The organism is Bradyrhizobium sp. SZCCHNR2028 (assembly GCF_032380995.1).
Taxonomy (GTDB): domain Bacteria; phylum Pseudomonadota; class Alphaproteobacteria; order Rhizobiales; family Xanthobacteraceae; genus Bradyrhizobium.
On sequence record NZ_JAUHJF010000031.1, the window covers coordinates 1 to 57,671 of the forward strand.

Genomic DNA, 57,671 nt, shown 5'->3' on the forward strand with positions numbered 1-57,671 from the left:
GTATGTACGGTGGTGTGGGAGGGGTGGAGTCGCGAGACTCCCCCCTATCCCGATCGGCCAGCGCCCGGCATTCCCCGTGCCCTCTTCTCGAAGAGGGCGATCGATCAGCAAGCCTCGGACGCGACAGCGCGCCGCGAGACAGCGAAGCCATGTCCTTTGATCATGTCGACAACGTCAAGTTCGCCAAATCGGCCAGCACCGGACCGTCCATCGGCATGCCGCTCTGCAGGCCTCGCGTTCGGCGCAGGTGCGCCTCCGTGCACCGGAAAATCGCACGCGCCGACAATGTCAGCGCCTGGATCTCGGTGCCTGGTTCTTCGAAGGTCGGGGAATGGACCGAGGTTGGGTCACCGGCCGGATCGGCCGATGGTGGGCACGACAGGGATCGAACCTGTGACCCCTACCATGTCAAGGTAGTGCTCTCCCGCTGAGCTACGTGCCCTAGTCCAGAAGTCCGTTCGGGTGGGCGTCCCTATATCGGCTCCCACGCAGGCAGGCAAGGACGCAAAATGCCGAAATTGGGAATAATCCGCCAGTTCCGGACGTCCGTCCCCGGCGGCTCAGGCCGCCAGCATCTTGTTGACCTCGCTGACGAGCTCGCGGAGGTGCACCGGCTTGGACAGCACCTTGGCGTTCTTGGGCGCCTCCGAATCGGAGTTCAGCGCGACCGCGGCGAAGCCGGTGATGAACATGATCTTGATGTCCGGATCGAGCTCGGAGGCGCGGCGCGCCAGCTCGATGCCGTCCATCTCCGGCATCACGATGTCGGTGAGCAGCATCTCGAACGGCTCCTCGCGCAGCCGCTGGTAGGCCGACATGCCATTGTCGTGGGGCGAGACCTGGAACCCGGCATTTTCCAATGCCTTGACCAGGAAGCGGCGCATGTCGTTGTCGTCTTCGGCGAGCAGGATTTTGTGCATGGCGAGGGGTTGTCTGGTCCGGGTGAGAGGCGGAGCGTTGCCGCCACTAAGCCTGACGGGCGGTAAATTTCGGGTGAAAGATTGCGCCTTTTGATCCGACATCGGCAAGGCAATTTGAGGGCTGAAGGTGCGGTCTTCGACCGAAACAGCACGCCAGCTCAGAGTTGTTCCAAACGGCGGGTGAACTTTTTCATTGCTTTTCGCTTGGCAGAACGGCTCGGATTATCGAAGATGTGCGTTGGCAAGAGCAGTGCCTGCGTTGTCCAGCGCGAATCGGCCGGAGGATACCGGCGCATCAACGGACGTGACATCGACGCACGTGACCAAGGGGACGGCGCCCAGAGATGACGGACTTTGATGGCGAATTGCCGCCGTTCGAGATCATGGAGCCGACCGAATGGCGCGCGCCCATCATCTTCAATTCCCCTCACTCCGGATCGGCCTACCCCGACGATTTCCTCCAGGCCTCGCGCATCGATCTGCCGTCGCTCAGGCGCTCCGAAGATTCGTTCATGGACGAATTGATCGGCGACCTCCTGTCGCGCGGGTTTCCGGTGGTCCGGGTGCATTTCCCGCGCTGCTATGTCGACGTCAATCGCGAGCCCTATGAGCTCGATCCGCGGATGTTCACCGGGCGGCTGCCGAGCTTTGCCAACACCCGCTCGATGCGGGTGGCCGGCGGCCTCGGCACGATCCCGCGCGTGGTCGGCGACGGCCAGGAGATCTATCGCGACCGGCTGAGCGTCGACGAGGCGCTGCACCGCATCGAGACGCTGTACAAGCCGTATCACCGCGCGCTGCGCCGGCTGATCAACCGCGTGCACCAGCAGTTCGGCACGGTCGTCCTGGTCGACTGTCATTCGATGCCGTCGGTCGGCGTCTCGCGCGACGAGCCGCGCCGGCCCGACATGGTGATTGGCGACCGCTACGGCACGAGCTGCGCGTCGCTGCTGCCGGACCTGGTCGAGGACGTGCTCGGCCGGCTCGGCTATTCCGTCGGCCGCAACAAGCCCTATGCCGGCGGCTTCATCACCGAGCATTACGGCAATCCGGCCACGGGCTTGCATGCGATCCAGATCGAGCTCAATCGCGCGGTCTACATGGACGAGCGCCGCAGGGAGCGCGGACCGCGGTTCGCGCAGGTCGCTTCCGATCTCGCCGTGCTCGCCGAGGTGCTGGCGACGGTGCCGCTCGGCGACCTCGGGCCGTTCCAGGCGGCGGCGGAATAGAGCGGCTGCGCTTTCGGTACGAGGGATTTCGGCTGGTGGCGTCGGCACAAAAAAAAAGGGCCGCTTGAATGACAAGCGGCCCAAGTCTAGGGAGGAAACGCCCAAGGAGGGCAGCGATAACGCGAAGCGCTACCGCACCGCAACAATATGCAATCGCGCTGCACAAAGCGCAAGGGTTTTTCCGCCCTTCTCCATGCAAAAAAACATAGGCCGGGTTGCGTTCAGCGCGACCCAGCCCTCTCCTTTTCATCATAGATGTCAATGGCTTGATTGGAGATTCCAAACGACCCGAGAGGGACCGCGGGTTTCGCTTTCACTTTCACATGAGAGGCCAGCGACGGATCAATCGCGCCCGGCCAGCGGGCCGGACACCAAACGGTATCCAAGATGCCACGCCAGCGTTCCATATCCGGATGCACGCCGGACCGCTTTGAGCTAGGCATAGCCGCTCATTGCCACCCGATTCCCTCACCCAAGGACGCGTTGTGACGGTCATCGATTTCTCCGCCTTCATCGGTCGTCTGGCGACCGCGTCGGGCGAAACCATCCTGCCGTTCTTCCGGACCTCGCTGCTGGTCGACAACAAGAGCAGCAGGCACGATTTCGATCCGGTGACGGAGGCCGACCGCGCCGCCGAGGCGGTGATGCGCCGCCTGATCAAGGCGAACTTTCCTCAGCACGGCATCGTCGGCGAGGAGTTCGGCAATGAGCGCGAGGACGCCGATTACGTCTGGGTGCTCGATCCGATCGACGGCACGAAGTCCTTCATCGCCGGTTTTCCGACCTGGGGCACGCTGATCGCGTTGCTGCACAAGGGCACGCCGGTGTTTGGCATGATGCACCAGCCTTTCATCGGCGAGCGCTTCGCCGGCGACAACGGCTCCGCCAACTACAAGAACGGCGGCGGCGAGCGCCGGCTCTCGGTCCGGCGCTGCGAGCGTCTCGCGGACGCGGTGTGCTATACGACGAGCCCATTGTTGATGAACGAGGCCGATCGCGCCACCTTTGGCCGGGTCGAGGCCGAGACCCGGCTGTCGCGCTATGGCGGCGACTGCTACTCCTATTGCATGCTGGCCGCCGGCCATCTCGATCTCGTCATCGAGACCGAGCTCAAGCCCTATGACATCGCCGCCCTGATCCCGATCATCAACGGTGCCGGCGGCGTCGTCACCGATTGGGAAGGCCGCCCGGCGCAGAACGGCGGCCGGATCGTCGCCGCCGGCGACAAGCGCGTCCACGAAGCGGCGCTGAAGCGGCTGGCAGCGGGCTGAGCCCGCCTCCACCGGCCTGGCTCCGCCTCGAGCTGAACGGAGACATCCGGCCTGTCGTCGGGCGCCTCACGCGGCGGCCCGGCGCAAATGCTCGACGAGCAGTTTCGCGGGACGCGGCAGCGCCTTGAAGCTGCGGGCGCAGATCACGAGCCGGCGATCGGCCCAGGCGTCGCGCAGCGCGACGAGGCTGATCGGCATCGACCGCGCGCAACGCCGCGCCGCCGCTTCCGGCACGACGGCAATGCCGATCCCGGCCGCCACCATCTGGCAGATCGCGTCGAAATCGCGCAGCCTGGCCCGCACGTGCTGGCGGATGCCGAGCCGCGCGGCGTGCCGGCCGATATGGACGTTGAGCGCCGTCCCCTGCGTGAGGCCGATGAAATCCTCCCCCGCGGTCTCGCTGAAGTCGATCTGCCGGCGGGCTGCGAACGGGCTGCGCCGCCCGGCGACCAGGATCAGCCGGTCCTCGCCGAAGGCGAAGCGCTCGATCGTCTCGGGCAACGCATGCTCCGCCGCAAAGCCGAGATCCGCTCTGCCGGACGCGATCGCCTCGGCGATCTCGGTGCTTTCGCGCTCCTCGACGTCGACATTGATGTCGGGATGCTCGCGCAGGAAGGCGGCCAGCGCCTTGGGCAGATGCTCGGCGAGGCCGACCGTGTTGGCGAGCAGCTGCACATTGGCGCGGCGGCCGGACGCGAAGCCCGAAAGCTCGCCTTGCATGGCCTCGACATTGGCCATGATGATGCGGGCGTGATCGAGCAGGCTCTCGCCCGCCGCGGTCAGATCCACGCCACGCCGGCCGCGCTTGAACAGCTCGACGCCGAACGCGTCCTCCAGACCCTTGATCCGCGCGCTCGCCGAGGCCAACGCCAGATGCGCCCGGTCGGCGCCGCCGGTGATGCTGCGGGCCTCGGCCACGGCAATGAAAAGCCTGAGATCGACCAGATCGAAACGCATGGTCATCCTGCCTCAGTCCTGGACGAAGGCTTGCTCCGTAACCTCCACATTGTGCCGCCAGCGCGGTCTGGTCAATGTGACGACCATGATCGACCCCATCCTCATCTTCATCGCCCTCGCGCTCACCTTGGCCGGCTTCGTCAAGGGCGCGCTCGGCCTCGGCCTGCCGACCATCTCGGTCGGGCTGCTCGCGGTCGCCATGCCGCCCGGCCGGGCGCTCGCCATCGTCATCGTGCCGGCAGTGATCACCAACATCTGGCAGACCTTCGCCGGCCCTTATCTGCGCGATATCGCCAGCCGCCTCTGGCCGCTGATGCTGGGGACCGCGATCGGCATCTGCCTCAACGCCGGCGCGCTCAGCCATGCCTCAACCCGCTGGGGCAACGTCGCGCTCGGCGTCTTGCTGATGCTCTATGCCCTGCTCGGCCTCACCAAGTTCGCCTTCAAGGTCGCGCCCCCGCACGAGAAATGGGTCGGCGGCATCGTCGGCCTCGTCACCGGGCTGATCTCGGCCGCCACCGGCGTGCAGGTCGTGCCCTCGGTGCCGTACATGCAGGCGATCGGGCTCGAGAAGGACGAGCTGGTCCAGGCGCTCGGCGTGTTCTTCACGGTCGCCACCGTCACGTTGGCGTTCAACCTGACGAGCTCCGGCCTGCTCAGCACGGCCACCGCCCTGCCCGGCGCGGTCGCCATGGCCTGCGCCTTTGTCGGCATGTTCGCGGGCCAGGCGGCGCGATCCCGACTGCCGGCCGAAGCGTTCCGCCGTGTGTTCCTGATCGCCATGATCCTGCTCGGCCTGTATCTCGCCGGCACGGCGGTCGTCGAGTTGCTCTGGTAGGTCAGCGCGCCTCGAGCATCGCGATCCGGATGCCGAGATAGATCAGCAGCCCGCCGATCGCGCGGTTGAGCCAGAGCAGCGCGGCGGACGAGCCGCGCACGCGGCGCGCAGCCCGGGCCGCGACGACGGCGACGCCGAGGCACCAGATCGTGCTGTTGACGATGAAGATCGTGCCGAGCAGCAGGAAGGCGAGCGCCTTGTGCGGCGCATCGGCTGCGACGAATTGCGGCAGGAAGGCGAGAAAGAACATCGCAACCTTCGGATTGAGAATGTTGGTGAGCGCGCCCTGCCAGAACACCTGGCGGAGCGTCACCGCCGGCATCGACGTCGCATCACTGGCCCTGGCGGTGTCCGGCCGTCGCGCCAGAAGCTGCGTGATGCCGAGATAGACCAGATAGGCCGCACCGGCCCATTTCACCGCCGCGAAGGCCGCGGCGGAGGCCGTGAGCAGCGCCGACAACCCGATCGCGCTTCCGAACACGTGAACGAGGCACCCCGTGCTGATGCCGAAAGCGGCAGCGGCCCCGCCGCGCCAGCCGATCTGCGCGCTGCGGCCAACGATGTAGGCGGTGTCGGGACCCGGCGTGACGTTGAGCAGCAGCCCGGAGACGAGAAACAAAGGCAGATCGTGAATGCCGAGCATGATTGAACATTTCCTAACGATACCGGTCTAATCATCTACCTGGCCTCGGCATTGCTGTCTCGCACCGCAGAGGCCGGCGCGGGGCCGCATGGCAAAGGTGCCGCGATAGGGTCCGGAAAAGCGTTGGATTCGGCCGCCTCGGTCGTGGTATGCGCGAGGCGGGAGCACGATGTGATGGAAAGACGCCTCGCTGCCATCCTTTGCGCCGACGTCGCCGGCTATTCACGCATGATGGGAATCGACGAAGACGGCACGCACGCCGCCTTCAAGGCTCATCGCGGCGCCATCCACCCGATCATTCTCAATCACGCCGGCCGCATCGTCAAACACACCGGCGATGGCTTTTTGCTGGAATTCGCCAACGCCGCCAGCGCCATCCAGTTCGGGGTCGAGATGCAGTCCCTGATGGCGGAGCGCAACGCCGATCTGCCGGCCGACCGCAACATGCGCTTCCGGCTCGGAATTCATAAGGGTGAGTTCACGATCGACGACGGCGAGGCCTTCGGCGACGGCATCAATGTCGCCGTCAATCTCGAATCGATCGCCGTCCCGGGCGGTGTTGCTGTCTCGGCCAAGGCTTATGAGGAGGCCGGCCCGCAACTCCCCATCGAGCTGACTAGCGCCGGAAGCTTCCAGTTCAAGAACCTGCAGGAGCCGGTGCAGGCGTGGACATGGGAGCCCGGCAGCGAGGCGGCGATCCGGGCCGGGACGAGCGTCACCGGCCTGCCGCCACAATATCGCACGGCGATCGTCGGCGTGCTGCCATTCGTCAACCTCTCCGACGGCGCCGACGAGTATCTCGCCGACGGGCTCGCGGACGACCTGATCCATGCGCTGTCGCTGCAATCGTTCTTCCGTGTCCTGAGCCGCACCTCGACGTTTCGCTTCAGGGACCGCGGCCTCAATCCCCGCCTGGTCGCACGCGAGATCGATGCGACCTACCTGATTCAGGGAACGGTACGGCGCTCTGGTCACAAGCTCCGCGTGACGGCGGAACTGATCGCGCCCGAGACCGGCGCTCAATTGTGGACCGGTCGCTATGACGGCGACGTCGGTGATCTGTTCGCGATGCAGGACGAGATCACCACCAGCCTGTGCGCGGCGCTGATGCCGGAGATCTATCGTGTCGAAGCCTCGATTCCGGTCCGTGCGCCGGCGACCGACCCGACCGCCTGGGACCGCTTCCTGCGCGGTCTGTCGCACTACTACCGACCGACCAAGGCCGACTACGAGATCTCCATCTCGCTGTTTCGGCAAGCCATTGCGCTCGATCCCACGCTCGGCCTCGCGCACGCTTATCTCGCGACCATTCTGATGCAGGGCATCAATTTCGGCTGGATCAAGGGCTCGCGCGAGCTCTGGGACGAGGCGAAGAACCTGGCGCTGGACAGCGTGCGGCTCGACGCGCGCTCCTCCTTCGCCTATGCGATCCTGGCCTTCGTGCAGGCCATGCAGGGCGCCCATGAGGACGGCATGAAGGCGGCGCGCAAGGCGACCGAGCTCAATGCCTACGACATGGGGGCGCGCGGCGTGCTCGGGCTCTGCCATATGGTCAACGGCGAGCACCAGCAGGCCATCGATCTGTTCTCGATCGCGGCCCAGCGCGGCAACAGCGATCCGCGCTATCAATGGCCGGCGCTGAACGCCTACAGCCACTACCTGCTCGGCCGTTATGAGGCCGCGTTGTCGTGGGCCCGCGAGGAGCTGTTTCTCTACCCGAACCATCTGCAGGCGCTGACGATCCGCGCGGCAACCCTGGCGCAACTTGGTGCGACGGACCAGGCGAGCGACGCCGTCGACGCGCTGCGCGCGCAATATCCCTGGCTCACGCTGGATCGCCACATCAAGAACATCCGGTGGAAACGCCGGGACGACATCGACCACTACCGCGACGGACTGATCAGGGCCGGGCTGACGTGAGCCAATCGGACCGCATGTCGCCGGCCCGCCACATGGCCTACACATTGCTTCCGCAAATTGATTGGATTCGACTGCTGTTGCCGTGGTATCGCCCTGAGTAGGAGCAAAGACGGAATGGAGAGACGGCTGGCCGCGATTGTCTGTGCCGATGTGGTCGGTTACTCGCGGATGATGGGCGCCGACGAGGCGGGAACCCATGCCGCGTTCAAGGCGCATCGCGGCGCCATCCACCCGATCATCCTCAATCACGGCGGCCGCATCGTGAAGTACACAGGGGACGGATTTCTCCTGGAATTTCCGAGCGTCGTCGGCGCCATCGCGGCCTCGGTCGAGGTGCAGAAGCTGATGGCCGAGCGCAATGCTCATTTGCCGGCCGACCGGGTGATGCAGTTTCGCCTCGGCCTCAACATGGGCGACGTCATCTTCGACGAGGACGAGGTATTCGGCGACGGCGTCAACACTGCTGTGCGACTTGAAGCCGCAGCACCGCCCGGCGGAATTGCCGTCTCCCACAAGGCCTACCAGGAAGCCAGCAAGCACCTCACGGTCACCTTCGTCGACCGCGGGCCGTTCCGCTTCAAGAACATCGAAGACACCATCAACGTCTGGACCTGGGATCCGTCCTCGCCGGAGAAGACCCGCGAGCAGCGGTCCGCCACGACCCTGCCGGCGCAATACCGGACCGCCATCGTCGGCGTGCTGCCGTTCGCAAATCTCAGCGGCGAGACCGACGAATATTTCTCGGACGGCCTGGCGGAAGACCTCATCCACGCGCTGTCGCTGCAGTCCTTCTTCCGCGTGCTCAGCCGCAACTCCACCTTCGCCTTCAAGCATGCCGGCATGAGCGCCCGCCTGATCGCGCGCGAGATCGATGCGACCTATCTGATCCAGGGCTCGGTGCGGCGCTCCGGCGACAAGATCAGGGTGACCGCCGAGCTGGTCGCGCCGGAGAACGGCGAGCAGCTGTGGGCCGGCCGCTACGACCGCGACATCGGCGACCTGTTCGCCGTGCAGGACGACATTACCGCCAATCTGTGCACCGCGCTGATCCCCGAGATCTACCGTGCCGAGGCGGCGGTGCCGGTGCGGTCCAAGACCACCGACCTCACGGCGTGGGACCGCTTCCTGCGCGGGCTGTCGCACTACTACCAGCCGACCAAGGCCGACTACGAGAGTTCGATCGCGCTGTTCCGCGAGGCGATCAGGATCGACCCCGGTCTCGCCATCGCCCACACCTATCTCGGCACCATCCTGCTGCAGGGCATTCATTTCGGCTGGATCAGGAATTCGCGGGAGCTGTGGGACGAGGCAATGGCGCTCGCCGAGGCCGGCGTCCGGCTCGATTCCCGCTCGTCCTTCTCCTATTCGCTGCTGGCCTATGTCCACGCCATGCAGGGTCGGGTGGAAGCCGGGATGGAAGCGGCACGCAAGTCGCTGCAGCTCAATCCCTACGACATGGGTGCGCGCGGCGTGCTCGGCGTCTGCCATCTCGTCGCCGGCGAGCACCGCCAGGCGATCGAGCTGTTCTCGGTCGCGGCCCAGCGCGGCAACAGCGATCCGCGCTATCAATGGTCGGTGCTGAGCGCGTTCAGCCACTACATGCTCGGCCAGTACGACGCCTCGCTGTCCTGGGCGCGGGAGTCGCACTACCAGAACCCGAACCATCTGCAGTGCCTCGCCATCCGCGCCGCCGCGCTGGCGCAGCTCGGACGCTCGGTCGAAGCCGGCGAGGCCGTCGCGGCGCTTTTGAGCCAGCATCCGTGGATGACGATCGAGCGCCTCCTGAGCAACATCCGCTGGCGCAATCCGGCCGACATCGCGCATTATCGCGACGGCCTCACCAGGGCCGGCGTGCCGCTGACCAAGCTCACCCTGGTGGACACCAAGGCGAAATTCGCGGGCGAGTAGCGCGATCGCGACTTGAGGTTGACACTTGGGCGGGTTACGCCAATCATTGACGATTGCATTGTAACGTTCAGATGGCGGGGCTCCGCCCGTTCCTCGGCGCAATTCGGCGCCGCCCTCGTTTGTTGGCGTGATTTCGTTTTCATCACTCAGGTGCTTTCCAAGGATGTTCTTCGATGCAAGAAGACAGCGCCCGCGTCCGTGACGCCCTGCCCGGACAGCTTCCGGTCTCGTCCGATAACCCGTGTCCCTTCCTGCGCGCGCTCGTCGCCGGCGGTTTCGTCGACGGCCACAGCGTCCCCCTGAAGACCATCGGCGACCGGGTCGAGGCGGCGAGCGGCGAGACCGGCTTCAAGAAGCGGCTTGTCGGCATCGAGACCTTCGGCGTTGCCCTGATCGCGAACGGCCTGTCGCCGCTGCGGCTCCTGAAGAGCCTGTGGTCCGGCGCCGATCTCGACCAGTTGCGCAACGGTCCGCTCGACAAGCACGGCGGCGGATCGCGCATCCTCGACGCCGAGGCCAAGGTCCATCCCGGGGAGATCGACCGGTTCGCGAGCTTCGGCAGCGACTATCCCGATCCCAATGGGGGCACCGAGCGCGGCCTCAACGAGGCGCAGATCCAGACCTTCATGAAGGCCAATCTGACGCGCGACGGCGATCGGGTGCGCTGGTACTTCCCCATTCTGATGCAGGGCGAATGGCCAGTGCTGCTGAACATCCTCGGCAAGGGCGAGGGCGACGGCCGCTATCTGTCCGTTGCCGAGGTCCGCACGCTGTTCGTCGACCGCCGCCTGCCGCAGCGTATCGCCGCACGGCTGACAGCCAAGCCCAAGCCCGCGAACATCGTCTGGCGCATCGGCAAGGCACTCGTCGGCACGGCAGTGCTGGCCGGCGCCGCCATGTTGCTCGCCTGGGTGGCCGCACCCGACGCCGTCAGCGACAGGCTCGGCAAGGTTCTGCCGAAGAAGGTCGCGGCGTTGATTCCGCCCGCTTTGCCCGAGACCGAGCCGACCAGGGCGGCCTATTGGCTCGATCAGGGCTGGACCACGCAGGACCGGCACTGGTTTCACCACGTGACGCAGGGCACCGCGACCTTTCCGATTCCCTACGCCTGGTTCATGGCGATGGAGCAGCCTTATCTGACGCCGTTCGGCACGCCCGGCCTGATCTCCGACAGCGCCTATCTCGAACGGTTCGGCTTCATCCCGAGCCCGAAGAGCGTCGACGGCGACCCCAGCGCGCTCCGGCCGTTCGGCTACGCCGCCACGGCTGCCAAGACCGAGCCGGCAGCGCCGCTGCCGTCCGGCCTGAAGCCGACCCCGGCCGGCAACGAAGGCGGCCTGCCGGTCGGCTTTGCCCGGCTCACCGGCGCGACCGATCCCGCCACCGGCGCCGCGCAGTCCGACAAGATCGGCCTGACCTGCGCGGCCTGTCACGCCGGCAGCATCCACTACAAGGGCGTCAGCGTGCGCTTCGACGGCGGCCCCGGGATGGCCGACCTGCGCAAGCTGGAAGAAGCCATGGGCTTTGCGATGATCTTCACGCAATACGTGCCCGGCCGCTTCTCCCGCTTTGCCGATCGCGTGCTCGGGCCGAACGCCTCCGACGCCGATCGCGAGACCCTGAAGAAGGGCCTGAAGGCCGCGACCGATTTCGCGCTCAACATGCAGGCCAACAACTACAAGACCACGATCGAGGCCAAGGGCCAGACCGAAACGGAGGAAGGCTTCGGCCGGCTCGATGCCCTCAACCGCATCGGCAACCAGGTGTTCTACCTCGACATGGCATCGAGCGGGCTGCCGAACATGCTCGGCAACCAGGAGGCCATCGACGCGCCGGTGTCCTATCCGCCGATCTGGACCGTGCCGTGGTTCTCCTGGGCGCAATATGACGGCTCGATCGCACAGCCCCTGATCCGCAATGCCGGCGAGGCGCTCGGCGTCTCCGCACAGATCAACTTCTCGCCGGAGACCGCGAGCGACAGGCTGTGGCGGTCGTCGATGGCGATCGACAACCTGCTCTACATCGAGAACATGCTGCGTGGTCCCGATCCGTTCGCGACGACGACGCCCGCGTTCGGCGGGCTGACCTCGCCGAAATGGCCGGAGAAGCTGTTCGCCGGCGACGACGCCTGGAAGATCGATCCGGCACGCGTTGAACGCGGCCGGAAGCTCTATGCCGCTGTTTGCGTCGAGTGCCATCTCGGGCCGGTCGCCGACCCCGTGTTCGACAAGACCTATCCGGACAAGAGCTTCTGGAAGATCAAGCCCGCCGAGGATTGGGAGAGCAAGGGCTGGAATGCCAAGGGTCCGATCCTCGACCTCGTGCAGAAGCCGGTCGACGCGATGCAGACCGACTCCGGACAGGCGAGCATTCTCGCCAACCGCAAGGTCAAGGTGGCAGGATTCCTCGAGGTCGATCCGGCCAAGGATCTGAAGGGCTGCAACCTGCCGCAGGGCTCGACCACGGAGATGCCCTATGCGCTGGCGCTGATGGCCGTCGTGCAGAAGGCCAGCGACAAATGGATGGAGGACCGCAATCTCGGTGAGGCCGAGCGCGCCGCGCTGTGGGGCGACCGCAAGAACTGTCCCAACCCGGCCGGCAAGTCCTATCGCGCCCGCCCGCTCAACGGCGTCTGGTCGACTGCGCCCTATCTGCACAACGGCTCAGTACCGTCGCTGTACTGGCTGCTGACGCCGGCCGCCGAGCGGCCGACCTCGTTCTGCCAGGGCGCGCGCGACTATGACCCGAAGCCGGTCGGCTTCGCCGTGCCGAAGGGCGGCGAGAGCGCGTGCAAGGTCGGTCAGACGCTGTTCATGGCCAAGGATTCCAGCGGCAAGCCGATCAAGGGCAACAGCACGCTCGGCCATTCCTTCGAAGGTCCGACGAAGCCCAACAAGGACTATCCGAACGGCATCATTGGCGGTGCGTTCTCGGAGGACGAGCGCTGGGACCTCATCGAATATCTGAAGACGCTGTGAGGATGCGCACCTTCGTCACGACGAAGCCACGGGCCTCGCGGGACTGATCTCTTGCGGCGAGAGCGGTTCCTCCCCTCCCGGTTGCGGGCAGGGGTTGGGACGGAGGTCCATGAGCTCCGGTCCCTACAACTCACTGAGCGCGACAGCGACGTCCGTGCGCCGACCCGGGACCCATACTCCCGGGCGGCGATGGGGCGCAGGCTGGCGCCATAGCGTGCCTTACGCGGGCAGAGGTGGATGGAGCGAGCTACGTTCTTCTGCCCGATCAGAACATCGCGGGCGGGCTGACATTCACTCCGTGCTGGACCAGCACGAGAGAAGCGACCACGCCCGTCAACGAGAACATGGTCACCAAACCGAATCCGGAATTGAGCGCATGGGGACCAACCAGCTTCCGCGCAATCATCATAATCATCAATGCCTCCTCCTGAATGTCGTTAGTGGACGTCACTAGAGGGACGGTGCGTTACCGGGGCGTTTCCAAACTTGGAGAGATCGGCGCGTGGTGAATGCATCCTTGAATGCACAGCAAGCCCGGCATGAAGCCCGCTTAACACTGATGGCCGATCTGTATCTGCATCAAGGTGAGGAAAGCGCCGGCGCTCGAAAAAGTTGAATCTTCGTAACCGCTCGCGCTGAACGGATCACAATGTCGACGACAAGGGTGGACCGCTACGCGCGTGGGGCACGATGGTTGTGTCGCCAGAGCGATCTCGTGTACGCGCGGCGAGAGAACGAGAATCCGGTGTTTCCCAGCGAAAGCATATCGACACCTCGAATGACGTGGCCGTAGCCGCCAGGCCATATCCCGTCATCCGGTTGATGACGTCCGGCTCGGGACATATCGCGTCGAAGACGTTCGCGGTCGGCGCCCTGACTCGATCCTATCTCGCCTCATTCATTGCCGTCGCTGCGAGCAGCGCCGCCTCGATCGTGTCCCGGGTCTTGTCGAGATGCGCCGTCATGAGCGTCACCGCGCGCTCGGCGTCGCGCGCCAGCACCGCCTCCATCAGTTCGCGATGCTCGCGCGCGGCATCGCGGTTACCACGATCGGTCTTGCGGGCGAGATCGAGATAGCGCTCGTTATGCGCAAACAGGAGATCACGCACCCGCATCATCCAGGCGCTGCCGCAGGCCTGGGCCAACGCGGCATGGAAATCGGCATGCGCCAGCATCCAGGCCGGCGAGAAGCTGCCGTCATGGGCCGCGATCGGCGTCGCGGCCAGACGGTGATGCGCGGCAACGACCGTGGTCTCCCAGGCGAGATCACCGTTGGCGATGGCGTGGCGCAGGCACTTGGTCTCGATCTCGACGCGCATGTCGGTCAGGTCGCGCAGATCGGCCACCGAGACCGGCGCGACGCGGAAGCCGCGCTGCGGCGTCGCCGTCACCAGCCCTTCCGCCGTGAGCCGCGCCAACGCCTCGCGGATCGCCCCGGTGCTGACCGAGAAGGCTGATCCGAGCTCGCTGATCTTCAGCTTCTCCTCCGGACGATAGAGGCCGGCGAGCAGGCTGGCACGCAACTGCTCGTAGACGGTCTGGGTGGCGCTGCCGGACATCGACTCATTCTCGCGGGACAATCGATTCACACTAGCAGAGCCTAAAAGTATACTTTCATCAAAAAAATATATTTTAATTGCACAGCCTCCGCCATCCCCCTATGCTCAACGCCAAAACGCCGCCGGCAGCGCGGCCCATCAGGGAGGTATCCATGCGAAGCGCCATCGCAGCGGCAGGATTGTTCGTCGTCGCGTCCGTCCTCGCCGTACCCGCTCGGGCGGAGGATCAGCCGGGCATCACCGCCAGCGAGATCCGCATTGGACAGACCATGCCCTATAGCGGGCCGGTGTCCGCCTTCGGCATCCTCGGCAAAGGCGAGGTGGCCTACTTCAAGATGGTCAACGACCGCGGCGGCATCAACGGCCGGAAGGTCAACCTGATCTCGCTGGACGACAGCTACGTGCCGCCCAAGACCGTGGAGCAGACGCGACGGCTGGTCGAGAGCGACGAGGTGTCGTTCATCTTCTCGACCATGGGCACCGCGCACAACACCGCGATCGCCAGGTACCTACAGGGCAAGAAGGTGCCGCAGCTGTTCGTCGCCTCGGGCGCCTCGAAGTTCGGCGATGCCGCGCAGTTTCCGCAGGCCGTAATGGGCGTGATGGCGCCGTTCCGCAACGAGGCGCGGATGTATGCGCGCTACGCGCTGCAGCAGAAGCCGGATGCGACCTTCGCCATCCTCGCGCAGAACGACGATTTCGGCCGCGACTATCTCACCGGGCTGAAGGACGTGCTCGGCGAGCGCTTCGACACGGCCGTGACCGTCGCGAGCTACGAGGCTACCGAGCCGACCATCGACTCGCAGATCGTGAAATTGAAATCCAGCGGCGCCGACGCGCTGATCATTGCCGCGACGCCGAAATTCGCCGCGCAGGCGATCCGCAAGACCTTCGAGATCAACTGGCGGCCGATGACCTTCCTGACCAACGTGTCGGTGTGGATGTCCTCGGTGATGGAGCCGGCGGGCCTCGAGGCCGGCAAAGGCATCATCTCGACCGCCTATGTGAAGGATCCGCTGGATCCGGCCTGGGCCGACGATCCCGGCGTCAAGGGCTGGCGCGACTACATGGCGAAATACGTGCCCGACGGCGACATCCGCGATTCCAACTACGTCAACGGCTACAACAACGGCATGGTGCTGGAGCACGTGCTGAAGGCGGCCGGCAACGATCTGTCGCGCGAGAACATTTTGCGGCAGGCGCTGTCGATCAAGGACCTGGAGCTGCCGATGCTGCTGCCGGGCATCAAGGTCAGCACCAGCGAGAGCGACCATCTGCCGGTCGAGCAGGTGCAGTTCATGCGCTTCACCGGCAAGCAGTGGGAGCGGTTCGGCGAGGTGCTGTCGACCAAGTAGCGGCGGCTGCCCTGTTGGACTTTCGGCGGCGAAGGCGTAGACCTCTGCCGTCGTCCACAGGAGAGCCGCGGCGCCGATGTCCGAGACTGAACCGCTCACGCTGAAATTCCGCTGTCCGAAGGAGCTCGAACGCCTCATTCCGCAGCCGGTGCCGGCGCCGATGGGCGTTCCCGACTGGATCAAGACGATGCCGGCCACCGCGTTCAGCGCGCTCAACCAGGCCGAGGAGCAGACCGTCAAGCGCTGCCCGCCCTTCATCGACGCGATGACGACGGGCTTCCTCATTCCGCTGATCTGCGACCTCAAGGTCGAGGATGGCGGGATCAGTTGGGACAACGAGCTGCCGCCGGGCGGCGCGATCGATTTTCCGCGCTCGCCGATCAGCTTCCACGACGTCGCGCAGGTCGCGGGCTCGCCGCTGTTCGAGACCGACCGCTTCCTGCTCAAGTTTCACAATCTCTGGACGATCGAGGCGCCGGAGGGCTGGGCATTGCTGTTCACGCATCCCATCAACCGCTTCGACCTGCCCTTCACCACCGTGACCGGACTGGTCGACAGCGACCGCTTTCACGACTCGTTCGTGCACTTCCCGGCGCACTGGCATGACACGGCGTTTCGCGGCGTGATCCCGAGGGGTACGCCGGTCGCGCAATGCATTCCGGTGAAGCGGCAGACGTGGGCGATGCAGACCTCGGCCTTCACCGAAGAGGAAATCGCCGAGATCCACGTGGTGCGCGACGCGCTGAAGCGCGAGACCGGCGTCTATCGCAAGCGGTTCAGGGCTTAGCTGTCGCAGCGCCGTCGATCTGCAGGAATCTGGCGGCATCGCTCGGACGGAAGAAGAAGCGGCCGTGCGAGGTGACCGCGAGCGTGTAGGCCGCGCGTGTCAGCAGATGCGGCCGGCCGCGCACCACCGTGCGCAGCGCCGCCTGCGCGCCATCGCGATCCCCCATCTCGGCGAGGCACATCGCGAGATTGGCGCGGGTCTGGGTGTCGTCGGGCCGCAGGCCTAGCGCATGGCGGTAGGTACCGGCGGCCTCTGCATAGTCGCCGTCGAGGAACTGCACCCAGGCGAGCTCGATCAGGATGTCGGGCCGCCCCGGCGCTGCCTCGCGCGCTGCCAGCAGGTGCGTGCGGGCACGGACGCGGTCATTGGCCTGGAGACGGAGGCGTCCGAGATCGAGCTGGAGGTCGACGCTGTCGGGTGACAGCGTCAGCGCCTCCTCGATCACGGCGATGGCTTCACCGAGCTGTCCCGACTTTGCAAGCCGCCCCGCCAGCTCCTGGAACGCTGGCAGAAAAGGCGGCCGCCGCGCCGCGGTCTTGCGCAGTTGCGCGATGCCATCGGCGGCACGTCTGGATTCGCACAAGGCGGCGCCGAGCAGCGTCTCGAGCTCCGGATCGCTGCCGCGGAGCGCCGCCTTCTCCAGCGGCGCAATCGCCTCGCTCGCGCGCTGCTGGCCGAGCAACGCATGGGCCTGGACGAGCAGCGCGGCGCGATCAGTCCTGGCTGTGCGCAGGATCGAGGCGGCAATCTGCTCGGCGCGCGCGAACTGCCGCGCGCGCAGCGCGTGGATCGCTTCCTGCAGCGCCTGCGCCTGCTGATTTTTCCGCCGTTCACTCACGTCTGCAGCCAAGCTCCGAGGAAGAGGTCGAGTCTAGCTAGCTCGCCGGCCCCAGGAGTGTCCAGCAGCACGCTCACCCGAACAGCGGCGTGCCCGGCACGAAGGCGTCGAACGCAGCCCAGAACTGCGAGCGGTAGCGGTCCTGCTCCTGCAGGATCTCGTGCTTGGCCCCGGCGATGACGAGATGCGAGCCGGCGCGCAGATGATAGGCGAACTCCTCGATCGCCGCGGTCGACACCACGGTGTCGCTGGACGCCGCCAGCATCAGGATCGGCTGCCGGATCTGGGAGGGATAGGTCATGCCGCGGAAGGTCATCATCGCCGAGAAGGCGGAATCGGCCCAGGCCACCGTCGGCGAGGCGATGCCGAGCGTCGGATCCTCCTCGAGGATCGCGGCGTTGCGGGCATAGCGGACGGGATCAGAGGTCAGCGGATTGTTGACGAACGGCGCCAGCCCGCTGATCTCGTCGTTTCCGCCCGGCACGTAGCGGCCGCCCTGCCCGGCGATGCGCATGGCCCGCAGCAGCAGCCGAGCCGGCAGCGCGGTGCGGCTGTCCGGCAGATCGATCATCGGCGCCGACAGTACGACGCGATCGAACCAGCGCTTGCCGGCATGCGCGAGCCGCAGCAGCACGGTGCCGCCCATCGAATGCGCCAGCGCGAAATAAGGCGGCGGACAATCCGGCAGCACGACCTGGGTGACGAAGGTCTCGACGTCGAGTTCGTAGTCGGAGAACGAGCGCACATAGCCCTTGCGGGAATCGCGCAGGCGCCGCGACGAATGGCCCTGGCCGCGCCAGTCGATGATCGCGACCGCAAAGCCGCGGTCGCGCAGGTCGCGCACCGTCTCGAAATACTTCTCGATCATCTCGCTGCGGCCGGTGAACACGCACACCGTGCCCTTGCGCCCGGCCGGCGGGGCCCAGCGCGCAAAGCGCAGCTCGGCGCCATCGGGAGTCTTGATGGTGCCGGCGGTGGCGTTTTCGGGGACGGGATTGGCGGGAATCGAGACGAGCGTCATGAGGCGCCCATCGAATAGGTGAAAGGCAGTGGGAATCAAGGGGTGGAACGGCAAAAAGAGCAGGTCTCGGACGCCCTTGAACGTCGAAACGTCCGACCCATATCGAGGCCGTGCAGGCCGCGTCAGGCTGCACGACAGCCCGGCCCGATGGCGGGCGGGTTAGCCAACAGTCGCTCAATGGAGGACTTTGACCATGCGTACCTACGACCTCACCCCCTTCTATCGTTCCACCGTCGGTTTCGACCGTCTGTTCTCGCTGCTCGACCAGGCCACCAGCGATCCCACCCCCGGCTATCCGCCCTACAATATCGAGCGCACCGGTGAGAACGCCTACCGCATCACCGTCGCCGTCTCCGGCTTTGGCAAGGATGAGCTCTCCCTCGTCGCGAAGGAAAACACGCTGACGATCAAGGGCGAGAAGGCCGCCAACGAGAACGGCAAGAAGAGCGAGTTGCTGTATCGCGGCATCGCCGCCCGCGCCTTCGAGCGCTCGTTCCAGCTCGCCGACCACGTGGTGGTGAAGAACGCCAGCCTCGAGAACGGCCTGCTCCACGTCGACCTCGTGCGCGAGATCCCTGAGGCCAAGAAGCCGCGGTCGATTCCGATCTCGACGAACGCGCAAGCTGAGCAGCCGGCGATCGAGGGTTCGGCCGAGAAGGCCGCCGCGTAACCGGCACACATACTCAGGAATGCGAACGCCCCGGGCAGCCGGGGCGTTTTTTTGTGTGGTGCTGCAGTGCAATCAAACGACCGTGACTGACGGTAACGGTCTGCGCCCTGCCCGCGAAGACCCCAGTGATCACCGCGCCAACCCGAGCCACTGGAGCCGTTAACATGAACGTCGTTCGTACCCTCACCCTCATCGCCGCCCTGTCGGCTTTTGCCGGCCCCGCTCTGGCGCAGCCGGCGCCGCCGCCCAAGGTCCACAACGTCGTGCTGGTGCACGGCGCCTGGGCCGACGGCTCGAGCTGGGCCAAGGTCATCCCCTATCTGCAGGCCGCTGGCCTCAAGGTCACCGCCGTGCAGAATCCGCTGACGTCGCTGGCGGACTCCGCGGCTGCCACCCGCCGCGCACTGGCCGAGCAGGACGGACCGGCCGTGCTGGTCGGCCATTCCTGGGGCGGCACGGTCGTGAGCGAGGTCGGCACCGACCCGAAGGTCAGCGCGCTGGTCTATGTCGCGGCGCGTGCGCCCGACGCGGGCGAGGATTTCGTCAAGCTCGCCGGTCAATACCCGACACCGCCGGCCCGCGCCGGCATCGTCGACCACGACGGCGACACCAAGCTCAACGAGGACGCCTTCCTGAAGTATTTCGCCAACGGCGTCGATGCGACGACGGCGAAGGAGCTCTATGCGGTGCAATGGCCGACCGCGGCGACGATCTTCGGCAACCGCACCACCCAGGCGGCATGGCACGACAAGCCCTCCTTCTATGCGGTGTCAAAGCAGGACAAGACGATCGATCCGGATTTCGAGCGCTTCCTGGCCAGCCGCATGAAGGCGACCACGATCGAGCTCGACGCCGGGCACCTGTCGCTGGTCTCACATCCGAAGGAGATCGCTGATCTGATCCTGAAGGCCGCCGGTCAGCACGAGTAGTCCGATTGATGGTGCGGGACTCGTCCCAGCGGCAACAAGCAACGCTGTCATGCCCGCGAAGGCGGGCATTCAGCACGCCGCGGCAGTCATGAGCAACCGAGATGCTGGTGGTGACTGGATCGCCCGGTCACGCCGGGCGATGACAGTTGTGGTGGTGGCTGGCGGCCGGGCAGACCGCTCAATCGTCTCTAATCCAGCCCCTGCACCGGAGGCATCTTTGCCGTCGGCTGGATCTGCGGTGTCGGCTTGGCCGCGGCCGCCGGCGCTACGGAGCCGGTGGTCTGAGGCGGCGCGGCTGCCGACTGCACCGGCTTGGCATCAGACGGCTTCGCCTCGGATGACTTCGCCTCGGATGACTTGGCCTCGGACGGCTTGGCCTCGCCCGTCTTCGGCTCGTCGGCCTTGGCTTCGACCGGCGCAGGCTTGACGTCGGCGGGTTTGGCTTCGGCCGGCTTGATGTCCGCAGGCCTGGGCGGAAGGGCTTTGGGAGCCTCCGTCGGCTTCGGGTTGAGCGCCGCGGTCTGCGGCGACGGCGCTGCCGGTCGGGCTGCTGGCGTCGGCACCTTCGGCTGAACCGGCACCGCGGTGGCAACGCGCGGCGCAGCCGGCATCGGCGGCACCAGGCGCGGATCGGCCCGGATCACGCTCGGCGGCGGCAGACGGTCGAGGGCGCCGCGCGGGGCCGGCTCGTAGCGCATCCGCTCGTACTCCTCGCCCCATTGGAACGCCGGCACGAAGCGGATGATGCGGCCGGAGCGGGCATCGACCACGAGCTTGCCGTCCTCGCCCTCGCGATCGAGCACCGCCACGACATAGACATTGCCGCGCTGACGCGGCACGCCGAGCGGCGAGAAGCCGTTGTCGCGCAAAATCGCATAGACCTCATGCACCGGCAGGAACGCCGGCGCATAGCCATAATCCTGCTGGTAGCCGTCCTGACGGTAGACCGGCGCCGGCGGCACATAGCGCTCGTCGCGGTAGCCGTAGTCAGGGCCCGGCCGGTAGCCGTAACGCGGCGGTGCGGGCACGACGGCCGGCGGCGGCAGATCCGGATAGGGCGCATCGAAATCGGAGACCGCCGTGTAGGGCGCACGGACGCCCGATGGCGGCAACGGCTCGGCCTGCGCGGCAAACGGCGCGATCAACGCGGCTGAGACGACTCCAACTAGCAACTTCATGGCTCAAAGCTCCTGCATGCCCCCGCACGTGAAGCTGTTCGCTTCTTCTCAAGTGCCGCGGAAGTTCTGCCGTGATTCCGGCGGTCCTGGGTCGGCGAGGGGGCGGGATCGGGGCGTCAGGTTTCAAAATCGAGCGCAGCGCGTGATCGCCCGGCCCGGTCGGGTCGTTCGGTCAGCGGCGGAAACGGAAGATTGGCCGGGGAATGGGCGCGTTGCGGCGCCCGGACCTCAGGACTCCGCGATGCTTGTGTGATAGGTTAAAGTTTGGCATCTTGCGGTTTAGGACAGAAATGCTGTCTAAAATTTCGTTGCAAAGGTGACCGAGACTTTGCAATGATGTTACGGCGCCTGAGGGCGCTGCGACATGAACAGGCCGCGGTCGTCCAGCGGGGACATGGTCCCCCGGCGGCTGGCCTGAACTCTGCAAATGCGGCTCGCTGACAAGGACGAGCGTTGGCTCCGGAGAGGGGCCGCGCAGCGCCCGGGGTGCGCCGGACGGACTGTACCGGACTGTGGTGAAGGCCCTGACCAATAATTTATGGGGACGGATATGAGCGGATCGAAGGTCGAGCACGGAAAGTTGGGCGGCGCGGTGCTGGCTGTGGATTCGCGTGAAAAACCGGCCGAGATCACCCGCGAGCTGCATACGTGGCGCCCGGAAGCCGAAGGTCTGTATGACCCGAGCCAGGAGAAGGATTCCTGCGGCGTCGGCTTCATCGCCAACATCAAGGGCCAGAAGTCGCATCAGATCGTCGCCGACGCGCTGAGCATCCTCTGCAACCTCGAGCACCGTGGCGCCGTCGGCGCCGACCCGCGCTTCGGCGACGGTGCCGGCATCCTGGTGCAGATCCCGCATGCCTTCTTCTCGCGCAAGGCAAAGGAGCTCGGCTTCACCTTGCCCGCCCCCGGCGAATACGCCATCGGCGCGCTGTTCATGCCGCGCGACGAGGCGTGGCGGAACGTCATCAAGAGCATCATCGCCGACCAGATCGAGGACGAAGGACTGGTGCTGCTCGGCTGGCGCGACGTGCCGACCGACAACTCCTCGCTGGGCGTGACGGTCAAGCCGACCGAGCCGCGCAGCATGCAGGTGTTCATCGGCCGCAACGGCGCCGCCAAGACCGAGGACGAGTTCGAGCGCAAGCTCTACATCCTCAGGAAGTCGATTTCGCAGGCGATCTATCAGCGCCGCGACCGCGGCATGTCGGGCTATTACCCCTGCTCGATGTCGTGCCGGACCGTGATCTACAAGGGCATGTTCCTGGCCGACCAGCTCGGCAAGTACTACGCCGACCTGCACGAGCCGGACTTCGAGAGCGCGCTGGCGCTGGTGCACCAGCGCTTCTCGACCAACACCTTCCCGACCTGGTCGCTGGCGCATCCGTATCGGATGATCGCGCACAATGGCGAGATCAACACCCTTCGCGGCAACGTCAACTGGATGGCGGCGCGGCAGGCCTCGGTGTCATCGGAGCTGTTCGGCAAGGACATCAGCCGGCTCTGGCCGATCTCCTATGAAGGCCAGTCCGATACCGCCTGCTTCGACAACGCGCTCGAATTCTTGGTGCAGGGCGGCTACTCGCTGCCGCACGCGGTCATGATGATGATCCCCGAGGCGTGGGCCGGCAATCCCTTGATGAGCGAGGAGCGCCGGTCGTTCTACGAATATCACGCCGCGCTGATGGAGCCGTGGGACGGCCCCGCCGCGATCGCCTTCACCGACGGCCGCCAGATCGGCGCCACGCTCGACCGCAACGGCCTGCGGCCGGCGCGCTATCTCGTCACCAAGGACGACCGCATCGTGATGGCGTCCGAAATGGGCGTGCTCAAGATTCCAGAGGACCAGATCGTCACCAAGTGGCGGCTGCAGCCGGGCAAGATGCTGCTGGTCGACCTCGAGCAGGGCCGCCTGATCCCGGACGATGAGATCAAGGCGCAGCTCGCCGCCAGCCATCCCTACCAGGAATGGCTCACGCGCACGCAGATCCAGGTCGAGAAGCTGCCGGATGCGCCGACCACGGGCGCGCGCACCAACCTGCCGCTCTTGGACCGGCAGCAGGCATTCGGCTACAGCCAGGAAGACATCGCGATCCTGATGACGCCGATGGCGGCGACCGGCGAGGAGGCCACGGGCTCGATGGGCAACGACACGCCGATCTCGGCGCTGTCGGACAAGCCGAAGCTGCTGTTCACCTACTTCAAGCAGAACTTCGCCCAGGTCACCAATCCGCCGATCGACCCGATCCGCGAGGAGCTGGTGATGAGCCTGGTGTCGATCATCGGTCCGCGGCCCAACCTGTTCGACCTCGAAGGCGTCGCCTCGACCAAGCGGCTCGAGGTGCATCAGCCGATCCTGACCGATGCGGACCTCGAGAAGATCCGCTCGATCTCGGAGGTCTCCGACAGCCACTTCGTCTCGCGCACGCTCGACACCACCTTCGATGCGAGCCTGGGCGCCGCCGGCTTCGAGCAGATGCTCGACGATCTCTGCGGCCGCGCCGAAGCCGCGGTGCGCGAGGGCGTCAACATCATCATCCTGTCCGACCGCATGGTCTCGGCCGACCGGATTCCGATCCCGTCGCTGCTCGCCTGCGCCGCCGTGCATCATCACCTGATCCGCACCGGCCTGCGCACGTCGGTGGGTCTCGTGGTGGAGTCGGGCGAGCCGCGCGAGGTGCATCACTTCGCCTGTCTGGCCGGCTACGGCGCCGAGGCGATCAATCCTTATCTCGCCTTCGAGACCATCATCGCGCTCAAGGACAAGCTGCCGGGCGCGCTGAGCGACTACGAGGTCGTCAAGCGCTACATCAAGTCGATCGGCAAGGGCCTGCTCAAGGTCATGTCGAAGATGGGCATCTCGACCTACCAGTCCTATTGCGGCGCGCAGATCTTCGACGCGGTCGGACTGAAGGCCGAGTTCGTGCAGAAGTTCTTCTACGGCACCCACACCCGCATCGAAGGCGTCGGCCTGCCGGAGATCGCCGAGGAGACCACGCGCCGTCATCGCGACGCGTTCGGCGACGCGCTGGTCTACAAGACCGCGCTCGACGTCGGCGGCGAATATGCCTTCCGCACCCGCGGCGAGGACCACGCCTGGACCGCGGAATCGGTCGCGACGCTGCAGCATGCGGTGCGCGGCAATTCGAGGGAGCGCTACCAGGCGTTCGCCAGGCTGCTCAACGAGCAGTCCGAACGGCTGCTGACCCTACGCGGCCTGTTCCGGATCAAGTCGGCCGAGGACGACAGGCGCAAGCCGGTCCCGCTCGACGAGGTCGAGCCGGCGAAGGAGATCGTCAAGCGCTTCGCCACCGGCGCGATGTCGTTCGGCTCGATCTCGCGCGAGGCCCACACCACGCTCGCGATCGCCATGAACCGGATCGGCGGCAAGTCGAACACCGGCGAAGGCGGTGAAGAAGCCGACCGCTTCAAGCCGCTGCCCAACGGCGATTCCATGCGCTCGGCGATCAAGCAGGTCGCCTCGGGCCGGTTCGGCGTGACGACGGAATATCTCGTCAACTCCGACATGATGCAGATCAAGATGGCGCAGGGTGCCAAGCCCGGCGAAGGCGGCCAGTTGCCCGGGCACAAGGTCGACGCCACCATCGCCAAGGTGCGTCACTCGACGCCGGGTGTCGGCCTGATCTCGCCGCCGCCGCATCACGACATCTACTCGATCGAGGATCTCGCGCAGCTGATCTACGACCTGAAGAACGTCAATCCCGACGGTCAGGTCTCGGTCAAGCTGGTGTCTGAAGTGGGCGTGGGCACGGTTGCCGCCGGCGTCGCCAAGGCGCGCGCCGACCATGTCACGATCGCGGGCTTCGAGGGCGGCACCGGTGCCTCTCCCCTCACCTCGATCAAGCATGCCGGCTCGCCGTGGGAGATCGGCCTTGCCGAAACCCACCAGACGCTGGTGCGCGAGCGGCTGCGCAGCCGCATCGTGGTCCAGGTCGACGGCGGCTTCCGCACCGGACGTGACGTCGTCATCGGCGCCCTGTTAGGGGCCGACGAGTTCGGCTTCGCCACCGCGCCGCTGATCGCGGCCGGCTGCATCATGATGCGCAAGTGCCACCTCAACACCTGCCCGGTCGGCGTCGCGACCCAGGACCCGGTGCTGCGCAAGCGCTTCACCGGTCAGCCCGAGCACGTGATCAACTTCTTCTTCTTCGTCGCTGAGGAAGTCCGTGAGATCATGGCCGCGCTCGGCTACCGCTCGTTCAACGAGATGGTCGGCCAGACCCAGATGCTCGACCAGTCCAGGCTGGTGGCGCATTGGAAGGCCAAGGGCCTCGACTTCTCCAAGCTGTTCGTCAAGCAGAAGGAGGCGCCGGGCCAGAAGATCCATCACGCCGAGGCGCAGGACCATCACCTCGAGGCCGTGCTCGACCGCAAGCTGATCGAGCAGGCCAAGCCCGCGCTCGACCGCGGCGCGCCGGTCAAGATCGAGGCCGAGATCAACAACACCGACCGTTCGGCGGGCGCGATGCTCTCGGGCGCGGTGGCGAAGATCTACGGCCATGCCGGCCTGCCGCAGGACACCATCCATGTCAGCCTGAAGGGCACCGCAGGCCAGGCCTTCGGCGCCTGGCTCGCCCAAGGCGTCACCTTCGAGCTCGAAGGCGAAGGCAACGACTACGTCGGCAAGGGCCTGTCGGGCGGCCGCATCATCGTCAGGCCGCCGCGCAACTCCGGCATCGTGCCGGAGGAGTCGATCATCGTCGGCAACACCGTGATGTACGGCGCCATCTCCGGCGAGTGCTTCTTCCGCGGCATCGCCGGCGAGCGCTTCGCGGTTCGCAACTCCGGCGCGGTCGCCGTGGTCGAGGGCGCGGGTGATCATTGCTGCGAATACATGACCGGCGGCATCGTCGTCGTGCTCGGCAAGACCGGGCGCAACTTCGCGGCCGGCATGTCGGGCGGCGTCGCCTACGTGCTCGACGAGGCCGGCGACTTCGACAAGCACTGCAACATGGCGATGGTCGAGCTGGAGCCGGTGCTGTCGGAGGAGATGATCGCCGAGGACACCTATCACCAGATGGGCGACCTCGAGGCGCATGGCCGGGTCGACGTGTTCAAGAACCTGCTGGCGTCCGACGTGGAGCGGCTGCACGTCCTGATCTCGCGCCATGCCAAGGCGACGGGCTCCAAGCGCGCCGCCGACATCCTGGCGAACTGGAAGGACTACGCGCCGAAGTTCCGCAAGGTCATGCCGGTGGAATATCGCCGTGCCCTGAAGGAGCTCGCGGCCAACGCCGACGCCGAGCCGAAGATCGCGATCGGGGCTTGATGTCGCTCCTCATGGTGAGGAGGCGCGTAGCGCCGTCTCGAACCATGAGGCCAACAGCGGGGCCTCGCCCTTCGAGACGCGGCGCAAGCGCCGCTCCTCAGGGTGAGGAGAAGCGGGAAGCAAATTCCTCATGGTGAGGAGGTGCGAAGCACCGTCTCGAACCATGAGGCCGAGGTCGAGGCCTCACCCTTCGAGACGCGGCGAAGGCGCCGCTCCTCAGGGTGAGGGGAAGCACAGAGGAAATTCCTCACGGTGAGGAGGTGCGAAAGCAACCGTCTCGAACCATGAGGCCCGAGCAGTCAGGGACGTCGTAGGTCATGGGCAAGGTCACAGGTTTTCTCGAAATCGAGCGGCACGATCGCAAGTACGCGCCGGTTGCCGAGCGGCTGAAGCATTTCCAGGAATTCGTGGTGCCGCTCTCCGAGAAGGAGCTGCGCGACCAGGCGGCGCGCTGCATGAATTGCGGCATCCCCTATTGCCACGGCACTGGCTCGGCCGCGCCGGGCACCACGGGCTGTCCGGTCAACAACCAGATCCCGGACTGGAATGACCTGATCTACAACGGCAATTGGGAAGAGGCCGCGCGCAACCTGCACTCGACCAACAACTTCCCGGAGTTCACGGGCCGGATCTGCCCGGCTCCGTGCGAGGCGTCGTGCACGCTGAACATCGACGACAATCCGGTGACCATCAAGACGATCGAATGCGCCATCGTCGACAAGGCCTTCGAGCAGGGCTGGATCAAGCCCGAGCCGGCCGCCGTGAAGACCGGCAAGAAGGTCGCGATCGTCGGCGCCGGTCCCGCTGGTCTCGCCTGTGCGCAGCAGCTCGCCCGCGCCGGTCACGACGTCCACGTCTATGAGAAGAACGCCAAGGCCGGCGGCCTGCTGCGCTACGGCATTCCCGACTTCAAGATGGAGAAGGGCATCATCGATCGCCGCATCGGACAGATGGAAGGCGAAGGCGTCACCTTCCACTATGGCGTCAATGTCGGTGGCAAGGATGGCCTCGATGCCAAGACGCTCTTGAAGGACTATGACGCCGTCGCGCTGACCGGCGGCGCAGAAGCTCCGCGCGACCTGCCGATCCCCGGCCGCGACCTCGCCGGCATCCACTACGCGATGGACTTCCTGCCGCAGCAGAACCGCCGCGTCGGCAACGAGAAGGTCGAAGGCGACGACATCCTCGCCGCCGGCAAGCATGTCGTCGTGATCGGCGGCGGCGACACCGGCAGCGACTGCATCGGCACCTCGCTGCGCCAGGGCGCCAAGTCCGTCACCCAGCTCGAGATCATGCCGGCGCCGCCGGAGCGCGAGAACAAGGCGCTGACCTGGCCGAACTGGCCGCTGAAGATGCGGACCTCGTCGAGCCAGGCGGAAGGCGCCGTGCGCGAATTCGCGGTGCTGACTCAGAAGTTCGAGGGCGAGAACGGCGCCGTCAAGAAGCTGCATTGCGTCCGCGTCGATGCGCAGTTCAAGCCGATCCCGGGCACCGAGTTCGTGCTCGATGCGGAGCTTGTCCTGCTCGCGATGGGCTTCGTGCATCCGGTGCACGAGGGCCTGCTCAAGAGCCTCGGCGTCGACCTCGACCCGCGCGGCAACGTCAAGGCCAACCTGACCGACTACCAGACCTCGCTGCCGAAGGTCTTCTCCGCCGGCGACATGCGCCGCGGCCAGTCGCTGGTGGTGTGGGCGATCCGCGAGGGCCGCCTGTGTGCGCAGGCGGTCGACAAGTTCCTGATGGGCAAGACCGAGCTGCCGCGCTAGCGGCGGCCGATCAAGCGCGTTAGTTGGATGCGACCCGCTTAGTTGGACTCATCTGCAGCCGCACCGTCGGTGCGCTCCCCTCCCCCTTGCGGGGAGGGGTCGGGGGGTCTCCAGACGCTGAATTTCGTTGCGTTCGCCAGCGCGTCAAATGCGCTTGATGCGGTTGCAGCTCTCGCCGGACGCTCTTCGTCCATCCCCTCCCGTCATTGCGAGGAGCGAAGCCACGAAGCAATCCAGGACCTAGGAAATGACTCCGGATTTCTTCGCTCGCATAACGCGGTGGCACCCGCCCGCGGACCTATCGCTCAGCTTTCATATAGAGCGCGACTCGCGGACCCCCACCCCCTCCCCGCAAGGGGGAGGGGAGTTCACCGCCTTCGGTGTGAGTAGCAGACTCCAACTCGCTAACAGAAAAAGGGGTGGGGGCTTCGTCGACATGAGTCGCCGCTCGGCCTGAAGTGGCAGGTCAGGCCGTGGCCGCATGATCGATCGGATGAGCGTCGAAGCGTCAGGGTCGACGTTTCAACCGTGAAGCCCCCACCCGTCCTGGCCGTCAGGCCAGCTCGGATGAGCCGCGTCGCGCGGCTCTGATGTCAGGAAGGGTGAGGCCGTGTGCGGCGGTGACAGTCCTGCTCCGACGTCCGCGGCAGGATTAATCGCGTCGCGTGCATCACGATGTCAGTCATGCTGGGCGATCCCCCTTGTTCGACGGCCGGACGCCGCGAGCCCCCTTGGGTTCCCGCAACCTAAGGGTGCGACTCTTAAGATAAGCCCAATGCGGACGCCGGCATTCCCTTCAAATGCCGCGCAACACGCGGAAAAGTTTCGTATCGACTGTTGCCAGCTCGATCGATTGCGAAGCACGTTCGAGAATCGAACATCATCCACGACACGGTCGTCCGGAGATCAGCTCGACGTCCGCGCCCAGATGTCTTCGATTGGCACGGGAGGCGTCACACGGAAGATGTCGTCGATGAGCCGGCCGAGCTCGTCGGCGCTCTCGATGATCCGCTCCTCGATCACGTCTCCGTCGCGCGCCTGCCGCTGATAGCGGCGGCTGACCAGCTTGTGACGCACGCCGGGCTCGACACGCTCCATCATCAGCGTATGCGTGGCCGGCACGTTCGGGCTGGTCGACGTATACCAGCTGCCGAGCACATAATCGGCATGGATCTGCGGCACGAGGTCGAACGCATACATCATGCGCCAGCCCGTCGGCTGCTTCGCGCTGACCGTATAGAGCCCGTCCCACGTGCCGATGCGAAACGTTCCCATCGGCGTCTGCTGCTCGGAGCCAACTTCGAGACGAATGGGCGCATCCATCATGCAGATGCCGAAGCCGACATCGACGAGATGCGGATAGCCGTCGACCTTGACCATCAGCATCATGTGCTGGCGCGGCCCGAGCGGATCGGTCGGCGCCGAGCGCCAGCGCACGCGCCCCGTCAGGCCGCTGACCTCAAAGCCGACCGCTTCCAGCACCGCCTGGAACAGCACGTTCTGCTCGAAGCAGTAGCCGCCGCGGCGGCCGAGCACGAGCTTCTGTTGCACCGACGGCAGGTCGACATGGACGGGACGGCCCATCAGCGGATCGAGCGCCTCGAACGGCAGCGCGTCGACATGCGCGGCCTGCAGCGCTGCGAGCGTCGACAGGTCGGGCGCGAGCGGCCCGCGATGGTCGATGCGGGCGAGATAGGAATCCAGTTGAAGCTCACCGGCCATCGTCATGCCTTCCGTCAGCTCTCGATGCGCTTCCAGATCACCTCGACGGGCACCGGAAGCGTGACGCCGAACACCTCCTCGATGACGCTGCGCAGCGCATCGGGCGTTTCGATGATCCGTTCGCTCCGCACCTCGCCATCACGCGCCTCGATGACCAGGCGGCGATTAACCAGCTTGTAGCGCGCCTCACGCGTCAACCGCTCCAGGATCAGCATCGAGGTGAACGGCGTCAACGGGCTGGTCGAGGTGTACCAATTGCCGAGCACGTAGTCGGCGTGGATCTGCGGCGCGAGGTCGAAGACGTACATCGTGCGCCAGCCGGCGGGCTGCTTCGCCGCGAGCCAATAGAGCCCATCGGAGAGCGTCAGGCGGAACGTGCCCATCGCAGTCGGCTGCTCGACGTCGGGCACCATCTGCAACGGCGTATCGAGCAGGCAGGAGCCGAAACCGACATCGGCGAGATGAGGCCCCTCCGGCAGGTCCACCTTCAGCATCATGTGCGTGCGCGGCGTCAGCGGCGCGGCCGCATCGAGGCGCCAGCGCACCCGCGCCGAGAGCGGCGTCACCGCAAAGCCGATCGCCTCCAGCGCCGCCTTCAGCAGCGCATTCTGCTCGAAACAATAGCCGCCGCGACGGCCGTCGACGATCTTGGCCTGGACCGAGGCGAGATCGATGTTCACGGGACGGCCGAGCAGCGGATCCAGGCCCTCGAACGCGATCGCATCGACATGCGCCGCCTGCAATCCGGCAAGCGTTTCGAGCGTCGGCGCCAGCGGCCCGCGATAGCCGATGCGCACGAGATATTTATCCAGATCGAATGCGCCCGGCATCGGCTCTGCTCCCTGTCTCGGGCGAGCCCATAGCACGACGCCGCCGTGCCCGGCCAGACCGGGACCGCGCACGTGCCCAAGCTCGGCTCATCCCGTCTGCCGGCTCCAGCGCTCGGCAAAACGATGCAGCGGCAGGAAGGTCTCCAACAGCTCGCGCCCCAATGGCGTCAGCTCGTAGCCGCTGTCGCCCAGCACGATGAAGCCCGCCTCGCGCAGCTCGTCCAGCCGCGCCTGCAACACGGTCGGCGAGGCCTCGTCGCAGGCCGCGCGCAGCGCCCGGGAGGTCAGGGCGTCGTCGCGCAGCTCCCAGACGATGCGCAGGCACCAGCGCCGGCCCAACAGATCGAGCAGCGCCATGACCGGCCGGCCCGAGCGCGAGCCGCGCACCCGGCGCGGTTGAACGTCTTTCGGCACGAAAACTCTCCAACAGCTTGCCAAGCGCTACGGAAAGCGTAGCATACTGCTACAGTAAATGTAGCACCGCACAGGAGGAACCGCCATGCCCCGGATCGCCCCGCTGCAGCCGCCCTACCCGGCCGACATCCAGGCGCAATTCGACCAGGTCATGCGCGGGGCGCCGCCCTTGATGCTGTTCCGGGTGATGGCCGGCCATGCGCGCGCCTGGACCAAATTTCGCGGCGGCAGCCTGCTCGACCGCGGCCCGCTGTCCCTGCGTCAGCGCGAGATCGTCATCGATCGGACCTGCGCGCTCAATGCGTGCGAGTACGAATGGGGGGTGCACGTCCGCATCTTTGGCACAGACGCCGGCCTGACGGCGCAGCAGATCGACGCCACCGTGAATGCGCCGGCCGACGCGGCGTGCTGGTCGCCCCCCGAACAAGCCCTGATCGCTGCGGTCGATGCCTTGCACCAGCGGTCGACCTTGAGCGAGGACGAATTCACCCGCCTCCGCCTGCATCACGATGAGGATCAGGTGCTGGAAATCATCCTGCTGTGCGGCTTCTATCGCACCGTGTCGTATGTGGCGAACGCACTGCAGCTGCCACTGGAGGCCGATGCGGCACGATTCAACGCAGGCTGACCGGTCTTCCCAAGCGCGCCGGAGCCGGGCGCCCGCAAACGACGCTTCGAGCTAGGCCACCCCTGCCCGCAGCAGATCATGCATGTGCAGGATGCCGACCGGCTTGGCGCCGTCGGTGACGATCAGCGTGGTGATCTTGGCGGAGTTCAGGATCTCCAGCGCCTCGGAGGCCAGCGCCTCGCGGCGGACGGTGCGCGGGTTCGCGGTCATGATCTCCTCGACCGATGCGGACAACAGATCGGCACGCATCTTCCGCCGGAGGTCGCCGTCGGTGATGATGCCGGCGACGTGGCCGCGAGCATCGACGATGACGACGCAGCCGAGTCCCTTGGCCGACATCTCGGCCAGCGCATCCGGCATGCCCGTGCCCAGCGGCTTCAGCGGCACCGCGTCGCCCGAGCGCATCAGGTCCGAGATGTGCTTGAGCATGGCGCCGAGCTTGCCGCCCGGATGGAAATTGGCGAATTCGAGCGCGGTGAAGCCGCGGCCTTCCAACAGCGCGATCGCGAGCGCATCGCCGATCGCCGCCTGCATCAGCGTCGAGGTGGTCGGCGCCAGATTGTGCGGACAGGCCTCGCGCGCCTTCGGCAGCTCCAGCACGATGCGCGCCGCCTGCCCCAGCGACGATTGCGCATTGGAGGTGATCGCGATCAGCGGGATGGCGAAGCGCTTGGTGTAGTTGACCAGCGTCTTCATCTCCGGCTGCTCGCCGGACCACGACAGCGCGATGACGACGTCGTCGGAGGTGATCATGCCGAGATCGCCATGGCCGGCCTCGGCGGAATGGACGAAGAAGGCGGGCGTTCCGGTCGAGGCGAGGGTCGCGGCCATCTTGCGGGCGACGTGGCCGGACTTGCCGAGACCGGTGAGGATCGCCCGGCCCTTGGCCTGGCGGATCAGCTCGACGGCGGCGGCGAAGGCCGGCCCCAGAGGACCGCGCAGTGCAGCGGAGATCGCGGCAATGCCATTGCTGCCGGCGTCGAGCGTGCGCAGCGCCGACTGGATATCTGCGTTTGCGGGAGCGGCTTCGGGCAACGGTTTCGATCTCGGCATGCGGACTTCCAAGGCTGAACAGTCAGGCGCCGCTCTTTAGCATGGGTAAGGCAGCAAGGCGCCATCAACAGCCCATTAACCATATTTGTTTTTACTCCCTTAACGAGGCGGTTTGCCGGCGGCGCGGGTGTCCCGACGACGCAATTGATTTTGTTGGAGTATTTTTCATCGTGGGATGGAGGCCTGACAGCGGCCGCGCAGGACGCGCGATAAGGCGCGCGATGTGGCGCGGCGCCTCCGCCGCATGCCTGCTGCTCCGCGCGCTCGGCCCCGATGCGGCCCATTCCCAGACCATCGACGCGTTCCGGCCGGTGCGCGACGGCTTCCTCGCCCCGCAGGACTCCCCGCTGCGGCGGACCGTGGTCAGCGGCCTGACCGATGCCGTACCGACGCCTGGGCTGCCCGCGACGCCTGCGCCGACCAGCTCGGCCGCACGACGAAATCTGGTTCCCCTGCCCGGTGTGCCCGCGGCGAGCGGCGCTGCCGAATTCGGCTATGATTCGCTGAACCGCAATCGGAAGAAGCCGAAATACTATCCCGCCCAGGCGCGGCCCAAGCCGCCGCCGGGGCCCGGCACGCGACCTTCCGGCGAGCTGACCGGACAGTTGCGTCCGACCTTGCCGCCGTCGGCCACAGCCAACAGGCAGCCGGTCCCGGCCGCCATGGCGGGCACCGTGCCCGGCCAGCCGCCGCGCAAGCGGCTCAAGATCGACGACGACCCGTTCGGCGCAGTCGGCGATTACGCCGGCCCGTTCCTGATCAAGGGCGCGGTGGAGCTCTCGGCCGGGTATGACAGCAACCCGGCCCGCCTCGCCAGGCCGCGCGGCATGCCGGCCTGGATGATCGCGCCGGAATTTTTGGCGGTGTCGAACTGGGAGCGTCACGCCCTCGTCGCCGACCTGCGGGGCTCCTTCACCGGCTATGGCAGCACCCTGCCGGCTATCATGGATGGCGGCATCAATTCGGCGCCGACCACGCTCGACCGCCCCGACTTCACCGGCCATGTCGACGGCCGCCTCGACGTCAGCCGCGACACCTCGGTCGGCGCCCAGCTGCGGCTGCGTGCCGCGACCGACAATCCCGGCAGTCCCAGCGTGCAGGCCGGATTGGCGCGCTATCCGGTCTACACCACGCTCGGCACCACCATCGGCATCGACCAGCGCTTCAACCGGCTGCAGATTTCGGCGGGCGCCACCGCCGACCGCACCAGCTATCAGCAGAGCAAGCTGACCGACGGCACGATGACGTCGAACGACGACCGCAACTACAACCAGTTCGGCGGCATCGGCCGGGTGTCCTACGAGGTCATGCCCGGCCTGAAGCCGTTCGCGGAGGTGCAGGGCGACAGCCGCGTGCACGACCAGCGGGTCGACCGTTCCGGCTATCAGCGCGACTCCTCGGGCGGCTACGCCAAGGCCGGCACCTCGTTCGAGTTCACCCGGCTTGTGACCGGCGAGGTTTCGCTCGGCTATGCCACGCGCAGCTATGTCGACCCGCGGCTGAACCGGCTGCAGGGCTTCCTCACCACGGCCTCGCTGGTGTGGTCGGCGACGCCGCTGACCACCGCGCGCTTTCTCTCCGACACGCAGCTCGCAGAGACCACGGTGGCCGGCGCCTCCGGCGTGCTGGTGCGCACCTACACGGTGCAGGTCGACCACGACTTCCGGCGCTGGCTGACCGGCATCGGCAAGTTCAGCCTCGGCACACTCGACTATCAGGGCTACGGCCGCAGCGACCGCACCTATTCGGCCGAAGGCAACCTCGTCTACAAGATGTCGCGGAACGTCTGGGTCAAGGGCACGCTGCGCTACGACAAGCTCGACTCCAACATCACGGGTGCTGGGTCGTCCGGCACGGTGGTGATGCTGGGCGTAAGACTGCAGAATTGAGCAGGAATCGTAGGGTGGGCAAAGGCGCGCAGGCTCCGCTCTCTCCGCATATTCCCTATGAGTTGGCGCGACGTGCCCACCGTCTTGCGCGCGATGCAGATGGTGGGCACGGCACGACACGGCTATCGCCGCGTCGTTCCTTTGCCCACCCTACGGCACCTACGCCGCAGCCACCGTGAGCTGGGCGCCGTCGGCCTGCACGATGCGGACGCGGCTGCCGGCGGGGGTGTCGGGGCCCGCGACGCGCCACACCGTGTCGTCGATGCGGACGGTGCCATTGCCGCCGACGATCGGCTTCTCCAAGGTGAACTCGCGGCCGACCAGGGCCGCCGAGCGGCGGTTGAGGAACGGATTGTCCCGCGACGGCGCCGCACTCGCCCGCGCGAAGCGCCGCCACAGCGGCACGGCGGCGACCGCGAACAGCGCAAACAGCAGGATCTGCAGTTGCCATCCCGGCGCGAACGCAAACGACAGCAGCCCGACCAGCAGGGCGGCGAGGCCGAGCCAGAACAGGAAGATGCCCGGCGCGAGCAGCTCCAGCGCCATCAGGATGATGCCGAAGATCAGCCAGTTCCAGGTGCCGAGCGTCACGAACATGTCGCTCATCAGTGTCCTCCCCTGCGTCAAGCCTGCGGCGGCGTCGGCGGTTTCGGCGCCGTCCCCGCTGACGGCACCGAGCCGCCGCGGCGCGCGGCTGCCACGGCCGAAGCCGCGCTCTCGCCGAACGTCGCCTTGGCGATCTCACCGATGCCGGCGAGCGAGGCCAGCATGCCCGTTGCCTCCAGCGGCAGCATGATCACCTTCTGGTTCGGCGAGTCGGCGAGCTGGCCGAACGCCTTGATGTATTTGTCGGCGATGAAGTAGTTGAGCGCGGCGACGTCGCCCTTGGAGATCGCGTCCGACACCATCTGCGTCGCCTTGGCCTCGGCCTCCGCGGCGCGCTCGCGCGCCTGGGCATCGAGGAAGGCCGACTCGCGGCGGCCCTCGGCCTGCAGGATCTGGCTCTGCTTGGCGCCCTCCGCGCGCAGGATCTCCGACTGCCGCTGGCCCTCGGCCTGCAGGATGTCGGCGCGCTTGACGCGCTCGGCCTTCATCTGCCGGCCCATCGCCTCGACCAGGTCGGCCGGCGGCACGATGTCCTTGATCTCGATGCGGTTGACCTTGAGGCCCCATGGCGACACCGCGGCGTCGACGACGCGCAGCAGCCGCTCGTTGATCTCGTCGCGATGCGACAGCACCTGGTCGAGATCCATCGCGCCCATCACCGAGCGGATGTTGGTCATGGTCAGCGTGACGATCGCCTGGTTGAGGTTCGACACCTCGTAGCTCGCCTTGGCGGCGTCGAACACCTGGTAGAAGGCGACGCCGTCGACCGTCACGGTGGCGTTGTCCTTGGTGATGACCTCCTGCTCGGGGATGTCGATCACCTGCTCCATCATGTTGATCTTGCGCCCGATGCGATCGAAGAAGGGCACGATGATGTTGAGGCCCGGCGACAAGGTGCGGGTGTATTTGCCGAACCGTTCGACGGTCCAGTCGAACCCCTGTGGCACGGTCTTCACGCCGGAATACAGCGTGAAGATGACCAGCAGCACCAGCGCTATGGCGAAAATGTCGAAACCGCTCATGGATCCTCCAAGGGAGGAGACGATCGTCCCCTCACCAGCCTCTGCAGCCATCACAATCTAGGGATTACTGCATGATTTTGTCGGGGATCCGCTAGGGGCGGTTCAGGAAAGTATTTTCGAGGCGCGGACGGTCGTCCGACTTGCGCCGGCGGGCGGCTCACCTAGCGGGCCGGCAATACCGCCGACGGCTCAGAGCCAGCCCTTTACAACCAGCCCTGCAGCTCGCGCAGCACCAGCTGCCGCAGCACCTCCATGCCGGGCGCGCTGTCGTTCAGGCACGGCACGGCGGAGAATTCCTCGCCGCCATTGTGCTTGAAGATCTCGCAATTCTCGCCGGAGATCTCCTCCAGCGTCTCCAGGCAGTCGGCGGAGAAGCCCGGCATCACCACGGCGATGCGCTTGACGCCGTCCTTGGCGAGCTTCTCGATGGTCTTGTCGGTATAAGGCTGCAACCACTCCGAGAAGCCGAAGCGCGACTGGAAGGTCAGCAGCAGCCTGGTGTCGTCCATGCCGAGCCGCTTGCGCAGCAGCTCGGTGGTGGCGACGCACTGCTCGCGATAGGGATCGCCCTTGTCGACATATTCCTTCGGCATGCCGTGGAACGAGGCCACGATCAGCTCGGGCTTGTACGCCAGCGTCTTCAGATGATCCTCGATCGAGACCGCCAGCGCCTCGATGTAGAAGTCGTCGTTGTAGTAAGGCGGCGTCACCCGCAGCGTCGGCTGCGCGCGCAGCTCGGTCAGCACGCGGAACGCCTCGTCGCACACGGTCGCCGAGGTCGCGGCTGAATATTGCGGATAGAGCGGCACCACCAGGATGCGGTCGCAGCCCTTGGCCATGAGACCATCGACGCCAGCCTTGATCGACGGATTGCCGTAGCGCATTGCCCAGTCGACGATGACGTGGCTGCGATCGGCGATGCTGGCGGCGAGCTTCTCGCTCTGCGCGCGGGTGATCGTCTTCAGCGGCGATTCGTTCTTCTCGGTGTTCCAGATCGATTGGTAGTCTTTCGCCTTCTTGCGCGGCCGGACATTGAGGATGATCCCGTTGAGGATGATCTTCCACAACAGGCCCTGGTCCTCGATGACGCGGCGGTCGGACAGGAACTCCTTCAGATACACCCGCACGCCGGCGGCGTCGGCCGTATCCGGCGTCCCGAGATTGACCAGCAGCACGCCGACACGTGACGTGCTCGCGGCCGGCAACGGCCTGACGTCGACAGGCCTGGCATTGTCCAGAGAGATGGCGGCGGTCATGATGCCCGTGACTGCTGAAGGGCGTGGCTTGGCGGCTTGTTTCGACATTGTCAAGATAAGGGCCATTTCACCGATGTCATCGGGCTGGAGGAGCCATGACGATTGCCGAATTGTGCATTTTCGCCAGCGTGATGCTCTACCTCTTAACGATCCTGCCGGCGAAATGGATCAGCGTCGACGGTGCCGGGCGCTATGACAACGCCCGGCCGCGAGATCCCGCCTTCTATGCCGGCGGCATCCGCGAGCGGGCGCTGGGCGCCCATCAGAACGGCATCGAGGCGTTCCCGTTCTTTGCCGCGGCGGTGCTGCTGGCCGAGTTCCGCGGCGCGCCGCAGAACTTGATCAACGAGCTGTCGGTGCTGTTCGTGATCGTGCGCACCGCCTATGTGCTGACTTACGTCGGCAACCGGCCGTCGCTGCGCTCGATCCTGTGGGCGATCGGGTTTCTGATCACCGTCGCGATCTTCTTCCTGCCCCTGCTGCGCCAATACCTGCCGGTTTGAGTGGGCCGGTTTCCGGACGTGAGACGCGTCACATCTCCGTGCCCGCCGGGATGCTAACCACAACGGCTATGGGGGCTCCGTCTGTACGCCTTTCGTTTCTCCTTTGATCCGGTCCGCTGCGGCCAGTTGATTGGATTTGACGGCGAAATTCCCTATAGGGCGGAGTGAATTCGACTGCCGCAGCGGCACTGTGAGGCCGCCAGAGGGATCGTGATGACTTTGACCAGCTCGGCCCCCGCGCGCGCGCCGCGCGACCCGGGAAATTACCAGACCGCCCTGCAATCGACGGTGCGGGCGGCAGCGGACTGGCTGATCGCCAATCAGAAGCCCGACGGTCATTGGGTCGGCCGCGCCGAATCCAACGCCTGCATGGAGGCGCAATGGTGCCTGGCGCTGTGGTTCATGGGGCTCGAGGAGCATCCGCTGCGCAAGCGCCTGGGCCAGTCGCTGCTCGACAGCCAGCGCCCGGACGGCGCCTGGCAGGTCTATTTCGGCGCCCCCAATGGTGACATCAACGCGACCGTCGAGGCCTATGCCGCGCTGCGCTCGCTCGGCTTCCGCGACGACGAGCCGCCGGTGCGCCGCGCCCGCGAATGGATCGAGGCCAAGGGGGGCTTGCGCAACATTCGCGTGTTCACGCGCTATTGGCTGGCGCTGATCGGCGAATGGCCGTGGGAGAAGACCCCCAACATCCCGCCCGAGGTGATCTGGTTTCCGCTCTGGTTTCCGTTCTCGATCTACAACTTCGCGCAATGGGCGCGCGCCACCCTGATGCCGATCGCGGTGCTGTCGGCGCGGCGGCCGAGCCGGCCGCTGCCGCCCGAGAACCGGCTGGACGCGCTGTTTCCGCATGGGCGCAACGCGTTCGACTACGAGCTGCCGGTGAAGGCCAATGCCGGCGGCTGGGACAAGTTCTTCCGCGGCGCCGACAAGGTGCTGCATGCCCTGCAGAACCTCGGCAACAAGCTCAATCTCGGCCTGTTCCGGCCCGCGGCCACCAGCCGCGTACTGGAATGGATGATCCGCCACCAGGATTTCGACGGCGCCTGGGGCGGCATCCAGCCGCCCTGGATCTACGGCCTGATGGCGCTCTACGCCGAGGGCTATCCGCTCAACCACCCCGTTCTCGCCAAGGGCCTCGATGCCCTGAACGATCCCGGCTGGCGGGTCGATGTCGGCGATGCCACCTACATCCAGGCGACCAACAGTCCAGTGTGGGACACGATCCTGACCCTGCTCGCCTTCGACGATGCCGGCGTGCTCGGCGATTACCCCGAGGCCGTCGACAAGGCGGTCGACTGGGTGCTCGACCGCCAGGTCCGCATGCCCGGCGACTGGTCGATGAAGCTGCCGCACGTCAAGCCGGGCGGCTGGGCGTTCGAATACGCCAACAACTATTATCCCGACACGGACGACACCGCCGTGGCGCTGATCGCGTTGGCGCCGCTGCGCCGTGATCCGAAGTGGCAGGCCAAGGGCATCGACGAGGCGATTCAGCTCGGCGTCGACTGGCTGATCGGCATGCAGAGCGAGGGGGGCGGCTGGGGCGCGTTCGACAAGGACAACAACCAGAAGATCCTGACCAAGATTCCGTTCTGCGACTATGGCGAGGCGCTCGATCCGCCGTCGGTCGACGTCACCGCCCACATCGTCGAGGCGTTCGGCAAGCTCGGCATCTCGCGCAATCATCCGGCCATGGTGCGCGCGCTCGACTACATCCGACGGGAGCAGGAGCCGAGCGGCCCGTGGTTCGGCCGCTGGGGCGTCAACTACGTCTACGGCACCGGCGCGGTGCTGCCGGCGCTGGCCGCGATCGGCGAGGACATGACGCAACCCTATATCGGCCGCGCTTGCGACTGGCTCGTCGCGCATCAGCAGCCGGACGGCGGCTGGGGCGAGAGCTGCGCCTCCTACATGGATGTCAGCGCGGTCGGCCGCGGCACCACCACGGCGTCGCAGACGGCGTGGGCGCTGATGGCCCTGCTCGCCGTCAACCGCCCTGAGGACAAGGAGGCGATCGAGCGCGGCTGCATGTGGCTGGTCGAGCGCCAGTCGGCCGGCACCTGGGACGAGCCGGAATTCACCGGCACCGGCTTCCCCGGCTACGGCGTCGGCCAGACCATCAAGCTGACCGATCCCACTTTGCAGGAGCGGCTGATGCAGGGCCCTGAGCTGTCCCGCGCCTTCATGCTCCGCTACGGCATGTACCGCCACTACTTCCCGCTGATGGCGCTGGGCCGCGCGCTGCGGCCGCAGGGGCATGGGTAAGGCCGCGGTGGAGACGCCGCGGCGAGTAACTAATAACTATAGCCTCCGCACGGTGACCGTGAATGCGCCCTCGCCCCTTGTGGGAGAGGGCATGTAGGACAGCACGGCTAACTCGGTTGGGTGAGGGGTCTCTTTTCACGGACGTCACGCGCGAGGGGACCCCTCACCCGATCGCACGCGCGGATGGGCCGTCGATGCCCTCTCCCACAAGGGACGAGGGCGCTGTATCGCACCGCGAATTGGCTGCAACAACACTCCGCTGTCGCCCCGGGCTTGACCCGGGACCTATACCCCCAGGGAGCAGTTTAAGGCAGGCGCGTCGTTGGCACTTCGCCCAACACAGCCGCCACGAGGCGGTCGCAGAGCTGGTCCTGCCATTAAGAAAGCTCCTTTTTGGAGACGGGGTAGTCCTGCCGATCGCGAGATCGGCTCGACCCTTATCGACCAGTGTGTGTCTTCACGGGCTTTTGTGTCTTATCAGCTCACCCGTTCCTGCCAACTTTACATGCGATAATCACCAATTCCCTGAACGCCGCTGTCGCTTTATCGCAAAGGTTGTGTTAGCATAGAATATGTCCTCACAGAACTTTCGGACTGTCGACACATCAATCGATCTCGCATTCAACGTAGCCAAAGACGGCTACGTACTCAAAAAGAAGTGGCATCCAGAAGCGTCTTCGGATGCGATAGCCGCGGCGATCGGGCACACACTAGTACTCAATCAAGCCGATGCCGTGCATCATATAGCCCCAAAAGCGGAAGCCGGGCCAAATAGCTATAGCGGAATCTACGGCCTCGGCAGATTTCCATTTCATACTGATCTGGCCCACTGCAGAATGCCGCCGCACTATCTCATGCTTCGGTGTGTGAGAGGCTATGCTTCAGTCTGCACGGATCTCATTGACGGGTTTGCTTTGGTGGAGCGCATCGGCCGATCAATAATGAGCAGGGCGCTCGTCAAACCGAGACGTCCTTTGAACGGATCTACACCATTGTATTCACTGTACCAGCCCCCAACGTCGAGCCGGGATGCTATGCTACGCTGGGATCAGGTCTTCATCCTCCCTGCCTCTCCGGCTGGTGAGCAAGGAGTTACTCGCGTAGTCGAGGAAATAGGTTCTTTTCCACACATCCCGATCTCGTTAGTTTCTCCGGGAGATACGGTTTTGATAGACAACTGGCGAATGCTGCACAGTCGATCTGCCATAAGCGCAGATCAAGTTGATCGCGTAATTCAACGGGCCTATTTCGGAGAACTCCATTGAGCGAGCAAGGCGAGGAAGTAGATTTTAGCGATACTTGGGATAGGGACGCGCTTGTAGCAAAGGCTAAAAAGTATGCCGAAAAAATGCTTGAAGCACCAAGGGACGGATGGGAATTTGCTCTTTGGTCCAGTTTCTGTCTTGAATTTCTTTTGCGTGCAGACTTGTCTGATTATGATCCCGCGTTGCTCGCCGATATCAAGGATGTGAACAACTTGATAAGCGCAACCGGCTATTCGGTGAACATCAAGAAATTCATCCCGAAAACGGCCGCAACCAATGACATCGTTGAAAGGCTGTCGAAAGTTGCCGCCGATTTTACGGCCGAGTTGTCGGGCTTCAGCTTGCGGCACACGTCGCTACGAAACGGCGAGCTCCACTCCGGCTACAATGCCTTCGAAGGCAAAAAGCAGTCCGAATGGCTTCCACTGTTCTATAAGACCTGCACATTTCTAACGAAGGATCTGAGCATCACCCTAGCCGACATCTTCGGCGACGACGAAGCGGAGACCGCAGAAAAGCTAATCATCGCCTTCAAAGACGACGCGGCAAAGGCCGTCAAGGCGACTATCAATGCACACGCGACCGTTTGGAAACAAAAATCGGAGTCAGATCAGAAGAAGGCAATAGATATATCGGCGGTATGGGCGACCAAACACGCTGGACATCGCGTCAAGTGCCCTGCGTGTCAAGCTGATGCCATCGTTTCCGGAGACGCGATTTCCTCACCGCGAAAATCCATCATTGGCGACATTATCACGGAAAAGCAGGAGTATTTGCCGAGTAAATTCGAATGCGTCGCATGCGATATGAAGATCGCTGGACTATCTCAGTTGGCAGCAGCAGGGCTGGGCGACACATACGTTAAGACACAATCGTTCGAAGCTAGCGAATACTATGCGTCGGACGAAGCGAATGAATGGGACGGCTACGAGCCAGACTATAATGATTGAGCGTCGTGAGACAAACGAATAACGGAACTGCCCCACCAATGCTCGCCGCCACCATCGAACCGTTCATCGCATCGCGGAAGGCAGTCTTCCTGCATCCCAAGACAGCTCCGCCCATGAACGTCTAGCGGACGAGCGGCGTCTAGCATCGCCTTCCAATTGTGGCGGCGCGCTTGTGCTGGAACCGACTATTGGACCTTCCAATCTGCCGCCAACGGCCGAGCTTTCCCAAAAGCGCCAGAACACGAGACATCCCCAGACCGACTCTTACCGTTGAAATAGCCGGCTTCGTCCAAATGAGGACAATCGTCTGCACACCTTGTCTATCTGTCAGAAGCCTCGTCCTTCCAAGGCAATTCGTCGAAAATCGGCCTATAGCCCTTTAGATCGTAGTGATCCTGGGGAATCTCCGTCTCCTTCCCGTCATCATACTTGACGAGAACGCTATGCTGGGTCGCCCAGCCGTTTCGAATTCTATAGAGCCCTTGTGCCATATTGATAGGCTAATACTTTACAGCAAGCTTCGCAAGGAACAGGGCAATGGGCAATATAGAGATCACGCCAGAGGACGAGGTTAGGGCCAGGGTTACGAAATACGCGAAGAGGTCCAATAGCCAACTGCAGTCAAAAAACAGAAACTGAAGCGGAAGAGAAAGCAAGCCCATAGTGTTCGAACGATTTCAGGCGGTCTACCAAGTTTGGGGAAGCGCCGCTGACTGCAAGCAGCAGCCTCCCTCAGTCTAAGCCGTTCAGAAGCAGGTCGTGCGTTCCGCCGCCATGTAGCCGAACAGCAGGCCCACACCGAACAGCAGCACGAGGCCAGCCGCGCCGAACTCCAAGCCCCGCATAATCAACGCGCCGCCGCCGTCGCGGCCGGCGCTGAGGCGCCGGGCGATGTCTTTGGCGGCCACCGCAATGACCGCGATGGTGGCGACGGTGATCGCGGTGCCCATGCCCATCACGATGGTGGCGGCGACGCCGGCCCAGAACATGCCCTGCGCCAGCGCGAACACCAGCACCAGGATCGCGCCCGAGCACGGGCGGATGCCGGCGGCGAAGATTGCCTGGAAGCCGCGCTGCCAGCCGCCGGGGCCTGCGAGCTCGCTCGGCGCGGGCCCGTGGGAATGGCCGCAACCGCAATCATCGCCATGGACGTGATCGTGGTGGACGTGATCGTGAGCGGCGTGACCATGCGCCGCGGCCGCATGCGTGTGAGCATGACCGTGGTCATGATCATGTCCATGATGGTCATGACCGTGATGATCATAATGAGGCGCGCGATGCTGGTGATCATGCGCATGGCTATGATCATGGGTCGACGGCGCCACCGCGGCCGCGGGCGCGCCAGCGAGCGCCAGAGCCGGCGCCGCCGGCTGCCAGGTGCGCAGGAACGCCGCGCCCTTGACCCAGACCAGGCGCGCGCCGAGCAGCGCGATCAGCCCGTAGCTCGCGATCTCCACCACTTTCTCGGCGCTGCACATGGTGGCCGCGGTGGCGTTGAGCACCACGGCGCCGATGCCGACGATGGCAACCGCAACCAGCGCCTGCATCAGGCCCGAGGCGAACGACAGCACGATGCCGCGCTTCGCCGTTTCCTGGTTGGCGACGAGATAGGACGCGATCACCGCCTTGCCGTGGCCGGGGCCCGCAGCATGAAAGATGCCGTAGGCAAACGAGATCGCGAGCAGCCACCACACCGCCGAGCCATCTTGCTTGGCCGAGCGGATCGCCCCCGACATCTGGCGGTAGAACTCCGACTGCTTGGCGAGCAGCCAGCCGACGATGCCGCCGACCTGTGGCTCGGCCGGTGCGCCGAACGGCGGCTTGGCGAGCAGCGCATGCGAGGCGGCGTCGGCGGCCAAGAGCGCGGAAATGAGCGCAACGAGGATCGCGGCGCAGGTCAGGAGCGGTCGAGCGGAGCTGGGGCGAGGCGTCATGGACATTCCACTGAGATCTTGTTGGCGAAGTTCATTCCGAAATTGGCGTTCGCCCCGCCGCTCAGGAATGTCTGTTCGTTCATGGTCTGCGCGACGGATCCGCCGTCGCTCGGTCTCACCAGGCCGAACTTGCAGCCCGAGGGAGCGCTGACCAGCGTGACGGGATCCTTCTCCGCCATCTGGAAATCGATGAAATAGCTGGGATCGTAGACCTCGACCTGGAGCTGCTTCGTCTTCACCGGCGCCTTCAGCGGCAGGGTGAAGTGCAGGGTCAGCTTGGTGTCCTTGTATTCGAGATAGTAGTCGACGGGGTCCTCGAGCTTCTGCTTGCGCCCGTCGGCCTTAAGGAAGGTGAAGTAGGCATATTCCTTCAGCGACTCGGCGTTGGTCTGCGCCAGCGGCGCCAGCTCCTCGCGGGTGTAGACGCCCTTCTGCTTGGTCTCGAGGCCCTGCAGCGCGTAGGTCGCGAACATGTCGTCGAAGGTCCAGGCGTGGCGCACGCCGGTCACCGAGCCATCGGCCGCATAGAGCAGCTCGCTGGTCGCGGTGACCCAGACATGCGGGTGGGCGCTCGCCGCGCTCGCGCCGAATACGAGCGTCAGCGCAGCGAGGACGAACCGGACCAGTGCCATCCTCTTCACCTCAAGCCGCCTTGGCAACGTCGAGCAGGCCGCGCCGGCGCAGCAGCGCGTCGGGCTCGGGCTCGCGCCCGCGGAAGGCGACATAGGCCGCTTCCGGATCGAGCGAACCGCCCGAAGAGTAGACGTTGTCGTGGAGCCGCTTGGCGACCGCCGGGTCGAAGATGTTGCCGGCTTCCTCGAAGGCGCCGAAGGCATCCGCATCCATCACCTCCGACCACATGTAGCTGTAATAGCCCGCCGCATAATGGTCTCCCGAGAAGATATGGCCGAATTGAGTCGGCCGGTGGCGCAGCGCGATTTCGGGCGGCATGCCGATCTTCTCCATCTCGGCCTTTTCGAAAGCGCGAACATCCTTGGACGCCGCCGCCGGCTGGGTGTGGAATTCGAGGTCGATCAGCGCCGAGGACACGAACTCGACGGTGGCAAAGCCCTGGTTGAAGCGGCGCGCGGCCAGGAAGCGCTCGAGCAGGTCCTGCGGCAGCGGCTCGCCCGTCTGGTAGTGGCGCGCGAAGGTCTGCAGCACCTCGGGACGCTCCTGCCAGTGCTCGTAGAGCTGCGACGGTAGCTCGACGAAATCGGTGAACACCGCAGTGCCCGACAGCGAGGGATAGGTCACGTTGGACAGGATGCCGTGCAGGCCGTGGCCGAACTCGTGGAACAAGGTGCGGGCATCGTCCGGCGACAGCAGCGACGGCTGGCCGTCGGCCCCCTTGGCGAAGTTGCAGACGTTGATGATCAAGGGCGCGGTGTCGCCATCGAGCTTCTGCTGGTCGCGCAGCGAGGTCATCCAGGCGCCGGAGCGCTTCGACGAGCGGGCAAAGTAGTCGCCATAGAACAGCGCCTTGTGGCGGCCTCCCGCGTCCTTGATCTCCCAGACCCGGACGTCCGGATGCCAGACCGGGATGTCCTTGCGCTCGGCGAAGGTGATGCCGAACAGCCGCGTGGCGCAGTCGAAGGCGGCTGCGATCATGTTGTCGAGCGAAAGATACGGCTTGATCGCCGCGTCGTCGAAGTTGGCCTTCGCCTGGCGCAGCTTCTCGGCGTAATAGCGCCAGTCCCAGGCCGCGAGCTTGAAGTTGCCGCCCTCCGCCGTGATCATCTCCTGCAGTTGATCGCGGTCGGCCAGCGCCTTGGCGCGCGCCGGCTTCCAGACGCGCTCCAGCAGCCCGCGCACGGCCTCCGGCGTCTTCGCCATGGAATCCTCGAGGCGATAGGCGGCGAAGTTCGGAAAGCCCATGATCTTGGCGGCCTGCTCGCGCAAGGACAGGATCTCGCCGATGACGGCGTTGTTGTCGTTGGAATTGCCATTGTCGCCGCGCGCGGTGAAGGCCTTGAACACCTTCTCGCGCAGGTCGCGGCGGGCAGAGCTCTGCAGGAACGGCTCGACCGAGGAGCGCGACAGGGTCACGATCGCCTTGCCGGGTATGCCGCGCTCTTCCGCCGCAGCCTTGGCAGCAGCCACGAAGCTCTCGGACAGTCCGGCGCGGTCGTCCTCGCCGAGCTCGAGGTACCAGTCCTGCTCGTCGCCGAGCACGTGGTGGCTGAAGGTGGTGCCGAGCTGGGCGAGCTTCTCGTTGATCTCGGCCATCCGCACCTTGCCATCGTCCGAGAGGCCGGCGCCGGCACGGCGGAAGCGGGTGTAGGTGCGCTCCAGGAGCCGCTGCTCCTCACCGGTGAGCTTGAGGTCCTTGCGGTTGTCGTAGAGCAGCGCGATGCGGCCAAACAGCACGGCATTCATCATGATCGGGTTCCAGTGCCGCGCCATCCGCAGCGACACGTCCTTGTCGATCTCCAGAATCGCCGGGTTCGAATGCGCCGACACCAGATCGTAGAAGACAGCCGCGACCTTCGACAGCAGCTTTCCCGAGCGCTCCAGCGCCGTGATGGTGTTGGCGAAGTCCGGCTCGGCCGGATCATGGGTAATGGCGGTGATTTCGGCGGCGTGGTCGGCGAAGGCGCGCTCGAAGGCCGGCAGGAAGTGCTCGGGCCTGATCGCGTCGAACGGCGGTGTCTGGTGCGGGGTCTCCCAGGCCACGAGCAGCGGATTGGTCTGGGCGTCGATCACAGCGGTGGTGTCTGACATCGGCTGGGGTCCGTCCTCTCCCGGAAGTTCGATGCGCCCCTCATACCACGGAGCCGGCTCTTTTTGGGTCATTTCCCCTTGAAGGGCCGGGCCTTTTCGGAGAGATTGCGGCCCGCAACAGGACCCTGGACCATGAACGCAGAGACCACTTCCAAAGCCGGCCGCCAGATCGCCTGGCCGACCGTGATCACCGTCATCTCGGCGGCGATCCTGATCGGTGCCGAAGTGTTCGGTGCGGCCTTCGCCGGCGGCTGGGCGCTTGCGATTCTGTTCGGGCTCGGCGATGGCGGCGCGCACATCGTTCAGGCCGTGCTGTTCGCGATCGGCGTGTTCGTGATGATCGGCTTCATCCGCGGCGCGCAGCGCATCGAGCCGTTCACCAGGCGCGCGTGAGTCACGCGAAAACACTGTCCTGCAAGGGTGAACGCGTTACGAAACTTTAAGCTCGCTTAACGTTCGTTCAGACATCTGCGCAGCATGTGTGTCGCGTAAGCACAGATTAGGGAAATCTTTCCCGGCGCCCAAAAATTCCTTGCGAACGAAATTCAAAACGCTTATTTCCGCTTCTGCCCAATTTCGCACGTGCCTGTGGTCGTGTGTCAGTCGGTAGGTATCCGGACAAGAGGCCGGACAGCCGCCAAGGGATGAGGAACCGAGGGGCCCTCGGGTCGTTGCGATCAAGATCACCATGATCGAGATCGTCATGCTCCAGAGCCCAGCATCTCTCTCAAGAGATGCCGCTGAAGGTCACCCCATCTTTTGCAACCGTGACTGGCAGCCGGAGGCGAACCGGCGCACCCCGCTCTCAACGGGGGACGCGACTTAAAGCAACGACGGATCGGGCTTTTTTGGTCTCTACCGGCAGTCCAAAGCCGGCGCGGGCTACTGAAAAGGCTTGTCCTTCATTGCCAGGTGTGCGGGCGGGAAATCCCCAACCAATCCACGGCAGCACAATTCGGCTACGGGTTCGAGGTTTTGTCGCCTTTCCATCGGGCGGCAACGCCAAGGCACCCGTGTCGGGATCATTTTGAACGGGTCTCGTCGCTGGGACCGTTTGGAGGGTGCTATGACCGAACGTATCCGGGAATTCCTGCGCAACCGCCGCGAGGAAGGTCTGGACCACGAGCCCTGTCTCGTCGTCGACCTCGAGATCGTGCGCGACAACTACATGAGCTTCGCCAAGGCGCTGCCGGACAGCCGCGTGTTCTATGCGGTCAAGGCCAACCCGGCGCCGGAAGTGCTGTCGCTGCTCGCCTCGCTGGGCTCGTCGTTCGACACGGCGACCGTCGCCGAGATCGAGATGGCGCTGGCCGCCGGTGCGACGCCGGACCGCATCTCCTATGGCAACACGATCAAGAAGGAGCGGGACATCGCGCGCGCCTATGCGCTCGGCATCCGCCTGTTCGCGGTCGACTGCGCCGCCGAGGTCGAGAAGATCGCGCGCGCCGCGCCGGGCGCCAAGGTGTTCTGCCGCATCCTGTACGATTGCGCCGGCGCCGAGTGGCCGCTGTCGCGCAAGTTCGGCTGTGATCCGGAGATGGCGGTCGACGTGCTGGACCTGGCCAAGCGGCTCGGCCTGGAGCCGTGCGGCATCTCGTTCCATGTCGGCTCGCAGCAGCGCAAGGTGAAGGCGTGGGACCGCGCGCTGGCGATGGCCTCGACGGTGTTCCGCGACTGCGCCGAGCGCGGCATCAACCTGACCATGGTGAACATGGGCGGGGGCTTCCCGACCAAGTACCTGAAGGACGTGCCGCCGGTCGTGCAGTACGGCCGCTCGATCTTCCGTGCGCTGCGCAAGCATTTCGGCAACCAGATCCCGGAGACGATCATCGAGCCGGGCCGCGGCATGGTCGGCAACGCCGGAATCATCGAGTCGGAAGTGGTGCTGATCTCGAAGAAGAGCGACGAGGACGAGCTGCGCTGGGTCTATCTCGACATCGGCAAGTTCGGCGGTCTCGCCGAGACGATGGACGAGTCGATCCGCTACGCCATCCGCACGCCGCATGAGGGCGCGGAGATGACCCCGTGCGTGCTCGCCGGCCCGACCTGCGATTCGGCCGACGTGATGTACGAGAAGCTCCCGTATCCGCTGCCGGTGACGCTCTCGATCGGCGACAAGGTGCTGATCGAGGGGACCGGGGCCTATACGTCGACCTACGCGTCGGTGGCCTTCAACGGCATCCCCCCGCTGAAGACCTATCACATCTGACCTGGCTTGCTTCGCCACCCGTTCGCGGGTGAGACGACGCGAAGCTTCGGGTGGGGCTGCCCCCACCCCGACCCTCCCCCGCAAGCGGGGGAGGGAGCGATAGACCGACACCTTCAATCTGACATCACGCGTTTGCGCGCGGGCGAAAGCCTCGCGGCGCAGGCCGGGGACTGACGTGCCATGACCGCTTTTTGCATCCCTTCGACTGCGCCTGCTCGGACTGCCGCTTCGTTCGCGATCCGCAGCGAACGAGCCTCCGACGTCGCGGCGCGCGAGACGCTGCTCGATGCCTGCTTTGGCGACAACCGCCATGAGCGCACCTGCCAGCGCCTGCGCGACGGACGCGCGCCCGCCGCGGGCCTCGCCTTGTCGGCAGTGCGCGGCGGCGCCCTGGTGGGAACGCTGCGGTTGTGGCACGTCAGCGCCGGCGGACGCGATGCGTTGATGCTGGGACCGCTGGCGGTCGCCGCTGACGCGCGCAGCCTCGGCGTCGGCGCGGCACTGATGAATGCGGCACTGATGATCGCGGCGTCGCGCGGCCATGGCGCAGTGATCCTGCTCGGCGATGCGCCCTATTACGCCCGCTTCGGCTTCTCGGTCGCGCAGACCGCTGAGCTGGAGCTGCCCGGCCCGTTCGCGCGCGAGCGCCTGCTCGGGCTCGAGCTGGTCGAGGGTGCGCTCGATGGCGCCGCAGGCCCGATCCTCGCCACTGGCGCCCGGGAGCGGAAGGCCCGCCGCAGCCGCAAGGAACGGCTGGTATCATGCGCGGCGTAACCGCCCGCGACGGGCACGCGCCGCGGCGGCGGACATTGCTGCCGACGCTGGTGCTGATCCTGCTCGGGATCATGATCGTCCGCGACATCGTGGTGCGGCGCTGGAGCAGCACGCCGCCCGCCGGACCTGACGTCACCCGCCTGCGTTAGGCATGCAGGCAGGCCGCGTCCTGCCCGCCCCGCCAGGGGTTGCGCAGGTGCAGCAAAAGCTCTTTAACCCCCGAAAATCCCATCACGAGGTCCGCCATGTCCCGCCGTCTGATCTCTACCGGATCACCGTTCGAGAAGAGCTTCGGCTACAGCCGCGCCGTCGTCGATGGCGACTTCGCCTTCGTCGCCGGCACCACCGGCTACGACTACACCACCATGACGATGCCGGCCGATGTCACGAGCCAGTCACGCAACTGCTTCAAGACCATCGCCGCCGCCCTGCAGGAGGGCGGCTTCGCGATGGCCGACATCGTCCGCGCGACCTACTACCTCACCGACGTCAACGACGCCGATGCCCATTTTGCGGTCTGCGGCGAAGTCCTCGGCGACATCCGTCCGGCAGCCACGATGGTGGTCGTCGCAGGCCTGCTCAAGCCCGAGATGAAGGTCGAGATCGAGGTCACGGCCAAGCGGCGCAGCACCTAAAAGCGGCGCAGCGTCTGAAGGCGGCGCGCCGCCTGAATCCATCCATCCCACGCACCTTTCGCGGAGAACCATTCATGAGCTCGCAGATCCACGCGAAGATCACCGGCCCCATCGTGATGATCGGCTTCGGCTCGATCGGCAAGGGCACCCTGCCCCTGATCGAACGCCATTTCGACTACGACAAGAGCCGCTTCGTCATCATCGATCCGCATGATGATGGCGCGCTGGCGAAGAAGCATGGCGTCCGCTTCATCCAGCAGGGCGTGACCCGCGACAACTACCGCGATCTGCTGGTGCCGCTGCTCACCGAAGGCGGCGGCCAGGGCTTCTGCGTCAACCTGTCGGTCGACACCTCCTCGGTCGACCTCATGACGATGTGCCGGGAGATCGGTGCGCTCTACATCGACACCGTCGTCGAGCCGTGGGCCGGCTTCTATTTCGACAAGCAGATGGGCGTCGAGCAGCGCTCCAACTACGCGCTGCGCGAGACGCTGCTCGCCGCCCGCCGCAAGAGCCCGGGCGGCACCACCGCCGTCTCCACCTGCGGCGCCAATCCCGGCATGGTCTCCTGGTTCGTCAAGCAGGCGCTGCTCGACATCGCCAAGGACACCAAGACCGAGATCGTCGAGCCGAAGAGCCGCGAGGGCTGGGCGCAGCTGATGCGGAAGCTCGGCGTCAAGGGCGTCCACATCGCGGAGCGTGACACCCAGCGCTCCAGGAATCCGAAGCCGATGGACGTGTTCGTCAACACCTGGTCGGTCGAGGGTTTTGTCTCCGAGGGCATGCAGCCGGCCGAGCTCGGCTGGGGCACGCACGAGACATGGATGCCGGAGAACGGCCGCCGCCACACCGAGGGCTGCGGCGCCGCGATCTATCTGCTGCAGCCGGGCGCCAACACCCGCGTGCGCTCGTGGTGTCCGACGCCGGGCGCGCAATACGGCTTCCTGGTGACCCACAACGAATCGATCTCGATCGCCGACTACTACACCGTGCGCGACGGCGACAAGGTCGTCTATCGCCCGACCTGCCACTACGCCTATCACCCGGCCAATGACGCCGTGCTGTCGCTGCACGAGATCTTCGGCGCCACCGGCAAGATGCAGGGGAAGTGGCACATCCTCGACGAGAACGAGATCGTCGACGGCATCGACGAGCTCGGCGTGCTGCTCTACGGCCACGGCAAGAACGCCTATTGGTACGGCTCGCAGCTCTCGATCGAGGAGACCCGCCGCATCGCGCCCTACCAGAACGCGACCGGCATGCAGGTCTCGTCCGCCGTGCTCGCAGGCATGGTGTGGGCGCTGGAAAACCCGACCGCCGGCATCGTCGAAGCCGACGAGATGGACTTCCGCCGCTGCCTGGAGATCCAGTCGCCCTATCTCGGCCCGGTGAAGGGCTACTACACCGACTGGACGCCGCTGAACGATCGCCCGGGCCTGTTCCCCGAGGATATCGACACGTCCGATCCCTGGCAGTTCCGCAACATCCTGGTGCGGTAAACCTCCACTGTCGTCCCGGGCAAGCCACGACGGCAACGCCGTCGTGGCGCCGACCCGGGACCCATACTCCCCGGCGGGTATGAGACGGGAGATGGAGCTAACAGCCTGCCTCGAACGACGTCCTGGGGTTATGGGTCCCGGCGTTCGCCGGGACGACAGCGGAATTTGTGGCCGCGTTTGGGCCTCTCCAGCTACTTCCGCTCCATCGTCGGCGCGATCTTCTCGGCCGGGGCTGGCGGCAGCGCCGGCTTCGCGCCTTCCTTTTGAGCTTCCACGTCAGGGCGCGCGGGCTCTGGCGCCGGCGTGGTCGGGCGGGTGCCGCCGGGCTTGGACTCGGCCGGTGTCGCTGACGGCTCAGGCGAGGCTGAGGGCGTCGCCTGCGCGATCTGGTCGAGATGATTGGCCTTGATCTCGGTCAGCGAGACGACGGCCACGAGCACACCCAGGACGAACAGGCCCGCTGCCAGCAGCATGTCCCGGCGCAACGTCTGTTTGCTATTGATCGAGGCCATGGCTTGTCATCCGCATCCTGTGATGTGCGGAACAACAATCCGAAGGCCGCGAGGTTCCCGATGGGGCCTGCGCCCCAGTGGCCCATCAGAGCCGCAGCAGTCCCGCCTCGCCGCTCTCGTCTGAGAAAGCGAGCCACGTTCCCGCAGCATTCCAGCCCAGCGCCACGATCGGCGGCGTCTCATTCCGCCGCACCAGGATCTCGGCGCCGTCCTGCATCCGCACCATCAGCACGGTGCCGTCCTCGTAGCCGCAGGCCAGGATGTCCTGCTTGGGATGGCAAGCGACAGCGGTGACCTTGGCCTTCATCGGCGCCAGCATCGCCGGCTCCTTGCCCATCGGGCCGTCCTTGCCGACGAACGGCCAGAGGATGACCATGTCGGCACCCGAGGTCGCCAGGAAACGGCCGCCGCTGCCCCAGGACATCGACTTCACCCGCGAGGGGTAGCCGGTCATCCGCATGTGCCTGCTATCAGCGAGCCGCCAGCCGTGCAGCGCCGGCTCATGCATCGCGGTGACCAGGAACTTGTTGTCCGGGCTGAAAGTGACGGCGTGATGCGAGCCGGCCCAGCCGAGGAATTCCGGCTCGCCCGCCATGTTGGGAAACCACAAGGTCGCGCCGTTGTAATGCGCGATCGCGAGCCGCAGGCCCTTCGGCGCGAACGCGAGTCCGCCCGCGGTTGAGGGCACCTCGAGCGACTTCTCCTCGCCCTTGGGCTGACGCACGAACGCGGTCTTGCCGACCGACCAGGCGATCGCACCGTCCGGATGAAGGGCGACGTTGTCGATCCAGCGCCGCTTCGGATCGGTCACGAGCACGCTGACGCTGCCCGCCTTGTCGAGCGAGGAAACCTTGCCGTCATCGCCGCCGATCACGATGCGCGATCCGTCCGACACCGCCGACAGGATGCCGCCGCCGGTGACATCCACCTTGCTGATCTCGCCGTCGCCGTCGCCGTCGACGACAGCGACGCTCTCCTCGGTGCCGACGAAGGCGGCACGATCGCCGAGATAGTGCACGGCCGTGACGGCCATGCCGAGCGAGACCGGCTTCACCTTGTCGGTGACGGACACGATCGATGCGGCCTCGCCGCCCTGGTCGAACGACGTCATCAGGTCACGATGCAGCGTTCGAAGCCTTCGCGGATGGCGTCTTCCGGCAGCTCGCGGCCGATGAAGACGACGCGGCTCTCGCGCGCCTCATCCGGCTTCCACTTCCGCTGATGATCGCCTTCGAGCATCATGTGCACGCCCTGGAAGACGTAGCGGTCGTCATCGTCCTGAAACGACAGGATGCCCTTGGAGCGCAGGATCTTGCCGCCCTCGGTCTGCACCAGGTTCTGCAGCCACGGCATGAATTTCGACGGATCGAGCGGCTTGTCGGAGCGCAGCGACAGCGACTGCATCTCCTCGTCGTGATAGTGCTTCAGGCCGTGATCGTGATGATGATGGTGATCATGGCCGTGGTCGTGATCATGGTGGTGATGATCGTGATCGTCGCCCGCTTCGAGGAATTGCGGCTCGATCTCCAGAATGCGGTCGAGATCGAACGCGCCGCGCTCCAGCACATCCGAGATCGCGATCTGGCAGCGCTCGGTGCGATGCAGCTTTGCGTAGGGGTTGATGGCGCGGATGCGCGCCTCGACCTCGGCGAGCTCCGGCTTGGTGACGAGATCGGTCTTGTTGAGCACGATCACGTCGGCAAACGCGATCTGGTTCTTCGCCTCCGGCGCATCCTTGAGCCGGTCCGAGAGCCACTTCGCGTCGGCCACCGTCACGACCGCGTCGAGCCGCGCGTTCTTCTGCACGTCCTCGTCGACGAAGAAGGTCTGCGCCACCGGCGCCGGATCGGCCAGCCCCGTGGTCTCGACGATGATGGCGTCGAACTTGCCCTTGCGCCGCATCAGGCCAGAGATGATGCGCACGAGATCGCCGCGCACGGTGCAGCAGATGCAGCCGTTGTTCATCTCGAACACTTCCTCATCGGCGCCGACGATGAGGTCGTTGTCGATGCCGATCTCGCCGAATTCGTTGACGATGACGGCGTATTTCTTGCCGTGGTCTTCCGAGAGGATGCGGTTCAGAAGCGTGGTCTTGCCGGCCCCGAGATAGCCGGTCAGGACCGTCACTGGTGTCTTGCTCGCGTCGGACATGCTCACTCCGAAAACCTCAGATCGCGTCGAAAATGGCTCAAAAGCGCACCGCCGCGAGGGCTCGAAAACCCTAACGGACCAGCGCGCTCGTCAGGGCCCTTATATTGTGCCTGACCATGGCAATGTAAGTGGGAACGGGGCCCTTTTCATCGCTCAGGGCGTCGGAATACAGCGTCCCGCCAATCTTCGCGCCGGTCTCGGCGGCGATCCGGCCGACCAGCCGGTCGTCGTTGAAATTCTCCAGGAAGACGGCCGGAATCCCCGCTTTTTTCACTTGGCGGATGATCTCGGCGACGTCGCGGGCCGACGGCTCGGTCTCGGTGGAGACGCCGAGCGGGGCGATGAAGGCGACGCCATAGGCATCGGCGAAATAACCGAAGGCGTCATGGGTCGAGATCACCTTGCGCCGCTCGGCCGGGATCTTGTCGATCTCGGCGCGGACCTCGCGGTCGAGTGCATCGAGCTCGCCGAGATAGCGCTCCGCATTGGCCTTGAAGACTTCCGCGTCTGCGGGGTCGGCCGCGACCAGCGCATCGCGGATGTTCTTCACATAGGCCTTGGCGTTGCCGACCGACTGCCAGGCGTGCGGATCGGCATCCGAGCCGCGCTTGCGCGGGGTGATGCCCCGGGTGGCGACGACGATCGGCGCCTTGCTGCCGGAAGCCTGCTGCAGCCGTGGCAGCCAGCCCTCCAGCCCGAGGCCGTTGACGATCAGGAGCTGCGCGGCGCCGACATCCTTCGCATCATGCGGCGTCGGCGTGTAGACGTGCACGTCGCTGTCCGGCCCGACCAGCGAGGCGACATTGACCTTGTCGCCGCCGACCTGGCGGACGAAATCGGCGAGGATCGAGAAGCTGGTGACGACGTTCAGCCGGGTCTCGGCCGATGCGGGGACAATCAGAACAAGGCCGAAGAGCAGGCTCAGCGCGGACAGCAGGCGTTTCATGGGCATCGGCTTCAAGCTTCGAGATGGCGTCCCGGAAACAGTTGCGGAAGCACGCCGCCCACGCGTCCGAACAGTACCGAGCCGAGATAGAGCAAGGACGCGACCAGAATGATCGCAGGCCCCGAGGGAATGCGGGTCTGGAACGACAGCACCAGACCGACATAGCCGGAGACGATCGCAGACGCGACCGCGATGCAGATCATCGGCGTGACGTCGCGCGACCAGAACCGGGCGATCCCCGCCGGCAGGATCATCAGGCCGACCGCGAGCAAGGTGCCCAGCGCCTGGAATCCATTGACCAGATTGACGACGATCAGGGCGAGGAAGATCAGATGCGCTGGCGCACCGGCGCGGCTCACGGTGCGCAGGAACAAGGGATCGACGCTCTCCACCACCAGCGGGCGGTAGATCACGGCGAGCACGACGAGCGTGATGGTGGCGTTCGTCGCGACCATCAGCAGGGTCGGGTCGTCCATCGCCAGGATGTTGCCGAACAGCACGTGCAAGAGATCGACGTTGGTGCCCTTGACCGAGACGATGGTGACGCCGATCGCGAGTGACGCCAGATAGAAGGTCGCGAGCGACGCGTCCTCCTTCAGCCCGGTCGAGCGCGACACGAGGCCCGATAGCAGCGCCACGGCGAAGCCGGCGATCAGGCCGCCGGTCGTCATCGCGAACAAATTGAGCCCCGACAGCAGGAAACCGATCGCCGCGCCGGGAAGAATCGCATGTGCCATGGCGTCGCCGACCAGGCTCATGCGCCTGAGCATCAGGAATACGCCGATCGGCCCGGAGCCGAGCGACAGCGCGATGACCGCGGCGAGCGCGCGGCGCATGAACTCGAAATCCGAGAACGGAGCGAACAGCACCTCGCGCAGCATCATGCCGCCTTGGAGGCTTGCGCGGGCACGCAGGGCGCGGCGGCATCGTCGAACGCCTCGCACATCCGACGCGCCTGCGACAGATTGTCGGCGGTCAGCACCTCCGCCGTCGGTCCCCAGGCCACGGCCTCGCGCGCCAGCAGCAGGGTCTGCGGGAAATGCGCGCGCACCATCTCCATGTCGTGCAGCGCCGCCAGCACGGTGCGCCGCTCGCCATGCCAGTGCTCGATCAGTTGCAACAGGTCGGCCGAGGTCTTCGTATCCATCGCATTGAACGGCTCGTCGAGCACGATCACGCGGGCATCCTGCAGCAGCACGCGCGCGAACAGCATGCGCTGCATCTGGCCGCCCGACAGCGTGCCGATGCCGCGGCCCTCGAATCCGGTGAGGCCGACGGCCGCGATCGCCTGCGCGATCTTCTCGCGCGCGACCGCGCCGATGCCGCCGAACATGCCGGTGCTGCGCCACAGTCCGGTGCTGACGAAATCGAACACCGAGATCGGGAAGGAGCGGTCGATATCGGCAATCTGCGGCAGATAGGCGATCTCGCGCGGCTTTAGGCCGGCGGCCGTGATGGTACCGGCGAGCGGCTTGAGCAGGCCGACAAGGCCGCGGAACAGGGTCGACTTGCCAGCGCCGTTGGGGCCGACCACGGCGAGCAGCGCGCCCGTCGCGACCTCGCCCGTGAGGTGATGCACCGCCGGGTGGCGGTCATAGCCCAGGGTCACGTCGCGAAATTGGAGCTGAGCCATTGCCGTCGTCACCGCATCGCCAGCCAGATGATCAGCCACAACACGGCGCTGGCGACCAACGCTGCGCCGAGCCGCGTGGTCACGGGCATGCGCAGGATCGACCACGGCGCGGCCTGCGCCGGATGCGGCGCAGCAGGCCCGTGGCTGTGGGCATGGCCGTAGCCATGTCCGTGCGCATGGTTGTGACTCTGGAG

General features: G+C 65.6%; 48 protein-coding genes and 1 tRNA gene (1 of these 49 running past the window's edge). 23 read left to right on the forward strand and 26 right to left on the reverse strand.

What is annotated here, in order from left to right:
- Positions 1-367: 367 nt before the first annotated feature.
- Together QX121_RS29570 and cpdR are read right to left on the reverse strand one after the other, a co-directional pair.
- Positions 368-442 (reverse strand) — tRNA-Val (locus QX121_RS29570).
- A 118-nt stretch (positions 443-560) separates the two neighbouring features.
- Entirely contained in the window at positions 561-920 is a 360-nt protein-coding gene (cpdR, locus tag QX121_RS29575; protein WP_006610087.1) for a cell cycle two-component system response regulator CpdR, read from the reverse strand.
- Positions 921-1,264: 344 nt separating this feature from the next.
- On the opposite strand from cpdR, the gene QX121_RS29580 reads away from it, so the two are divergent.
- The gene (locus QX121_RS29580; protein ID WP_315736485.1) at positions 1,265-2,149 is read left to right on the forward strand and encodes an N-formylglutamate amidohydrolase; all 885 of its coding nucleotides are present in this window, start codon (positions 1,265-1,267) and stop codon (positions 2,147-2,149) included.
- 485 nt (positions 2,150-2,634) lie between these two features.
- Positions 2,635-3,420 (forward strand): histidinol-phosphatase, encoded by a 786-nt coding sequence (hisN, locus tag QX121_RS29585; protein WP_315813714.1) that lies wholly within the window; start codon positions 2,635-2,637, stop codon positions 3,418-3,420.
- Between the two features lie 66 nt (positions 3,421-3,486).
- On the opposite strand, the gene QX121_RS29590 is transcribed toward hisN, so the two are convergent.
- The gene (locus QX121_RS29590) at positions 3,487-4,377 is read right to left on the reverse strand and encodes a LysR substrate-binding domain-containing protein (protein ID WP_315737053.1); all 891 of its coding nucleotides are present in this window, start codon (positions 4,375-4,377) and stop codon (positions 3,487-3,489) included.
- Between the two features lie 85 nt (positions 4,378-4,462).
- On the opposite strand from QX121_RS29590, the gene QX121_RS29595 reads away from it, so the two are divergent.
- Complete coding sequence (locus QX121_RS29595; RefSeq protein WP_315795957.1) at positions 4,463-5,215, forward strand: sulfite exporter TauE/SafE family protein; 753 nt, start codon at positions 4,463-4,465, stop codon at positions 5,213-5,215.
- A gap of 1 nt (position 5,216) precedes the next feature.
- Here QX121_RS29595 and QX121_RS29600 read toward each other — a convergent pair whose 3' ends face one another.
- The gene (locus tag QX121_RS29600) at positions 5,217-5,858 is read right to left on the reverse strand and encodes a LysE family translocator (protein ID WP_315795955.1); all 642 of its coding nucleotides are present in this window, start codon (positions 5,856-5,858) and stop codon (positions 5,217-5,219) included.
- Between the two features lie 174 nt (positions 5,859-6,032).
- Here QX121_RS29600 and QX121_RS29605 point away from each other — a divergent pair, with 174 nt between their 5' ends.
- The 3 genes from QX121_RS29605 (at position 6,033) to QX121_RS29615 (ending at position 12,664) form a co-directional block, all read left to right on the forward strand.
- On the forward strand, positions 6,033-7,778 hold the full coding sequence (locus QX121_RS29605) for an adenylate/guanylate cyclase domain-containing protein (protein WP_315777898.1): 1,746 nt from the start codon (positions 6,033-6,035) through the stop codon (positions 7,776-7,778).
- Between the two features lie 114 nt (positions 7,779-7,892).
- Complete coding sequence (locus QX121_RS29610) at positions 7,893-9,686, forward strand: adenylate/guanylate cyclase domain-containing protein (protein ID WP_315779146.1); 1,794 nt, start codon at positions 7,893-7,895, stop codon at positions 9,684-9,686.
- Between the two features lie 173 nt (positions 9,687-9,859).
- Positions 9,860-12,664 (forward strand): di-heme-cytochrome C peroxidase, encoded by a 2,805-nt coding sequence (locus tag QX121_RS29615; protein ID WP_315813715.1) that lies wholly within the window; start codon positions 9,860-9,862, stop codon positions 12,662-12,664.
- 265 nt (positions 12,665-12,929) lie between these two features.
- Here the strand turns inward: QX121_RS29615 and QX121_RS29620 are convergent, their stop codons facing one another.
- Both QX121_RS29620 and QX121_RS29625 read right to left on the reverse strand, forming a co-directional pair.
- Positions 12,930-13,079, reverse strand: coding sequence for a hypothetical protein (locus tag QX121_RS29620; protein WP_315759439.1), 150 nt, complete (start codon positions 13,077-13,079; stop codon positions 12,930-12,932).
- Positions 13,080-13,548: 469 nt separating this feature from the next.
- Positions 13,549-14,223 (reverse strand): GntR family transcriptional regulator, encoded by a 675-nt coding sequence (locus QX121_RS29625; RefSeq protein WP_315813716.1) that lies wholly within the window; start codon positions 14,221-14,223, stop codon positions 13,549-13,551.
- Positions 14,224-14,375: 152 nt separating this feature from the next.
- Between QX121_RS29625 and QX121_RS29630 the strand changes: the two genes are divergently transcribed.
- Entirely contained in the window at positions 14,376-15,578 is a 1,203-nt protein-coding gene (locus QX121_RS29630) for an ABC transporter substrate-binding protein (protein WP_315795950.1), read from the forward strand.
- Between the two features lie 76 nt (positions 15,579-15,654).
- The gene (locus QX121_RS29635; protein ID WP_315795948.1) at positions 15,655-16,365 is read left to right on the forward strand and encodes a hypothetical protein; all 711 of its coding nucleotides are present in this window, start codon (positions 15,655-15,657) and stop codon (positions 16,363-16,365) included.
- On the opposite strand, the gene QX121_RS29640 is transcribed toward QX121_RS29635, so the two are convergent.
- Together QX121_RS29640 and QX121_RS29645 are read right to left on the reverse strand one after the other, a co-directional pair.
- A complete protein-coding gene (locus QX121_RS29640) occupies positions 16,355-17,203 on the reverse strand; it encodes a tetratricopeptide repeat protein (RefSeq protein WP_315736474.1) in 849 nt (282 codons plus the stop codon). The genes QX121_RS29635 and QX121_RS29640 overlap by 11 nt on opposite strands.
- A 73-nt stretch (positions 17,204-17,276) precedes the next feature.
- Positions 17,277-18,224 (reverse strand): alpha/beta hydrolase, encoded by a 948-nt coding sequence (locus QX121_RS29645; protein ID WP_315736473.1) that lies wholly within the window; start codon positions 18,222-18,224, stop codon positions 17,277-17,279.
- A 193-nt stretch (positions 18,225-18,417) separates the two neighbouring features.
- Between QX121_RS29645 and QX121_RS29650 the strand changes: the two genes are divergently transcribed.
- Positions 18,418-18,894, forward strand: coding sequence for an Hsp20 family protein (locus tag QX121_RS29650; RefSeq protein WP_315759446.1), 477 nt, complete (start codon positions 18,418-18,420; stop codon positions 18,892-18,894).
- Positions 18,895-19,058: 164 nt separating this feature from the next.
- Positions 19,059-19,823, forward strand: a complete 765-nt coding sequence (locus QX121_RS29655) for an alpha/beta hydrolase (RefSeq protein WP_315777890.1) — start codon at positions 19,059-19,061, stop codon at positions 19,821-19,823.
- Between the two features lie 188 nt (positions 19,824-20,011).
- Here QX121_RS29655 and QX121_RS29660 read toward each other — a convergent pair whose 3' ends face one another.
- The gene (locus tag QX121_RS29660; RefSeq protein ID WP_315813717.1) at positions 20,012-21,001 is read right to left on the reverse strand and encodes a hypothetical protein; all 990 of its coding nucleotides are present in this window, start codon (positions 20,999-21,001) and stop codon (positions 20,012-20,014) included.
- Positions 21,002-21,551: 550 nt separating this feature from the next.
- Between QX121_RS29660 and gltB the strand changes: the two genes are divergently transcribed.
- Complete coding sequence (gene gltB / locus QX121_RS29665) at positions 21,552-26,288, forward strand: glutamate synthase large subunit (RefSeq protein WP_315795943.1); 4,737 nt, start codon at positions 21,552-21,554, stop codon at positions 26,286-26,288.
- 317 nt (positions 26,289-26,605) lie between these two features.
- Complete coding sequence (locus QX121_RS29670; RefSeq protein ID WP_315813718.1) at positions 26,606-28,054, forward strand: glutamate synthase subunit beta; 1,449 nt, start codon at positions 26,606-26,608, stop codon at positions 28,052-28,054.
- Positions 28,055-28,960: 906 nt separating this feature from the next.
- On the opposite strand, the gene QX121_RS29675 is transcribed toward QX121_RS29670, so the two are convergent.
- From QX121_RS29675 to QX121_RS29685, 3 genes are all read right to left on the reverse strand, one after another.
- Positions 28,961-29,776, reverse strand: a complete 816-nt coding sequence (locus QX121_RS29675; RefSeq protein ID WP_315795940.1) for an arylamine N-acetyltransferase family protein — start codon at positions 29,774-29,776, stop codon at positions 28,961-28,963.
- A gap of 14 nt (positions 29,777-29,790) precedes the next feature.
- Positions 29,791-30,606, reverse strand: a complete 816-nt coding sequence (locus tag QX121_RS29680; protein WP_315813719.1) for an arylamine N-acetyltransferase — start codon at positions 30,604-30,606, stop codon at positions 29,791-29,793.
- An 87-nt stretch (positions 30,607-30,693) separates the two neighbouring features.
- A complete protein-coding gene (locus QX121_RS29685) occupies positions 30,694-30,963 on the reverse strand; it encodes a winged helix-turn-helix transcriptional regulator (RefSeq protein WP_315716709.1) in 270 nt (89 codons plus the stop codon).
- Positions 30,964-31,105: 142 nt separating this feature from the next.
- Here QX121_RS29685 and QX121_RS29690 point away from each other — a divergent pair, with 142 nt between their 5' ends.
- The gene (locus QX121_RS29690; protein WP_315813720.1) at positions 31,106-31,648 is read left to right on the forward strand and encodes a carboxymuconolactone decarboxylase family protein; all 543 of its coding nucleotides are present in this window, start codon (positions 31,106-31,108) and stop codon (positions 31,646-31,648) included.
- A gap of 51 nt (positions 31,649-31,699) precedes the next feature.
- On the opposite strand, the gene QX121_RS29695 is transcribed toward QX121_RS29690, so the two are convergent.
- A complete protein-coding gene (locus QX121_RS29695) occupies positions 31,700-32,701 on the reverse strand; it encodes a KpsF/GutQ family sugar-phosphate isomerase (RefSeq protein WP_315736464.1) in 1,002 nt (333 codons plus the stop codon).
- A 170-nt stretch (positions 32,702-32,871) separates the two neighbouring features.
- Between QX121_RS29695 and QX121_RS29700 the strand changes: the two genes are divergently transcribed.
- Entirely contained in the window at positions 32,872-34,590 is a 1,719-nt protein-coding gene (locus QX121_RS29700) for an outer membrane beta-barrel protein (protein WP_409999384.1), read from the forward strand.
- 159 nt (positions 34,591-34,749) lie between these two features.
- On the opposite strand, the gene QX121_RS29705 is transcribed toward QX121_RS29700, so the two are convergent.
- The 3 genes from QX121_RS29705 to hemH all read right to left on the reverse strand — a co-directional run bounded on the left by QX121_RS29705 (position 34,750) and on the right by hemH (position 37,474).
- A complete protein-coding gene (locus tag QX121_RS29705; RefSeq protein ID WP_315772400.1) occupies positions 34,750-35,196 on the reverse strand; it encodes an NfeD family protein in 447 nt (148 codons plus the stop codon).
- 17 nt (positions 35,197-35,213) lie between these two features.
- Positions 35,214-36,218 (reverse strand): SPFH domain-containing protein, encoded by a 1,005-nt coding sequence (locus QX121_RS29710; protein ID WP_315716547.1) that lies wholly within the window; start codon positions 36,216-36,218, stop codon positions 35,214-35,216.
- 203 nt (positions 36,219-36,421) lie between these two features.
- Positions 36,422-37,474, reverse strand: a complete 1,053-nt coding sequence (gene hemH / locus QX121_RS29715; RefSeq protein ID WP_315813722.1) for a ferrochelatase — start codon at positions 37,472-37,474, stop codon at positions 36,422-36,424.
- 95 nt (positions 37,475-37,569) lie between these two features.
- Here hemH and QX121_RS29720 point away from each other — a divergent pair, with 95 nt between their 5' ends.
- The 3 genes from QX121_RS29720 to QX121_RS29730 all read left to right on the forward strand — a co-directional run bounded on the left by QX121_RS29720 (position 37,570) and on the right by QX121_RS29730 (position 42,460).
- Positions 37,570-37,977 (forward strand): MAPEG family protein, encoded by a 408-nt coding sequence (locus QX121_RS29720; protein WP_315736460.1) that lies wholly within the window; start codon positions 37,570-37,572, stop codon positions 37,975-37,977.
- Positions 37,978-38,190: 213 nt separating this feature from the next.
- A complete protein-coding gene (gene shc / locus QX121_RS29725) occupies positions 38,191-40,245 on the forward strand; it encodes a squalene--hopene cyclase (protein ID WP_315813723.1) in 2,055 nt (684 codons plus the stop codon).
- A 1,261-nt stretch (positions 40,246-41,506) separates the two neighbouring features.
- Positions 41,507-42,460: a hypothetical protein gene (locus tag QX121_RS29730; protein ID WP_315813724.1), complete on the forward strand. Its 954-nt coding sequence runs from the start codon at positions 41,507-41,509 to the stop codon at positions 42,458-42,460.
- Positions 42,461-43,206: 746 nt separating this feature from the next.
- Here QX121_RS29730 and QX121_RS29735 read toward each other — a convergent pair.
- Genes QX121_RS29735 through QX121_RS29745 form a run of 3 tightly spaced genes read right to left on the reverse strand, consistent with a single transcriptional unit; the run spans position 43,207 to position 47,118 of the window.
- A complete protein-coding gene (locus tag QX121_RS29735; RefSeq protein WP_315813725.1) occupies positions 43,207-44,394 on the reverse strand; it encodes a nickel/cobalt transporter in 1,188 nt (395 codons plus the stop codon).
- The gene (locus QX121_RS29740) at positions 44,391-45,026 is read right to left on the reverse strand and encodes a DUF1007 family protein (RefSeq protein ID WP_315795922.1); all 636 of its coding nucleotides are present in this window, start codon (positions 45,024-45,026) and stop codon (positions 44,391-44,393) included. The genes QX121_RS29735 and QX121_RS29740 overlap by 4 nt, the downstream gene beginning before the upstream one ends.
- A 10-nt stretch (positions 45,027-45,036) precedes the next feature.
- Entirely contained in the window at positions 45,037-47,118 is a 2,082-nt protein-coding gene (locus QX121_RS29745; protein WP_315813726.1) for a M3 family metallopeptidase, read from the reverse strand.
- Positions 47,119-47,250: 132 nt separating this feature from the next.
- On the opposite strand from QX121_RS29745, the gene QX121_RS29750 reads away from it, so the two are divergent.
- The 6 genes from QX121_RS29750 to QX121_RS29775 all read left to right on the forward strand — a co-directional run bounded on the left by QX121_RS29750 (position 47,251) and on the right by QX121_RS29775 (position 52,235).
- On the forward strand, positions 47,251-47,511 hold the full coding sequence (locus QX121_RS29750; protein ID WP_315716541.1) for a hypothetical protein: 261 nt from the start codon (positions 47,251-47,253) through the stop codon (positions 47,509-47,511).
- 673 nt (positions 47,512-48,184) lie between these two features.
- Complete coding sequence (locus tag QX121_RS29755) at positions 48,185-49,327, forward strand: type III PLP-dependent enzyme (protein ID WP_315777663.1); 1,143 nt, start codon at positions 48,185-48,187, stop codon at positions 49,325-49,327.
- Between the two features lie 180 nt (positions 49,328-49,507).
- Positions 49,508-50,101, forward strand: a complete 594-nt coding sequence (locus QX121_RS29760) for an N-acetyltransferase (RefSeq protein WP_315813727.1) — start codon at positions 49,508-49,510, stop codon at positions 50,099-50,101.
- Entirely contained in the window at positions 50,089-50,250 is a 162-nt protein-coding gene (locus tag QX121_RS29765) for a hypothetical protein (protein ID WP_315813728.1), read from the forward strand. Before QX121_RS29760 ends, QX121_RS29765 begins: the two co-directional genes overlap by 13 nt.
- 96 nt (positions 50,251-50,346) lie before the next feature.
- Complete coding sequence (locus tag QX121_RS29770) at positions 50,347-50,736, forward strand: RidA family protein (protein WP_315813729.1); 390 nt, start codon at positions 50,347-50,349, stop codon at positions 50,734-50,736.
- A 74-nt stretch (positions 50,737-50,810) separates the two neighbouring features.
- Positions 50,811-52,235, forward strand: a complete 1,425-nt coding sequence (locus tag QX121_RS29775) for a homospermidine synthase (protein WP_315813730.1) — start codon at positions 50,811-50,813, stop codon at positions 52,233-52,235.
- 191 nt (positions 52,236-52,426) lie between these two features.
- On the opposite strand, the gene QX121_RS29780 is transcribed toward QX121_RS29775, so the two are convergent.
- The 7 genes from QX121_RS29780 to QX121_RS29810 all read right to left on the reverse strand — a co-directional run.
- A complete protein-coding gene (locus QX121_RS29780; RefSeq protein WP_315753688.1) occupies positions 52,427-52,747 on the reverse strand; it encodes a hypothetical protein in 321 nt (106 codons plus the stop codon).
- A gap of 85 nt (positions 52,748-52,832) precedes the next feature.
- Complete coding sequence (locus QX121_RS29785) at positions 52,833-53,858, reverse strand: WD40 repeat domain-containing protein (protein ID WP_315813731.1); 1,026 nt, start codon at positions 53,856-53,858, stop codon at positions 52,833-52,835.
- Positions 53,858-54,898 (reverse strand): CobW family GTP-binding protein, encoded by a 1,041-nt coding sequence (locus QX121_RS29790; protein ID WP_409998878.1) that lies wholly within the window; start codon positions 54,896-54,898, stop codon positions 53,858-53,860. Before QX121_RS29790 ends, QX121_RS29785 begins: the two co-directional genes overlap by 1 nt.
- 70 nt (positions 54,899-54,968) lie before the next feature.
- The gene (locus tag QX121_RS29795) at positions 54,969-55,844 is read right to left on the reverse strand and encodes a metal ABC transporter substrate-binding protein (protein WP_315777667.1); all 876 of its coding nucleotides are present in this window, start codon (positions 55,842-55,844) and stop codon (positions 54,969-54,971) included.
- A gap of 11 nt (positions 55,845-55,855) precedes the next feature.
- Positions 55,856-56,728 (reverse strand): metal ABC transporter permease, encoded by an 873-nt coding sequence (locus QX121_RS29800; protein ID WP_409999051.1) that lies wholly within the window; start codon positions 56,726-56,728, stop codon positions 55,856-55,858.
- Positions 56,725-57,477, reverse strand: coding sequence for an ABC transporter ATP-binding protein (locus QX121_RS29805; RefSeq protein WP_315813732.1), 753 nt, complete (start codon positions 57,475-57,477; stop codon positions 56,725-56,727). The genes QX121_RS29800 and QX121_RS29805 overlap by 4 nt, the downstream gene beginning before the upstream one ends.
- An 8-nt stretch (positions 57,478-57,485) precedes the next feature.
- Positions 57,486-57,671, reverse strand: partial view of a hypothetical protein gene (locus QX121_RS29810; RefSeq protein WP_315813733.1) — the 3' portion only. 15 nt of this gene lie beyond the right edge of the window; only the last 186 of its 201 coding nucleotides appear in the window; its start codon lies off the right edge, out of view; it ends in the stop codon at positions 57,486-57,488.

What these genes read in the sequence shown, in the direction of transcription:
- QX121_RS29765 (WP_315813728.1), top strand. Translation starts at nt 50,089, where the DNA reads ATGCGCGGCGTAACCGCCCGCGACGGGCACGCGCCGCGGCGGCGGACA.
- QX121_RS29680 (WP_315813719.1), bottom strand. Translation starts at nt 30,606, where the DNA reads ATGCCGGGCGCATTCGATCTGGATAAATATCTCGTGCGCATCGGCTAT.
- QX121_RS29690 (WP_315813720.1), top strand. Translation starts at nt 31,106, where the DNA reads ATGCCCCGGATCGCCCCGCTGCAGCCGCCCTACCCGGCCGACATCCAG.
- QX121_RS29580 (WP_315736485.1), top strand. Translation starts at nt 1,265, where the DNA reads ATGACGGACTTTGATGGCGAATTGCCGCCGTTCGAGATCATGGAGCCG.
- QX121_RS29685 (WP_315716709.1), bottom strand. Translation starts at nt 30,963, where the DNA reads ATGGCGCTGCTCGATCTGTTGGGCCGGCGCTGGTGCCTGCGCATCGTC.
- QX121_RS29655 (WP_315777890.1), top strand. Translation starts at nt 19,059, where the DNA reads ATGAACGTCGTTCGTACCCTCACCCTCATCGCCGCCCTGTCGGCTTTT.
- QX121_RS29660 (WP_315813717.1), bottom strand. Translation starts at nt 21,001, where the DNA reads ATGAAGTTGCTAGTTGGAGTCGTCTCAGCCGCGTTGATCGCGCCGTTT.
- QX121_RS29770 (WP_315813729.1), top strand. Translation starts at nt 50,347, where the DNA reads ATGTCCCGCCGTCTGATCTCTACCGGATCACCGTTCGAGAAGAGCTTC.
- QX121_RS29795 (WP_315777667.1), bottom strand. Translation starts at nt 55,844, where the DNA reads ATGAAACGCCTGCTGTCCGCGCTGAGCCTGCTCTTCGGCCTTGTTCTG.
- gltB (WP_315795943.1), top strand. Translation starts at nt 21,552, where the DNA reads ATGAGCGGATCGAAGGTCGAGCACGGAAAGTTGGGCGGCGCGGTGCTG.
- QX121_RS29710 (WP_315716547.1), bottom strand. Translation starts at nt 36,218, where the DNA reads ATGAGCGGTTTCGACATTTTCGCCATAGCGCTGGTGCTGCTGGTCATC.
- QX121_RS29645 (WP_315736473.1), bottom strand. Translation starts at nt 18,224, where the DNA reads ATGACGCTCGTCTCGATTCCCGCCAATCCCGTCCCCGAAAACGCCACC.
- QX121_RS29805 (WP_315813732.1), bottom strand. Translation starts at nt 57,477, where the DNA reads ATGGCTCAGCTCCAATTTCGCGACGTGACCCTGGGCTATGACCGCCAC.
- QX121_RS29745 (WP_315813726.1), bottom strand. Translation starts at nt 47,118, where the DNA reads ATGTCAGACACCACCGCTGTGATCGACGCCCAGACCAATCCGCTGCTC.
- QX121_RS29705 (WP_315772400.1), bottom strand. Translation starts at nt 35,196, where the DNA reads ATGAGCGACATGTTCGTGACGCTCGGCACCTGGAACTGGCTGATCTTC.
- QX121_RS29620 (WP_315759439.1), bottom strand. Translation starts at nt 13,079, where the DNA reads ATGATTATGATGATTGCGCGGAAGCTGGTTGGTCCCCATGCGCTCAAT.
- QX121_RS29630 (WP_315795950.1), top strand. Translation starts at nt 14,376, where the DNA reads ATGCGAAGCGCCATCGCAGCGGCAGGATTGTTCGTCGTCGCGTCCGTC.
- QX121_RS29780 (WP_315753688.1), bottom strand. Translation starts at nt 52,747, where the DNA reads ATGGCCTCGATCAATAGCAAACAGACGTTGCGCCGGGACATGCTGCTG.
- cpdR (WP_006610087.1), bottom strand. Translation starts at nt 920, where the DNA reads ATGCACAAAATCCTGCTCGCCGAAGACGACAACGACATGCGCCGCTTC.
- QX121_RS29740 (WP_315795922.1), bottom strand. Translation starts at nt 45,026, where the DNA reads ATGGCACTGGTCCGGTTCGTCCTCGCTGCGCTGACGCTCGTATTCGGC.
- QX121_RS29775 (WP_315813730.1), top strand. Translation starts at nt 50,811, where the DNA reads ATGAGCTCGCAGATCCACGCGAAGATCACCGGCCCCATCGTGATGATC.
- QX121_RS29595 (WP_315795957.1), top strand. Translation starts at nt 4,463, where the DNA reads ATGATCGACCCCATCCTCATCTTCATCGCCCTCGCGCTCACCTTGGCC.
- QX121_RS29615 (WP_315813715.1), top strand. Translation starts at nt 9,860, where the DNA reads ATGCAAGAAGACAGCGCCCGCGTCCGTGACGCCCTGCCCGGACAGCTT.
- QX121_RS29605 (WP_315777898.1), top strand. Translation starts at nt 6,033, where the DNA reads ATGGAAAGACGCCTCGCTGCCATCCTTTGCGCCGACGTCGCCGGCTAT.
- QX121_RS29675 (WP_315795940.1), bottom strand. Translation starts at nt 29,776, where the DNA reads ATGGCCGGTGAGCTTCAACTGGATTCCTATCTCGCCCGCATCGACCAT.
- QX121_RS29650 (WP_315759446.1), top strand. Translation starts at nt 18,418, where the DNA reads ATGCGTACCTACGACCTCACCCCCTTCTATCGTTCCACCGTCGGTTTC.
- QX121_RS29720 (WP_315736460.1), top strand. Translation starts at nt 37,570, where the DNA reads ATGACGATTGCCGAATTGTGCATTTTCGCCAGCGTGATGCTCTACCTC.
- QX121_RS29735 (WP_315813725.1), bottom strand. Translation starts at nt 44,394, where the DNA reads ATGACGCCTCGCCCCAGCTCCGCTCGACCGCTCCTGACCTGCGCCGCG.
- QX121_RS29800 (WP_409999051.1), bottom strand. Translation starts at nt 56,728, where the DNA reads ATGATGCTGCGCGAGGTGCTGTTCGCTCCGTTCTCGGATTTCGAGTTC.
- QX121_RS29750 (WP_315716541.1), top strand. Translation starts at nt 47,251, where the DNA reads ATGAACGCAGAGACCACTTCCAAAGCCGGCCGCCAGATCGCCTGGCCG.
- QX121_RS29600 (WP_315795955.1), bottom strand. Translation starts at nt 5,858, where the DNA reads ATGCTCGGCATTCACGATCTGCCTTTGTTTCTCGTCTCCGGGCTGCTG.
- QX121_RS29785 (WP_315813731.1), bottom strand. Translation starts at nt 53,858, where the DNA reads ATGACGTCGTTCGACCAGGGCGGCGAGGCCGCATCGATCGTGTCCGTC.
- shc (WP_315813723.1), top strand. Translation starts at nt 38,191, where the DNA reads ATGACTTTGACCAGCTCGGCCCCCGCGCGCGCGCCGCGCGACCCGGGA.
- QX121_RS29590 (WP_315737053.1), bottom strand. Translation starts at nt 4,377, where the DNA reads ATGCGTTTCGATCTGGTCGATCTCAGGCTTTTCATTGCCGTGGCCGAG.
- QX121_RS29755 (WP_315777663.1), top strand. Translation starts at nt 48,185, where the DNA reads ATGACCGAACGTATCCGGGAATTCCTGCGCAACCGCCGCGAGGAAGGT.
- QX121_RS29670 (WP_315813718.1), top strand. Translation starts at nt 26,606, where the DNA reads ATGGGCAAGGTCACAGGTTTTCTCGAAATCGAGCGGCACGATCGCAAG.
- QX121_RS29635 (WP_315795948.1), top strand. Translation starts at nt 15,655, where the DNA reads ATGTCCGAGACTGAACCGCTCACGCTGAAATTCCGCTGTCCGAAGGAG.
- QX121_RS29625 (WP_315813716.1), bottom strand. Translation starts at nt 14,223, where the DNA reads ATGTCCGGCAGCGCCACCCAGACCGTCTACGAGCAGTTGCGTGCCAGC.
- QX121_RS29610 (WP_315779146.1), top strand. Translation starts at nt 7,893, where the DNA reads ATGGAGAGACGGCTGGCCGCGATTGTCTGTGCCGATGTGGTCGGTTAC.
- hemH (WP_315813722.1), bottom strand. Translation starts at nt 37,474, where the DNA reads ATGACCGCCGCCATCTCTCTGGACAATGCCAGGCCTGTCGACGTCAGG.
- QX121_RS29760 (WP_315813727.1), top strand. Translation starts at nt 49,508, where the DNA reads ATGACCGCTTTTTGCATCCCTTCGACTGCGCCTGCTCGGACTGCCGCT.
- QX121_RS29695 (WP_315736464.1), bottom strand. Translation starts at nt 32,701, where the DNA reads ATGCCGAGATCGAAACCGTTGCCCGAAGCCGCTCCCGCAAACGCAGAT.
- QX121_RS29790 (WP_409998878.1), bottom strand. Translation starts at nt 54,898, where the DNA reads ATGTCCGACGCGAGCAAGACACCAGTGACGGTCCTGACCGGCTATCTC.